Annotated in this window: 56 protein-coding genes (1 of these 56 running past the window's edge); 34 read left to right on the forward strand and 22 right to left on the reverse strand. The window is 41.7% G+C overall.

Annotated features, from left to right (window positions below; all coding sequences use genetic code 11):
• Together U5K72_18955 and U5K72_18960 are read right to left on the reverse strand one after the other, a co-directional pair.
• Nucleotides 1-97 carry the start of a type II toxin-antitoxin system VapC family toxin gene (locus U5K72_18955; protein ID MDZ7720906.1) on the reverse strand. It extends 302 nt beyond the left edge of the window, so 97 of the gene's 399 nt are visible here — the first part of the coding sequence; its start codon is at nucleotides 95-97; its stop codon lies off the left edge, out of view.
• Nucleotides 94-354, reverse strand: coding sequence for a type II toxin-antitoxin system prevent-host-death family antitoxin (locus U5K72_18960; GenBank protein ID MDZ7720907.1), 261 nt, complete (start codon nucleotides 352-354; stop codon nucleotides 94-96). Before U5K72_18960 ends, U5K72_18955 begins: the two co-directional genes overlap by 4 nt.
• Before the next feature lie 359 nt (nucleotides 355-713).
• On the opposite strand from U5K72_18960, the gene U5K72_18965 reads away from it, so the two are divergent.
• The gene (locus U5K72_18965) at nucleotides 714-1,787 is read left to right on the forward strand and encodes a M42 family metallopeptidase (GenBank protein MDZ7720908.1); all 1,074 of its coding nucleotides are present in this window, start codon (nucleotides 714-716) and stop codon (nucleotides 1,785-1,787) included.
• Between the two features lie 105 nt (nucleotides 1,788-1,892).
• Here the strand turns inward: U5K72_18965 and U5K72_18970 are convergent, their stop codons facing one another.
• Complete coding sequence (locus U5K72_18970; GenBank protein ID MDZ7720909.1) at nucleotides 1,893-2,372, reverse strand: DUF6174 domain-containing protein; 480 nt, start codon at nucleotides 2,370-2,372, stop codon at nucleotides 1,893-1,895.
• 421 nt (nucleotides 2,373-2,793) lie between these two features.
• On the opposite strand from U5K72_18970, the gene U5K72_18975 reads away from it, so the two are divergent.
• The 4 genes from U5K72_18975 (at nucleotide 2,794) to U5K72_18990 (ending at nucleotide 5,571) form a co-directional block, all read left to right on the forward strand.
• Complete coding sequence (locus U5K72_18975) at nucleotides 2,794-4,152, forward strand: IS4 family transposase (protein ID MDZ7720910.1); 1,359 nt, start codon at nucleotides 2,794-2,796, stop codon at nucleotides 4,150-4,152.
• Nucleotides 4,153-4,582: 430 nt separating this feature from the next.
• On the forward strand, nucleotides 4,583-4,861 hold the full coding sequence (locus U5K72_18980; GenBank protein MDZ7720911.1) for a hypothetical protein: 279 nt from the start codon (nucleotides 4,583-4,585) through the stop codon (nucleotides 4,859-4,861).
• A 226-nt stretch (nucleotides 4,862-5,087) separates the two neighbouring features.
• Entirely contained in the window at nucleotides 5,088-5,330 is a 243-nt protein-coding gene (locus U5K72_18985) for a hypothetical protein (protein ID MDZ7720912.1), read from the forward strand.
• A 52-nt stretch (nucleotides 5,331-5,382) separates the two neighbouring features.
• Nucleotides 5,383-5,571: a hypothetical protein gene (locus U5K72_18990; GenBank protein MDZ7720913.1), complete on the forward strand. Its 189-nt coding sequence runs from the start codon at nucleotides 5,383-5,385 to the stop codon at nucleotides 5,569-5,571.
• Nucleotides 5,572-5,894: 323 nt separating this feature from the next.
• On the opposite strand, the gene U5K72_18995 is transcribed toward U5K72_18990, so the two are convergent.
• The 4 genes from U5K72_18995 to U5K72_19010 form a co-directional block, all read right to left on the reverse strand.
• Nucleotides 5,895-6,809: a hypothetical protein gene (locus U5K72_18995; GenBank protein MDZ7720914.1), complete on the reverse strand. Its 915-nt coding sequence runs from the start codon at nucleotides 6,807-6,809 to the stop codon at nucleotides 5,895-5,897.
• Between the two features lie 168 nt (nucleotides 6,810-6,977).
• Nucleotides 6,978-7,466 carry a ThuA domain-containing protein gene (locus U5K72_19000; protein MDZ7720915.1) on the reverse strand — a complete coding sequence of 163 codons (489 nt, stop codon included), beginning with the start codon at nucleotides 7,464-7,466 and terminating at the stop codon, nucleotides 6,978-6,980.
• Between the two features lie 17 nt (nucleotides 7,467-7,483).
• Nucleotides 7,484-7,765 carry a hypothetical protein gene (locus tag U5K72_19005; GenBank protein ID MDZ7720916.1) on the reverse strand — a complete coding sequence of 94 codons (282 nt, stop codon included), beginning with the start codon at nucleotides 7,763-7,765 and terminating at the stop codon, nucleotides 7,484-7,486.
• Between the two features lie 54 nt (nucleotides 7,766-7,819).
• Entirely contained in the window at nucleotides 7,820-8,563 is a 744-nt protein-coding gene (locus tag U5K72_19010; GenBank protein ID MDZ7720917.1) for a sugar phosphate isomerase/epimerase family protein, read from the reverse strand.
• Nucleotides 8,564-9,547: 984 nt separating this feature from the next.
• Here U5K72_19010 and U5K72_19015 point away from each other — a divergent pair.
• Nucleotides 9,548-9,691 (forward strand): hypothetical protein, encoded by a 144-nt coding sequence (locus tag U5K72_19015; GenBank protein ID MDZ7720918.1) that lies wholly within the window; start codon nucleotides 9,548-9,550, stop codon nucleotides 9,689-9,691.
• Between the two features lie 30 nt (nucleotides 9,692-9,721).
• Here U5K72_19015 and U5K72_19020 read toward each other — a convergent pair whose 3' ends face one another.
• Together U5K72_19020 and U5K72_19025 are read right to left on the reverse strand one after the other, a co-directional pair.
• A complete protein-coding gene (locus U5K72_19020) occupies nucleotides 9,722-10,873 on the reverse strand; it encodes a PAS domain-containing sensor histidine kinase (protein MDZ7720919.1) in 1,152 nt (383 codons plus the stop codon).
• A 147-nt stretch (nucleotides 10,874-11,020) separates the two neighbouring features.
• Nucleotides 11,021-12,376: a DNA polymerase IV gene (locus U5K72_19025; protein MDZ7720920.1), complete on the reverse strand. Its 1,356-nt coding sequence runs from the start codon at nucleotides 12,374-12,376 to the stop codon at nucleotides 11,021-11,023.
• A 481-nt stretch (nucleotides 12,377-12,857) separates the two neighbouring features.
• Here U5K72_19025 and U5K72_19030 point away from each other — a divergent pair, with 481 nt between their 5' ends.
• The 10 genes from U5K72_19030 to rpoN all read left to right on the forward strand — a co-directional run bounded on the left by U5K72_19030 (nucleotide 12,858) and on the right by rpoN (nucleotide 23,355).
• A complete protein-coding gene (locus tag U5K72_19030) occupies nucleotides 12,858-13,118 on the forward strand; it encodes a DUF4160 domain-containing protein (protein ID MDZ7720921.1) in 261 nt (86 codons plus the stop codon).
• A gap of 21 nt (nucleotides 13,119-13,139) precedes the next feature.
• Nucleotides 13,140-13,409 carry a DUF2442 domain-containing protein gene (locus tag U5K72_19035; protein ID MDZ7720922.1) on the forward strand — a complete coding sequence of 90 codons (270 nt, stop codon included), beginning with the start codon at nucleotides 13,140-13,142 and terminating at the stop codon, nucleotides 13,407-13,409.
• A 244-nt stretch (nucleotides 13,410-13,653) separates the two neighbouring features.
• A complete protein-coding gene (locus tag U5K72_19040) occupies nucleotides 13,654-14,955 on the forward strand; it encodes a dihydroorotase (protein MDZ7720923.1) in 1,302 nt (433 codons plus the stop codon).
• Between the two features lie 21 nt (nucleotides 14,956-14,976).
• Complete coding sequence (locus U5K72_19045; protein ID MDZ7720924.1) at nucleotides 14,977-16,974, forward strand: hypothetical protein; 1,998 nt, start codon at nucleotides 14,977-14,979, stop codon at nucleotides 16,972-16,974.
• Nucleotides 16,975-16,983: 9 nt separating this feature from the next.
• Nucleotides 16,984-17,652 carry a tRNA (adenosine(37)-N6)-threonylcarbamoyltransferase complex dimerization subunit type 1 TsaB gene (gene tsaB / locus U5K72_19050; GenBank protein MDZ7720925.1) on the forward strand — a complete coding sequence of 223 codons (669 nt, stop codon included), beginning with the start codon at nucleotides 16,984-16,986 and terminating at the stop codon, nucleotides 17,650-17,652.
• A gap of 340 nt (nucleotides 17,653-17,992) precedes the next feature.
• Nucleotides 17,993-18,832: an acetyl-CoA carboxylase, carboxyltransferase subunit beta gene (accD, locus tag U5K72_19055; GenBank protein ID MDZ7720926.1), complete on the forward strand. Its 840-nt coding sequence runs from the start codon at nucleotides 17,993-17,995 to the stop codon at nucleotides 18,830-18,832.
• A 112-nt stretch (nucleotides 18,833-18,944) separates the two neighbouring features.
• Complete coding sequence (gene obgE, locus U5K72_19060) at nucleotides 18,945-19,943, forward strand: GTPase ObgE (GenBank protein MDZ7720927.1); 999 nt, start codon at nucleotides 18,945-18,947, stop codon at nucleotides 19,941-19,943.
• Nucleotides 19,921-21,045 (forward strand): DNA-processing protein DprA, encoded by a 1,125-nt coding sequence (gene dprA / locus U5K72_19065; GenBank protein ID MDZ7720928.1) that lies wholly within the window; start codon nucleotides 19,921-19,923, stop codon nucleotides 21,043-21,045. The genes obgE and dprA overlap by 23 nt, the downstream gene beginning before the upstream one ends.
• A gap of 192 nt (nucleotides 21,046-21,237) precedes the next feature.
• Nucleotides 21,238-21,819 carry a DUF3109 family protein gene (locus U5K72_19070; protein MDZ7720929.1) on the forward strand — a complete coding sequence of 194 codons (582 nt, stop codon included), beginning with the start codon at nucleotides 21,238-21,240 and terminating at the stop codon, nucleotides 21,817-21,819.
• Entirely contained in the window at nucleotides 21,820-23,355 is a 1,536-nt protein-coding gene (rpoN, locus tag U5K72_19075; GenBank protein MDZ7720930.1) for an RNA polymerase factor sigma-54, read from the forward strand.
• Here rpoN and U5K72_19080 read toward each other — a convergent pair.
• Both U5K72_19080 and U5K72_19085 read right to left on the reverse strand, forming a co-directional pair.
• Nucleotides 23,352-24,893 (reverse strand): hypothetical protein, encoded by a 1,542-nt coding sequence (locus U5K72_19080; GenBank protein MDZ7720931.1) that lies wholly within the window; start codon nucleotides 24,891-24,893, stop codon nucleotides 23,352-23,354. The genes rpoN and U5K72_19080 overlap by 4 nt on opposite strands.
• On the reverse strand, nucleotides 24,865-25,344 hold the full coding sequence (locus U5K72_19085; GenBank protein ID MDZ7720932.1) for an Lrp/AsnC family transcriptional regulator: 480 nt from the start codon (nucleotides 25,342-25,344) through the stop codon (nucleotides 24,865-24,867). The genes U5K72_19080 and U5K72_19085 overlap by 29 nt, the downstream gene beginning before the upstream one ends.
• A gap of 189 nt (nucleotides 25,345-25,533) precedes the next feature.
• Between U5K72_19085 and serS the strand changes: the two genes are divergently transcribed.
• The 3 genes from serS to U5K72_19100 all read left to right on the forward strand — a co-directional run bounded on the left by serS (nucleotide 25,534) and on the right by U5K72_19100 (nucleotide 29,660).
• The gene (gene serS, locus U5K72_19090) at nucleotides 25,534-26,793 is read left to right on the forward strand and encodes a serine--tRNA ligase (GenBank protein MDZ7720933.1); all 1,260 of its coding nucleotides are present in this window, start codon (nucleotides 25,534-25,536) and stop codon (nucleotides 26,791-26,793) included.
• Nucleotides 26,794-26,895: 102 nt separating this feature from the next.
• Nucleotides 26,896-29,268, forward strand: coding sequence for a DUF4838 domain-containing protein (locus U5K72_19095; protein MDZ7720934.1), 2,373 nt, complete (start codon nucleotides 26,896-26,898; stop codon nucleotides 29,266-29,268).
• 125 nt (nucleotides 29,269-29,393) lie between these two features.
• A complete protein-coding gene (locus tag U5K72_19100; protein MDZ7720935.1) occupies nucleotides 29,394-29,660 on the forward strand; it encodes a ribbon-helix-helix protein, CopG family in 267 nt (88 codons plus the stop codon).
• Nucleotides 29,661-30,048: 388 nt separating this feature from the next.
• On the opposite strand, the gene U5K72_19105 is transcribed toward U5K72_19100, so the two are convergent.
• The 3 genes from U5K72_19105 to dusB form a co-directional block, all read right to left on the reverse strand.
• Nucleotides 30,049-30,339, reverse strand: a complete 291-nt coding sequence (locus tag U5K72_19105) for a hypothetical protein (protein MDZ7720936.1) — start codon at nucleotides 30,337-30,339, stop codon at nucleotides 30,049-30,051.
• A complete protein-coding gene (locus tag U5K72_19110; GenBank protein MDZ7720937.1) occupies nucleotides 30,336-30,554 on the reverse strand; it encodes an addiction module protein in 219 nt (72 codons plus the stop codon). The genes U5K72_19105 and U5K72_19110 overlap by 4 nt, the downstream gene beginning before the upstream one ends.
• A gap of 70 nt (nucleotides 30,555-30,624) precedes the next feature.
• Nucleotides 30,625-31,614 carry a tRNA dihydrouridine synthase DusB gene (gene dusB / locus U5K72_19115; GenBank protein ID MDZ7720938.1) on the reverse strand — a complete coding sequence of 330 codons (990 nt, stop codon included), beginning with the start codon at nucleotides 31,612-31,614 and terminating at the stop codon, nucleotides 30,625-30,627.
• A 184-nt stretch (nucleotides 31,615-31,798) separates the two neighbouring features.
• Here dusB and U5K72_19120 point away from each other — a divergent pair, with 184 nt between their 5' ends.
• The 3 genes from U5K72_19120 to radA all read left to right on the forward strand — a co-directional run bounded on the left by U5K72_19120 (nucleotide 31,799) and on the right by radA (nucleotide 35,403).
• Nucleotides 31,799-32,875 (forward strand): class I fructose-bisphosphate aldolase, encoded by a 1,077-nt coding sequence (locus U5K72_19120; GenBank protein ID MDZ7720939.1) that lies wholly within the window; start codon nucleotides 31,799-31,801, stop codon nucleotides 32,873-32,875.
• Nucleotides 32,876-32,987: 112 nt separating this feature from the next.
• Nucleotides 32,988-34,070: a lysylphosphatidylglycerol synthase transmembrane domain-containing protein gene (locus U5K72_19125; protein ID MDZ7720940.1), complete on the forward strand. Its 1,083-nt coding sequence runs from the start codon at nucleotides 32,988-32,990 to the stop codon at nucleotides 34,068-34,070.
• Nucleotides 34,063-35,403, forward strand: a complete 1,341-nt coding sequence (gene radA, locus U5K72_19130) for a DNA repair protein RadA (GenBank protein MDZ7720941.1) — start codon at nucleotides 34,063-34,065, stop codon at nucleotides 35,401-35,403. The genes U5K72_19125 and radA overlap by 8 nt, the downstream gene beginning before the upstream one ends.
• Nucleotides 35,404-35,409: 6 nt before the next feature.
• Here radA and rpsU read toward each other — a convergent pair whose 3' ends face one another.
• The gene (gene rpsU / locus U5K72_19135) at nucleotides 35,410-35,604 is read right to left on the reverse strand and encodes a 30S ribosomal protein S21 (protein MDZ7720942.1); all 195 of its coding nucleotides are present in this window, start codon (nucleotides 35,602-35,604) and stop codon (nucleotides 35,410-35,412) included.
• 243 nt (nucleotides 35,605-35,847) lie between these two features.
• Here rpsU and U5K72_19140 point away from each other — a divergent pair, with 243 nt between their 5' ends.
• Nucleotides 35,848-36,519, forward strand: a complete 672-nt coding sequence (locus U5K72_19140) for a hypothetical protein (protein ID MDZ7720943.1) — start codon at nucleotides 35,848-35,850, stop codon at nucleotides 36,517-36,519.
• Here U5K72_19140 and U5K72_19145 read toward each other — a convergent pair.
• From U5K72_19145 to U5K72_19160, 4 genes are read right to left on the reverse strand one after another with little or no spacing between them, the layout of a single operon-like run.
• Nucleotides 36,516-37,352, reverse strand: coding sequence for a TIGR02757 family protein (locus U5K72_19145; protein MDZ7720944.1), 837 nt, complete (start codon nucleotides 37,350-37,352; stop codon nucleotides 36,516-36,518). The genes U5K72_19140 and U5K72_19145 overlap by 4 nt on opposite strands.
• A complete protein-coding gene (gene mutY / locus U5K72_19150; GenBank protein ID MDZ7720945.1) occupies nucleotides 37,352-38,446 on the reverse strand; it encodes an A/G-specific adenine glycosylase in 1,095 nt (364 codons plus the stop codon). Before mutY ends, U5K72_19145 begins: the two co-directional genes overlap by 1 nt.
• A complete protein-coding gene (locus tag U5K72_19155) occupies nucleotides 38,443-39,990 on the reverse strand; it encodes an Ig domain-containing protein (GenBank protein ID MDZ7720946.1) in 1,548 nt (515 codons plus the stop codon). The genes mutY and U5K72_19155 overlap by 4 nt, the downstream gene beginning before the upstream one ends.
• 4 nt (nucleotides 39,991-39,994) lie before the next feature.
• Complete coding sequence (locus U5K72_19160) at nucleotides 39,995-40,969, reverse strand: NAD(P)-dependent oxidoreductase (protein MDZ7720947.1); 975 nt, start codon at nucleotides 40,967-40,969, stop codon at nucleotides 39,995-39,997.
• Nucleotides 40,970-41,061: 92 nt separating this feature from the next.
• On the opposite strand from U5K72_19160, the gene U5K72_19165 reads away from it, so the two are divergent.
• The 8 genes from U5K72_19165 to U5K72_19200 all read left to right on the forward strand — a co-directional run bounded on the left by U5K72_19165 (nucleotide 41,062) and on the right by U5K72_19200 (nucleotide 52,465).
• Nucleotides 41,062-42,192: a glycosyltransferase family 1 protein gene (locus U5K72_19165; GenBank protein ID MDZ7720948.1), complete on the forward strand. Its 1,131-nt coding sequence runs from the start codon at nucleotides 41,062-41,064 to the stop codon at nucleotides 42,190-42,192.
• 69 nt (nucleotides 42,193-42,261) lie between these two features.
• Nucleotides 42,262-43,320 (forward strand): glycosyltransferase family 4 protein, encoded by a 1,059-nt coding sequence (locus tag U5K72_19170; GenBank protein MDZ7720949.1) that lies wholly within the window; start codon nucleotides 42,262-42,264, stop codon nucleotides 43,318-43,320.
• Between the two features lie 69 nt (nucleotides 43,321-43,389).
• A complete protein-coding gene (locus U5K72_19175) occupies nucleotides 43,390-44,637 on the forward strand; it encodes an aminotransferase class I/II-fold pyridoxal phosphate-dependent enzyme (GenBank protein MDZ7720950.1) in 1,248 nt (415 codons plus the stop codon).
• On the forward strand, nucleotides 44,638-45,771 hold the full coding sequence (locus U5K72_19180) for a GNAT family N-acetyltransferase (protein MDZ7720951.1): 1,134 nt from the start codon (nucleotides 44,638-44,640) through the stop codon (nucleotides 45,769-45,771). It begins immediately after the preceding gene.
• A 105-nt stretch (nucleotides 45,772-45,876) separates the two neighbouring features.
• Nucleotides 45,877-47,268, forward strand: coding sequence for a class II fumarate hydratase (locus U5K72_19185; GenBank protein ID MDZ7720952.1), 1,392 nt, complete (start codon nucleotides 45,877-45,879; stop codon nucleotides 47,266-47,268).
• 171 nt (nucleotides 47,269-47,439) lie between these two features.
• Entirely contained in the window at nucleotides 47,440-49,851 is a 2,412-nt protein-coding gene (locus tag U5K72_19190; GenBank protein ID MDZ7720953.1) for a thiamine pyrophosphate-dependent enzyme, read from the forward strand.
• Nucleotides 49,852-49,992: 141 nt separating this feature from the next.
• A complete protein-coding gene (locus tag U5K72_19195; GenBank protein ID MDZ7720954.1) occupies nucleotides 49,993-51,306 on the forward strand; it encodes a cytochrome ubiquinol oxidase subunit I in 1,314 nt (437 codons plus the stop codon).
• A gap of 157 nt (nucleotides 51,307-51,463) precedes the next feature.
• The gene (locus tag U5K72_19200; GenBank protein MDZ7720955.1) at nucleotides 51,464-52,465 is read left to right on the forward strand and encodes a cytochrome d ubiquinol oxidase subunit II; all 1,002 of its coding nucleotides are present in this window, start codon (nucleotides 51,464-51,466) and stop codon (nucleotides 52,463-52,465) included.
• A gap of 156 nt (nucleotides 52,466-52,621) precedes the next feature.
• Here the strand turns inward: U5K72_19200 and cyoE are convergent, their stop codons facing one another.
• Both cyoE and U5K72_19210 read right to left on the reverse strand, forming a co-directional pair.
• The gene (gene cyoE / locus U5K72_19205) at nucleotides 52,622-53,527 is read right to left on the reverse strand and encodes a heme o synthase (protein MDZ7720956.1); all 906 of its coding nucleotides are present in this window, start codon (nucleotides 53,525-53,527) and stop codon (nucleotides 52,622-52,624) included.
• Between the two features lie 139 nt (nucleotides 53,528-53,666).
• Nucleotides 53,667-54,035, reverse strand: a complete 369-nt coding sequence (locus tag U5K72_19210; GenBank protein ID MDZ7720957.1) for a four helix bundle protein — start codon at nucleotides 54,033-54,035, stop codon at nucleotides 53,667-53,669.
• Nucleotides 54,036-54,164: 129 nt separating this feature from the next.
• Between U5K72_19210 and U5K72_19215 the strand changes: the two genes are divergently transcribed.
• Nucleotides 54,165-55,079 (forward strand): COX15/CtaA family protein, encoded by a 915-nt coding sequence (locus U5K72_19215; protein MDZ7720958.1) that lies wholly within the window; start codon nucleotides 54,165-54,167, stop codon nucleotides 55,077-55,079.
• A gap of 148 nt (nucleotides 55,080-55,227) precedes the next feature.
• Here U5K72_19215 and U5K72_19220 read toward each other — a convergent pair whose 3' ends face one another.
• Nucleotides 55,228-55,563 carry a MerR family transcriptional regulator gene (locus U5K72_19220; protein ID MDZ7720959.1) on the reverse strand — a complete coding sequence of 112 codons (336 nt, stop codon included), beginning with the start codon at nucleotides 55,561-55,563 and terminating at the stop codon, nucleotides 55,228-55,230.
• Nucleotides 55,564-55,680: 117 nt separating this feature from the next.
• Between U5K72_19220 and U5K72_19225 the strand changes: the two genes are divergently transcribed.
• Both U5K72_19225 and U5K72_19230 read left to right on the forward strand, forming a co-directional pair.
• Nucleotides 55,681-56,607 carry a glycosyltransferase family 2 protein gene (locus U5K72_19225; GenBank protein MDZ7720960.1) on the forward strand — a complete coding sequence of 309 codons (927 nt, stop codon included), beginning with the start codon at nucleotides 55,681-55,683 and terminating at the stop codon, nucleotides 56,605-56,607.
• Nucleotides 56,604-57,428, forward strand: a complete 825-nt coding sequence (locus U5K72_19230) for a class I SAM-dependent methyltransferase (GenBank protein MDZ7720961.1) — start codon at nucleotides 56,604-56,606, stop codon at nucleotides 57,426-57,428. The genes U5K72_19225 and U5K72_19230 overlap by 4 nt, the downstream gene beginning before the upstream one ends.
• The last annotated feature ends 243 nt before the right edge of the window (nucleotides 57,429-57,671 follow it).

Raw genomic sequence — 57,671 nt, forward strand, 5'->3', positions numbered from 1 at the left:
TTTTCGGGTTTTTGAAAGCAATAATTGATTTTTTTGAAAGCCTCTCTTCATCAAAAAGTACCCAAAGCAGAGTGTGAGTATCTAAAAGATAGTTCATGAGTTTAACAGTTCTTCATCCGTTATCTTAAAATTTTTTTTGATTTTATATCCCGCCGTTTTCTTTAAAATTCCAAGTTTTCGATCTGTTTTATTTAAAGTGTTCTTATGCTCCTCCTGATACTTTTTATATGGGATGAGTACGGCAATGTTCTCCCGGGTTTCTTCGTGTTGAATGATAATCTCCTCACCAAGCTCTACTTTCTTTAATAATTCAGTGAGATGTTTTGAAAACTCGGGATATGTGAGTGCTTCCATTACTTGTGAAGTTATTTGGAAATGGCTTATTCACTTCTAGAGGGCTTTGCAAAACCGTGGTTATTGGTCAATCTGAACTCGATTCAGATTCTCCATTCGTCTTTATAGCCAGTATCTGGAGATCCTGAATCAAGTTCAGGATGACGGTCAGAGTTTTGCAAAGCCTTCTTCTACAATGAATATATCAAATTTGGGATTATGTTGACAGTTAAGAACTAAATCGTTGTGTTGTAGCATTTTTTTGACAACACAACAATTTTATCAATAAAGAAATCGGTAAGATTATTTTTTTGAACGATTTGGTACGCTCAGATGCTTATATTTCGTGAAAATAATTTTCAAATTTAAACAGATAACGAATGTTCGATAGTGAATCACGCGAGTTTCTTGAAAAGTTAATTGTTACGCCAAGTCCCACCGGTTATGAATCTGAAGGACAAAAAGTCTGGAAGGAGTTTATTTCTCAATATGCCGACAAAGTAGAGTCCGATGCCTATGGATCGGCGATGGCAAAACTCCAGATTAATGCAGATGTACCAACGATTATGCTGGAAGCCCATGCCGATGAAATTGGAATGGTGGTTCAACACATTTCGGATAATGGATTTGTAACTCTGAACAAGCTGGGGGGAAGTGATTCAACGATCGCAAGAGCAAAACGAGTTGTAATTCATTCCAAAAAAGGCCGGGTGACCGGAGTGGTCGGTAATACAGCAATTCACTTGCAAGACAAAAAAAACGGCGGCGGTAAACAACCGGCGTGGAAAGACATCTACGTAGATATCGGGGTTTCATCCAAAGAGGAAGCTCTGGAGTTGATCCAGATTGGCGATCCGGTAACATATTCTGATGAACTGGAATATTTAAATGATGATATTGTAACCGGACGGGCTTTGGATAACCGAATTGGCGGATTTGTGATTGCTCACGTTTTGAAAGAGCTCAGAAGTCGAAAGAAAAATCTCAAAGTAAATGTAATTGCCCTCAACTCCGTGCAGGAAGAAGTTGGCGGGTTTGGCGCAAGAATGATGAGTTTTCGGCATATGCCGGATGCAGCTTTGGTGACAGATGTAACACACGCCACCGATACGCCAGGTATTAATAATAAAGAACACGGAACCGTGAAGTTAGGCAAAGGGCCAACGGTTCAGCACGGTGGTGCGAATCATCGGGCGGTTGTTGAATTGATTGAGAAGACCGCCGAAAAGAAGGAGATTGATATTCAGCATGAAGCTACCAGCGTGAGAACCGGCACGGATACCGACAGCATTTTCTACCAAAAAACCGGGATTCCAAGTGCGCTCATATCCCTGCCCTTGCGATATATGCACTCGCCGGTTGAAACAATTTCACTAAGCGATGTGGAGAATCTGATTAATCTTATGGCAGAAACTATTTTGGCAATGAAAGAGGACCAGGTTTTTAAGGTATAGATTTTGGGATAATCTTTGAGTCATCGGATGAGTATAAGTGAGAGCAAACAAATAATTTGGCTTTGAACACTCATCCGATGACTGGTCAACTTGCCGAACAGATTTCTACTCTTTCGCTTCAAAATTATCGATCTTATACGTCACCTCATCATCAACCGCTTCTTTGATGTAATCGATATCAATAAGCGTGGGATAGCCTAATTGCTGGTTGTATTCTACTTTCAGTTTATCTGCTTTTTCCCGGGCATCTTTAATGATATCAAAAAGTTCACTGATGGTCCGGAATGACTCGGGATACTTAGCAAGTACCAACTCATCGGTCTGTGCATCGCGCAGAGGTTCACCGGTTTCGGGTTCAAGGATTGCATGAATCGTATCGGCCTTCACCACAATCGTAGCCGGGTTAAATAATCCGGCGCAGTAGCAAAGTTTGGTGTACTCAAACCTATAGCTATCTATTTTCTGTTCTTGCCAAAGGTTTCGATTTTCTCCGTATTGATCTCCTTTTCTTCCATCAAGAATCGAATCGCAAGATGAAATTATGAGCGCAGATAATAGGACGATAAGATATCTGTATCTAAACAAGGAACTCCAATATTTAGATTTATTAGTCCAACCAAAGGTATTATTAATACACTTTGATGAAATCTTATAACTATTAACTATTGCTTCATTAAAAATATTATGATAAATGAAAGAAAACGGTAAAGCTTATGAAATCAATGCTTGCGATTCACCCGATCATCTGACTGCAGTAAATTCCCACAAAATCATTGCATACAAAGGTTTGCTTATTTCCAATTTTATTCCTAAAAAAGACTATTAATTAACCCGTTTACCGGTTGAATTCACAAAGTTATAGTCGTTTATATTGAATGAAGCATGTTTTTTCGATTGATCATCCCCCTTACTCCCCCTTCCGAACTTATCATTACCCAAATTTTTTAGGCACTATAAATGTGGATAACTTCCTGTACATTTACAATAAAATTCTATGAAATCTTGGATGCAAACTGAAGTTGAGTTCCTTTCTTTGGGTGATAAACGTCGTAATGATCGCTTTCGTAAGATTGTGGAGGCGGCGGCTGACCATCCCACGGCCAGTGTTCCTCAGGCCCAAAGCCAGTGGTATGGTACGAAGGCGACCTATCAGTTTTGGAGTTCACCAAAGGTGGATTCGGTTCAGTTGGTGCAGGCCATTGGCCAAGCGACAGCTCAACGTGCGATGGACCATTCGACGGTGTTAATCTTGCATGATACGACCAATATTGGGTTTTCGAGCAGTTCTGCCGACCAGTTGGGCTATTTGGATCACGGCCGTGGTAAAGGCGTCTTGACTCATAATACGTTCGTAGTCAGCCCCCAGGGAGTTCCCTTGGGGCTTGCAGGCCAGCATGTGTGGGTTCGTCCGTTCGAGCAGATGGGAATCAAAGCCAGCCGGGCGAGTCGCCCAATTGAAGACAAAGAGAGTTATCGCTGGCTGGAGGGGATACAACGCAGTGAGGAGTTGATGGATGGAGTTGACCATCGGGTACATATTGCCGATCGGGAGGCCGATATTTATGAGTTATTTGCTGTAGAGCGCCAGCCGGGCACCGACCTGCTGATTCGTGCCACCCATAATCGGAGTCTGATCGATGGAGGGCGGTTGTGGGACGAGTTGGCCGCCCGCCAGCTGGGTGGAACGTTCAGCGTAGAACTTCAAAAAGCCAACGACCGGCCGGCCCGCCAAGCGGAGGTCCAGGTGCGCTGGCAGCCGGTACGATTAAATCCTCCTGCGGGAAAAGAACACCTGGGGCCTGTGGAACTGTATGCCATTTTAGTTAGTGAACCCTGTCCGCCGCCCGGGGTGGCGCGGCTGTGCTGGAAGTTGTTGACCAGCCTGCCGGTGGCCAGCTTCCAGCAGGCCCTGCAGTGCGTGCAGTGGTATACCCATCGCTGGTTGATTGAACGGTTCCATTTTGTCTTAAAAAGTGGCTGTGGGGTGGAAGCCTTGCAGCTGCGAAGCCTGGCGGGACTGCAAAACGCACTGGCCTGCTATAGTTTAGTAGCCTATCGATTGATGTGGTTGGTCTATGAGTCCCGGGCAAACCCTGAGGGCAGCTGCGAGCAGATCATGCATGAGCAGGAGTGGCGGGCCTTGTATAGTTATCACCATAAAAGCTTTGCTGAATCCGATTATGTTCCCAGTCTGGATCAAGTCATTCGATGGATTGCCATGCTTGGCGGGTTTCTGAACCGTAAAGGCGATGGAAATCCAGGAATTAAGACCCTGTGGCGTGGGATGAGGCGCTTGCAAGACCTAACCGATATGTGGATCGCCTTCGAACGAGGAACTTATCAACATTCAGACAGTTTTGGGTAATGATAAGCTTCCGAAGGGGAAAATAAGGCTGTCCAAAAAGGTGATTTTCATTTATGGGAGCCTTAATAATTAAAGTTTACTTCGTGAAACTTTGAGTCTTTGTGTCCTCGTGGCAATAAACTGCCGATCTTTGCCACGAAGACGCGAGGTCACGAAGCAACACGAAGTAGCCTTACTACAACTTTTTATGACTAAACTAAATAATTTAGGTTGAATTACGGGTAACCATACTTTTTGGACAGCCTCATAGGGGGATGACAAAAGCTAAAAAAGTTCACTTAAGCCAAGTATAGTGTTTTATGATTTACAATTTTAACCGGTAAACGCGTTATTAATTAAACCTTAGCCATAACATCATAAATATAATATGGGAAATAATAGCAGACGGTCTTTTCTGAAAAATTCAGTATTAGCCTTAGCGGGAACAGGATTGGCTTCAACCCTTCCGATTGGTGGTTACAGTTCCAATTCTCCAAGTGATCGATTGAATATCGGTGTGATTGGATTAGGTTTCGGAATGTCGAATATGCGGCATATGCTGGATGGGGATACAAATATACACTGCGTTGCTCTTTGCGACGTGGATCGCCAAAAACTGGATACACAGGCTGGTTCGCTTCAAAAAAGATTACCTGGATCAAACACAAAATCTCACTCTGTATTCCGATTTCAGGAAACTGTTGGAAAATCAGGAAATCGACGGCAGTGATCATTGTGTACTCTCAGACCATTGGCATACCTATATTTTTGCTGAAGCGTGTAAAGCGGGGAAAGCAATTTATGTTGAAAAACCAACTGGAAAACCGTTGCTGACTGTGAACTGATGGTAGGACTCCAACAAAAACATCAGAATGTGGTAACCACGGGTTTGTGGCAAATCAGTGTAGACTATTTTCGGGATGCATTCGACATTTTAAAATCTGGAGTTTTGGGAGATGCGTGATAAAGCTCATGTATGGATTACACCCAATACAGAACCTGTTATCTACGATAATTCAACACAACCCATTCCGAAAGGACTGGATTATGACATGTGGATTGGCCCTGCCCCATGCGCCCTTATAATTACTAAACATGTGGACAACTGGCGCCATTTCTGGGATTTCGGTGGCGGTCGTCAAACCGACTGGGTACATTACATTGATTCTGCATTTGACGGAATGAGCTTTAGGCCATGAGAGAGTATATCCAAAATCTGTTTATTCTGTAGGATACAAGCATCCTAAGACGATGTATGATGTTCCATCAACACAATCGTCAGTTTTCGAATTCGATGATTATCACGTGATATGGGAGCAACAGGCCGGGAATTTGTATAACCGGGGAGACGGTGTTGCATGGATCGGAAGCAATGGTACACTTGTTTGCAACAGGACCGGTTATGAGGTTTTTCCGCAGACTGAAGACGAACGCCTGTAATTGCTGAACCGAAAATTGCAGGGGCCCTATGCAAACCAGTATAATCATATGGTAAACTGGGCAGAACGCATTCGAACGAATAACACAGAAACCAACAGTTCGATTTCAAAAGGATCCTATGCAAGTTTGATCGCGAATCTTGCAAATGTCTCATACCGAACAGGAAGTCAGTAGACTGGAATACTTACCTGATCAGCAGAAATTCCGAGATAATCCTGAAGCCGACAAACTTATTCATCCCGAATATCATCATGGTTGGGAATATCCGGAAGTGTAAATTCTCTATCTCAGTTTAGAGATTAAATAATGTGCGAATTCAAAGGTCAGTTTGTTTTTCTAACATTTATTGAAAATGCTTTTTTCGGATTTTGAATAAAGATTTGATTGATCTCTTGTTCATTAAAGCCATGTTCTTGCATTGCCGGGATGAGGTTTTTCATAATTGCTTCAAAGGGCCTTATTTCACCACCTCCGGGAAAACCATTACCATCATGCGATAGCAGCACCTTATGGAGCAAGTTCTCTGATTTAAATGTTTGTAATATATCAATGAATTCCAGAATGTTGGATGATTTTGACGTCATCGTAGTGAAATCCACGCGCCTTTCCCTGGCCGCTTCAATCATCGTTTCAATATCGGTTCCCCAGCTTGCATGGGTCCAGATCCAGGCTTCAGGACTTACATCATATTGCTCTAATAGGTTTAATTGAGTCTTAAAAGCCTCAAGATTATCACCGGTATGAACAGCCATAGTGAGACCCGTTTGAAGATGAGCTAAAATCCCCGCTTGGAAAAGTTTTATATCAATTTCAGAAGACGCCCCTCCATCAAAGGCAAGTTTTATAAAACCGGGTTTGATATTGGTCCCGTCAATTCCATTTTCAAATTCATTAACCCATATTTTTGAAATCTCTTCAGCCGAAGATTCATAAGCAATTTCCGGGATATACCGGTCACCCGCTGCGCCGTAAAAACCGGTGTTTGTGACAATTTTAAGACCGGTTGAATCAGCTATCGATTGCAGAAGATCAACCCGCCGACCAAAATAGGCTGTGGTACAATCAAAAATTGTATCCACTCCCAATGTTTTTATTTTTTTCAGATAAGGGGCCACCTGGTTCAAAAGAGCGGCTTCATCATACTCAGATGCCTCACTTATATCCTTGCCAAAATTTGACATGATATGTTCATGAGTCAAGGTGAAACCTAATTCATCTTCTGCAATTGTACCATCCACAGTGTTGATAACATTTTTTTCATATGATGAATTGAAGGCTTGAAAAACTATTAGCAAAAAAACTAAGAGCAGGAACTTTTGAATCTTAAGTAAATCAGAATTCATTGTGTTAGTTATGATTAAACAATAAAAATATGAGTTGTGGATTATTCAAAGACTAAAAGTGTATCATTCATATAGACCTAAACCTGTTGCTGCCCAATAAATTCCCCCATAAAGGTGATCCAGGAAGTTCCGATCTCTGTAGGATTCGGGAATGTGTCCGAGTGTGGTGTAAAATGATCTGCCCCCATCAAATTCCTGGTACCATGCGATGGGATGATAATCCCCCATAGCTGTGAATCTTGTATCATCTCCCCAGGTTCTGTCCGGATCATATGTAGATTCATCAACGGTAAGTAAATCATTCAGGTTCTCTGTCAGAGGTTCACCATAGGAATACCATTCGTCCGTCCAAATCCATCGGTCAGAAAGATGCATGGTGGAGGGATGATTTTTATTTAAGACATTCATGACTGCGGTTTGCTCTTCGGGATGATCGGTAAAAACACGACCAACCAATTTCTGAAACCATTCTTCCTGGTCATCGATTGATGACACTGCATGAATACCCACAAATCCGCCACCATTCCGAATAAAACTTTTGAAGTTATCCATCTGTTCATCGGATAAAATTATATCCCCTGGCGTGAAGAAAAACGATTGACATCAATTCCCCGGAGAAAATCTTCCGAAAAAGGATCCGTCAATGATCCGCTTCCATCTCTTTGTGCCCATGTAAAACCGGAATCATGTTTTTTTGCCATCTCTCGAAATTCATCGATTGCGGTTGGAATGGTAGGATCGTGCCAGCGGTCGGGAGTGGTATATACCATCACTTCAAACTGTTGAGCATACATAGTTTCGATGCTGGTTGACAATAGGATAAAGATGAAAATAGGTATGAATTTTCTCATAGAATCGATGATTAAGGATTTCAAAAATCAGAGGCATCATATTAATGGGGCTCTTCAATCAAGCGCTGTACGAAACTTATTCAATAGATTTGGAACTTCAGAATATGCATTATATTCTTCTTCATTTTCCAGAGCAGGTAGTGTTTCTATGGGAACATATCCCCGGTATCCTCCATTACGGATTATACCGACCAATTTATTCATATCGATTTCGTCTCCCCGGCGGCCTTTAAGTAATTTTTTGACTTGCCAGTTCACCGCATAGGGAACAACTTTTTCGATATCATCATACGGATTCGGCGAATAGAAATGCCCCGTATCAACAATGGTCCCTAACCAGTCGGAATCTACCATATCGAGGATTCTCAAAACTTCATCCCCTGTTCTGAGCATTCCTCCGTGATTCTGTACTCCTACAATTACCCCATACTCTTTTCCATGTTCAGCACATTCTGCCAATGCTTCAGAAAGCCAGGCGGAGGTTTCGTCCCAATTGCGGCCTTCGGGTTTTTCCCCCGCAAATACACGAATAACAGGCGCCCCCATTTCTGCAGCCGTTTCAATCCATCGTTTGGTTAAATCAATATCTTCGCGGCGTTGAGCCTCATCTGCTGTCGCAAAATCGTTACGGATCCCTGTCCCGCTCATGTCCAGCCCGAGTTCGAAAGCCCGGCGTTTAAATTCATTTATAAATGATCTTTCCGGAACATCGGGATAACCCGGAAAGAAATAACCGGTTGGGTCAACAGCATCAAAATCCAATCGAGCACATTCTTCCAGCATATCAAACAGGCTCATTCCACCTTCTTCACCGTCCAGATGTTTGTAAAGTTCCTGGTAATAAGACCATGCATTTAAGCTGGTTTTAATTTTTGAATCCAGCCCATTTTGAATGGTATGATTTTTAGAGAGGATTATATTATTTGGCAGAAATCCATCTCATTGTCATACCAACGGGAAAAAGAGAAAGTTTTTTTAAAAATTGTCGACGTGATTTTTTTGAACTCACAGTTTAAGGCTTTGATTTTCAGAGTTAAGGGCTGTTAGTTTTTATGATACAAAAAATCATTAAAAGACAATCCCAATAAGTATATCCGGCAGTTCTTCAGTAAGAATTAAAGGGAGATTTCAATGCTGATGATTCACCCGATGTTGCCGAAGCAGGTCTTCACCAAAATCATTTCCTTTTTCTCGCCAGATGGTATGGATGTGATTTCCGTTATCTGAGGAATTATCGTACTCAATAAGGACATCCGATCCGGAATTTCACCGCGTTCATATGCTGTCTCGTACACAACGTTCAGAATATCATCCAGCTGCAAAATACTTGTTGTTTTCAGATATCCTTACGAGCTAAAAAGTGTGGTTAACAGGTGATGGAATTGAACTCTGCTCTCGTCAGAGAGCTCGCCATATCTTAACCCCGGCCGTGCGGCAATCCAACCGGAAGATTTGTCCACTTTGTACGGGATGTATCATCGAAGGTATGGTTAATGGTTGCCAAATGATTGTCTGTCAAAGTAGTTAGAAAATTATTGGTTGCTGTTCTGATCTGTTATTGGCCTGACAAACTGGATGAGATCAGAAACAGGAGGAAAATGAGGGTAGAGAGTTTTTTCATAGATTAAATTTTGTGATGGGTAAGTCTCTGATTTGTTTAAATGTGCAGAAATCGATTTCTATTTCAAAATTATTGCTTCACTGGTTTACAGTTTTCTTTTTTTGTTAATTGTTGAAAGACCACACCAAATTGTTTATTCCCATGCAAATTCTACTGTCAAAGTGCTTTACGACCTTGAAAATCCATATGACGCAGTTATTGACCAGGGAGTCTGGAATTGGCTTTGGCCGGTACTCATTTCATTCCTTGCATTGGCGTTTTTCGGGTCGGGGTACTCGAATGGTTCGCCGGTGGATGAAAATTAAACGGTTTCAGAAGAAGTTGAAGACAGTTAACTAATTTTCAGGTTTTTGGGGAATTCTGAATATGAACTTACTCCCTTTGTTGATCTCACTTTCAGCCCAGATTTCACCTCCATGTACTTCTACAGAATCTTTGCAAAGCAGTAATCCCAAACCCGTTCCTGTTTCGTTGTAGGTGCCTTTTGATGAATGCTTCTTATCGATCTTGAATAAGTCGTCAATATTTTCCTTTGAAATCCCCACACCATTATCCGTAACTGATATTGTAATCTCATCTGCGTTTCTTTCGGATTCAATATCAATCTTTCCGCCGGGTTGGGTGAATTTAATTCCGTTTGATACCAAATTTCGTAATACAAGCGTAATCATTGATTTGTCTGCATACACTGATGTGCTTGGTGGTATTTTATTTGTCAGAGATATCGATTTTTGGTGAGAAGAATCTCTTAGTAAGTCAATTACTTCATTCGTGATTTCATCTACATCAAAATACTCAGGATTATATTTGGTTCTGCCCGATTGTGATTGAGCCCATGCCAGTAGATTGTTTAGCAGATCCATCACTCGCTTTGAGGAGTGTTGAATCATTTGAGCAAACTCTAAAGCGTCGTCATATTCCTTCTTTTGCAATTGATCAATCAAGAGTTCGCTGAATCCAAGGATACCGGAAAATGGATTTTTGAGATCATGCCCGATAATGGATAAAAACCGGTCTTTTGTGGCAATCAGTTCACTTAGCCGTGCTTCACTTTCTTTTAGTGCCTTTTCTGCTCTCTTTCGTTCGGTGATATCACGGACATTAAGAACCACAGACTGGATAGCCGGGTTGTGAAGTTGATTGTTTCCAAATGCTTCCAAATATACCCATTCGCCATTTTTGTGCCGGTGCCTATATTGTGTACCCCCATGTTTTGAGTGGTGTACGATATCTACAAATCCCTTTTTGGTTTTTGCCTGATCGTCCGGATGAATCATACTGTCTATGACTGAAATATCTGTTAGCTCTTCGGGTTTATATCCCAGGATTTTTTCACACGATTCACTGACGTACCGCTGAATACCATCTGCATCTAACAGCACAAGCATATCAAATGAATTTTTAATGAGTTGCCTAAAGGTCTCGTCTGATTTTAAAAATTCATCAGCTGTGAATTTTTCTTTTGGATAGATTGATCCATTATTCATACAGCCTCTTTTTTTAAGATTACGGATGGCTTGGGAATTCTCTCATATAGAGCTCTCTATTTCTTGCAAATTACGAAAAAGATGTTAGAAAGATTTAATAATGTTAATTCTGCTGGTTCTCTGAAAATAGTATATAGCAGGAATTGATTATCGGTTCGATATCAACGACTCATTCGGACTCCGGTTCACAAAGTGTGTATTTCCGGGTACGCTCTCTTGAATAGCGGCTGGGGTCACCACATCTGTTTTGTAAAAATTATTGAGACAATCTACTGCGTTGTAGAGTTGACGAACCTGGTCTTTTTCATCAAAAAACAGTTCAAGCTGCTCGGTAAACTGCATTTCTATTGTATGAAATCCAACTCCCCGAATTTTAATTTTTTTTCGCAGAGCATTTTTAACCCTCCGCATCGCCTCCGGCAGAAAGGCCTTGAGTACATATTCATCCAGGTTTGTAAAACCGGGAGTGTTAAATGCAAAACTGTCTCCGTCCCACTTGTTGTCCTGGTAGCGGATGTAGCAACCCCATCGCCGTGCTTTGCGCTTGTAGCCTCGCATTCTGTAGCAAACTTTCCGAACGGCTTTCACAATTTCTCCTTTCACCAAAATGGGGTCGTCTGTCCAGTCGGAAAACGTATGCATGTAACTCACTTCATCCGGCACGTGATCGTCATTATCCAATACTTTGGCGTTGTCTCGCCCGGTCACCGTCTCCCAGAAAAGCTGACCCTGCATCTCCCCGAATATTTTTTTGAAGGGAGCGGGGCCTGACTTATGAGCATCGGCGATGGTGTGTAATCCATATTTTTTGAGATGTTCGTACCGCCGCCGGCCGATTCCCCACACCTCATCCATGGGCAGGGGATAGATATATTGAGCGGCATCATCGTGGGTGAGGATCAGCGTCAGCCCGTTGGGTTTTCGTAGATCGGAGGCCAGCTTAGAATACGTTTTACTGTGGGCCATTCCAACGGAGCAAACCAGCCCGAGCTTGTTGTGAATTTCCTGCTGTAGTTTCTTTCCAAACGCTTCGAGGTGTTCTCGCGGTTTACCCAGCAAAAAAGTGAGATCCATGAAATATTCATCCATTGAATATTTTTCTACTTCAGGAGAAAAGTTGTCGAGGATCTCTCGCAATTGCCGGCCTATTTCAGTGTATTTAGAATAATCGATCTGCTTAAACACCAGGTAGGGACAAATTTGCGATGCCTCAAAAGCGCTCATCGCTGTTTTAATGCCCAGCGCCCGAGCTTCGTAGCTGGCCGTTGCCACAATTCCGCGAGCCGTTCCGTCCGGCTTTCGCCAGCCGCCCATCGCCACAGGAAGTCCATATAAATTATAAGACTGCTGCTCCACCTGTGCGTAATAACAGCTCATATCCAGGTGCAGGTACAGCCGCTTTTTTCGGGATGTATGCTGATGATCCTTCGCCACAGAACTGTACAGCGTGATGCGATGCACATCCTGGTCAAGATCGTAATCGGTATGTTGGTTCGGATCCATTACATGTATTATAATAAATTACACATATATTATACATATTTTTTGTGGATTGTGGATTGTGGATTGTGGATTGTGGATTGTGGATTGTGGATTATGGATTATGGATGATTTGTCATCGCGAGGGGCGGGGTGTTTTCCGTACCGTGGCGATCTCCCGGCACAAAAACGTGCGTCAGTTCAAGCGCACTCTGAGCGTAATGAAGTGAAGACGAAGAGGAAGTCAAGACCTTTTGTTTTGTTGAGAAGTGATCTCGATTTTACCCAATTTCATTTCATTATTCTCAATGCGATGAGAGGACTGTAAAGATATTGTTGGCAGGGTTTAAGCTGTGAAAAATGAAGAAAAGCCACTCCGGGAGAGTGACATGGTTATCCTGATTAGTAAGTTGATTCCGGATTTGTTTTGGGCTTGCTTTGATAATTAATTGTGTTTTGCCATTTTAGTTTGAATTATGGCTAAATAGAATAATGAATTTAAAAGATGCCGGAAATAAGTAGATTTTATGGAATTATTATTCGCATGTTCTATAACGATCATAATCCACCTCATTTCCACGCTATTTACCAAGAAGATGAAGCTTTGATTGAAATTAAAACGTTAGAAATACTAGGAGGTCATTTGCCAAAAAGAGCGATGTCGTTAGCTGTTGAATGGGCGATTGAGCACAGAGAGGAACTACTAAGAAATTGGAATAAAGCCAGAAATAATGAGACTTTAGACAGAATTGAACCGTTAGATTAAAAAGTTCAAAAATTGAATAAAATGATACGCATAACAGAACTTACCATATTAGACGATCAAAAAATTTATTTAAGTTTTAGTGACGACACGGAGAAAACCGTTGATCTATCGCCATTTATTAAAGAAGACAAGTTAAGTAAACCACTGTCTGATCCTGACTATTTTAGACAAGTTAAACTATATGAAAATGGGAGAGGAATTTATTGGCCGAACGGTTATGATTTTTGTCCTGACTTTCTTCGAAATCATACATCGGAGGGAGAAAAAGAACTGGTTGAAGAAAAAAAATAGGATTTTAAACTGTTATTATTGATCTATTAAATTTATTCTGATAGCCTCAGTAAATTTCCAAATCGACTGTTTCCCATCAAATCAGCCTATATTTCTTCAAATATATTAGTGACCTGCCGAAGTGCGTAAGCTCCTGGCAGAGTCGCTGATCGTTGAATATGTTTCGAACTCTGTCAGGAGCTCACTCCGTTCGCGCTCTGGCAGGTTCTCTTAGATCACAAAAAGCATAAAAATTCATTTGTTGATGGAAACCACTCCAAACCTTCTCATTCAAAATGCAAAACCTATTGGCTCTAATCATGACGGCAGCGAGGCTGTCGATATTCGCATCAAAGATGGGGTGATTGCCGAAATCTCCTCGGGCCTTGAAATCAAAGATGGAGAAGAGGCTTTTGATGCCAATGGCGCATACATCAGCGGCGGCTGGATGGATATGCACGTTCATTTTCGTGAACCTGGATATGAGCATAAAGAGACGCTGGAAACCGGTTGTCGCTCAGCTATGTTCGGCGGTTTTACTGAAGTGGCCTGTATGCCAAATACTAAACCGGCCATCCATACGCGGGATGTTGTTGAATTCATTCGAAATAAATCGGATCAACAATTGGTGGACGTTCACCCGATTGGCTGTGTAACGAAGGAGCGAAAAGGCGAGTCGATCGCGGAGATGAGCGACATGAAAGAGGGCGGAGCCGTGGCATTCAGTGATGACGGCGATCCCGTTTACAATTCTCAGGTAATGCGGGTAGCCCTGGAATATTCATCAATGCTGGGCATGCCGATCATCAATCATGAAGAAGATTTGGCTCTTTCACGGCCCGGCCATATGAATGAAGGCGAGGTTTCAGCCCGGCTGGGACTGGACGGAACACCCGGAATTGCCGAGGAAGCGATGATCGCCCGCGATATTTTACTGGCCGGTTTTACAGGCGGTCATATTCACGTGGCGCACATCAGCACGCGAAAAGCGGTAGACCTGGTTCGAAGAGCGAAAGAGGAGGGGGTCAACATAACAACGGAAGTGTGTGCACACCATTTTGACCTCACTGATAAAGAGATTGAAACCCGGCATTTTGATACGAACGTAAAAATGCATCCGCCGCTGCGAACCCAAGATGATGTGGATGCGATGATTGAAGGACTCGCTGACGGTACCATTGATGTAATCTGTACCGATCACGCACCGCATGCCATCGAAGAGAAAGAGGTGGAATTTATCTATGCTCCGAACGGAATCATCGGGTTGGATACAGCCTGGAGCATTAGCGTGCAGCGGTTATTAAATACCGGGAAACTCTCCTTACAACAGTTAATGAAGAAGTTCGTTATTAATCCCCGACAAATTTTAAATCTTGATATACCTGAAATTAAAGAGGGGCAGATTGCAAACCTGACCATTTTTAATACCGATGAGGAGTGGACATACAGGTTGAATGAAGTTCGGTCAAAATCAAAAAATTCCCCGTATCTCGGGAAAACATTGACCGGGCGTGCACTGGCTGTTTATAATAAAAACCGGTTTGCAATCAACACCCTCAAGAATTGACCTATTGAATTACCAGCCAGAATGCAACCTTTTGTACGGCTTTTCTTACCATTATTAATTGCTTTGACCGTTTGGGGAACGGCTTATCCCCAAGTCGAAGATCCTATTCTCAGCGAGATCCACATTTTCGAAAAATTCGGATCTATTCCCAATAATCAATTCGCAGACTCTTCAGATCACAGCTATCCGTTTGAATATCTGCTGAAAGAATCATCTATCCGAACCCTGGAGAGGCCAACCGGTATTGTGGCAATTATTGATAACCTGGTGAGAATTCGGGTATTAAGTGACGATCAACTTGAACAAGCCGAAGCGGGCCTGATTGGGATTCCATTTTATTTTAAGGATGGTATTGAGACGATTATAAACCTGGAAGCCATTACGCATCAACCCGATGGAAATCAGGTTCGGTTTAATGTGGAGAACACGCGCACTGTAGATCTGAATTCGCGGTATAAAATTATTGAGTTTGAAATGCCGGAGGTTCAGGAAGGTTCAATCCTGGAATATAAATACACACTGGAGAGGCGCTATATCGAAGAATTACCGAATTTTTATCTGGCACATCGTGTCCCGACTCAGGAAGCAAATCTGTATCTCAAAAATTCTGAATTTATCCGCTACGATGCAGTTCCGCTGCATGTGGAAGACTTTGAACTTCAGTATGAAGAACATCGGGTGGATACCAGTAATGTTCCACTTCTTTTTACTCTTCCGCGGCCCAATCCTCTGTACATACAAGAGTGGAGTGCGGAGGATATTCCTTCGGTAGATGTATCCAGCTACATCTCATCGATTGATGATATTCGGGCGCAGATTAAATTCCAGATCAGTGAATTTGGCATTCCGCGGCAGCCACTGGAAAACAGTTGGGAGTTTGTGGCGGCTCAATTTCTCAGGAATAGAAATCCGTACGAAAAAATTGAACCATATGATGAATTTAAGCGGATGGGTGAGGAGATTGCATCATCTCTAAACTCAATTGTTGAAGTTCAGGATTCGGTCTATCAGTTTGTAAACTCCACAGTTCAATTTAATGGTGTGAATTCAGTATATGCTGAAGGGGATCTATACCATGTTTTAGAAGAAGAATTGGCGAACCAGGCTGAAATAAATCTGGTACTTCTTTCAATGCTTCGCGGAGCCGGAATTGATGCAAAACCGATGTTTCTATCTGGCCGTGAATTTGGGCGGATTGATAAATCATTTCCATCTGTATTTCAGTTCAACAGGCTTCTGATATTTAGTGAAATTGATGGCGAACAATACTTTATGGATGCCTCATACCCGGTTAGTTTGCCCAATTTGATTCCGATTGAGTCGTACAATTCGCAGGGAATGGTATTAACCAATGATAGTTATAGATGGGTTGACATCAGCCCGGAACAGAGTGTTTTTGATTTGGATATCGATATCCGGGCATCGCTTTCTATGGATGGCACGTTGAACGGCAGACTTACGGCTCAAACGAGAGGATATCCCTCACAGAATATCCGGGAGGAATTGCAATCGGGATCTTTGCCGGCAGAGATCATCAAACAGATATTTTTTGAAGTGTACTCTGAAGCAGAAATGAGCAACAGCAATCTTAAAATCAACGAGCAAAACAGAAACATGGTTGATGTGATGACCGATTTTGAGATACCGGAGTATGCTGCAAGTTTTCGGGAAGGGATTGAATTCCGGCCGATGGTGGTTGGGTATCTATTTAGAAATCCGTTTGAATCCACAGAACGAAGAGTTCCGATTACACTTGATGCCCCTGAGAAACTGTCCATTCATTATACTGTAGATCTGCCTGATGGATTTGAGGTTGATGCGATGGGTGAAACGCGCGCCACGAGCTTACAAGGTGCGGCACTGCGTGAGGAGTACATCTCGGAAGGAAACAGAGTAGAATACTCATTTGATATCGACATCAGCCGGAAAGAGTTCCCTGCAGATGTTTATAGCCAGCTTCGGAGAATTTATGAGCGATGGGTATTTTTAAGTAACGAAACATGGTTCATTGAACAATAGAATTTTAATATGATTTTAGCCATTGAAACATCCACACCGGTTTGCTCGGTTGCTTTGGGAAAGGGCAGGCGAAGTGTAATAGAAAAGAGAATGGAGGGGAGATCGGTACATTCGGAACGGACGTTTGAGTTCATGAAGGAACTTTTGGATCGGCATTCGTTAAAGGTATCAGACTTAGATGCTGTTCTTTTTAGTAACGGTCCGGGTTCTTACACGGGACTGAGAATTGGTGCCTCGGCGATTAAAGGATTGCTTTTTCAGCAGGAGGTTCCGCTTTACACCCTTCCAACACTTCTCAGTTTTGCCATTCCGTTTTTAACCGAAAATCCACCCGCTATCCATGCTGTGATTGATGCGCGAAGGAAGCATTTGTACCATCAAAAAATTAAAACTGGTTTAGACGGAGGAGTTGAAGTTTCCGGGGCGGATATAGTTGAGATCGAAAAATTACAGGATCAAATCGGGAAGGGAGATGTGGTGATAGGAACCGGCTGGGAGCGTTTGGAAATCGAAAACAGGGGAGAGATCTCCTGGTATGGAACCGAAGCAATTTCGGCAAAGAATCTTGTACTTGGATGGAATCATCCGGAGCTGAAAAAACATTTCAAAAAAACAGATGTAGAATCGTTTGAGCCGGAGTATTTAACGTTGTCTCAGGTGAATGACACGGATGTGTAAGAGCGACCTGCCAGAGTGCGAACGGAGTGAGTTCCTGGCAGAGTCGCGACAGGACGATTCGTTGTAGGAAGGCTTTGCAAAACCGTAGGTATGCGTCAATCTGAACTCGATTCAGATTCTCCATTCGTCTTTATAGCCAGTATCAGGAGATCCTGAATCAAGTTCAGGATGACGGTTATAGTTTTGCAAAGCCTTCTGTAGGTGTCAGACTATCCCTCAAAAATAGACCTCCAAGGATTTGAAGTCCTTAGGTCTTGACTCGACTTTCCCCAAATAAAAAGATTTTTGCTTCGGGCGATATTCGTTATTTTTGAGACAGTCTAAAATCTAATCAGTTCTTATGGCGTGGTTTAAAAGAAAAGACACCAATATTCAAACCGAGAAGAAAAAGGATATGCCCGAGGGCATATGGGTGAAAGTTCCCGAAACGGGTGAAACCATTCACCGGCGCGAGCTTGAAGAGAATAGCTGGGTAGATCCGCTGAGTGGGTATCATTTCAGAATCGGCAGCAAGGAATACTTCTCCATCTTGTTTGATGATGAAAAATTTGAAGAGATTGGAGGTGAAATCATGCCCACAGATCCTCTCGATTTTGAAGATCGCAAGAAATACAAAGATCGGATCAAACAAACCCAGAAAAAAACGGGCCTTTCGGATGCCTGCCGTGTTGGAGTTGGAAAGCTTGATAAGCACAATGTTGTAATTGCATGTATGGATTTTTCGTTTATCGGCGGAAGTATGGGGTCTGTAGTGGGAGAGCGTTTGTGCAGGGCAATTGACTACGCCAGGGAAAATAAAACTCCACTGATAATCATATCGCAATCAGGAGGAGCGCGAATGATGGAAAGTGTGTATAGCCTGATGCAGTTACCTAAAACTTCCGGAAAACTGGCTCTTTTGGAAAGGGAAAAAGTACCATACATATCTGTGATGACCAATCCAACGACGGGTGGAGTGACAGCCAGTTATGCAATGCTGGGTGATTTTAACATTGCCGAACCCGGAGCACTGATTGGATTTGCAGGTCCGCGGGTAATTCGTCAAACCATCGGAAGAGATCTGCCGGAGGGCTTTCAAACATCGGAGTATCTGCTGGAGCATGGATTTCTTGATTTTATTGTAGCCCGGCCCAAGATGAAGAAAAAATTATCGAAACTGCTTCGGATATTGGAGAATTAAATTGTATTAAATCCGCGAAGTTTTCCGTTTTTATATTTGTCGATGTAAATCAATTGACAATCCTTGTAGAAAGAAACTTCGCGGATTTTTCTTTTAAAGAATAAAGAGATTTATGAGATTTGCCGATTACGCCAAAATTTATGTAACAGGGGGGCATGGTGGAAGCGGCATGTCTCACTTCAGGCGGGAAAAATATGAGCCTAAAGGAGGGCCAGACGGTGGCGACGGCGGCAAAGGCGGAGATGTAATTCTCAGAGGGAATGAACAGCTAAACACCCTTCTCGACCTTAGATACAGAAAATATGTAAAGGCCGAGCATGGTCAGAATGGGCATACCTCGCGAAAACAGGGGAAAGCCGGAGAAAACGAAATTCTTGAAGTACCGATGGGAACGGTTGCGTATGATGCAGAATCCAAAGAACGAATAGGTGAGATTACAGAAGATGGAGAGGAAATAGTCATTGCCAAAGGCGGAAAGGGCGGACTTGGTAACTGGCATTTTCGAAGTGCAACCAATCAAACACCTCAACACGCACAGGAAGGCGAGGAAGGTGAAGAGCGAACCGTTGAACTGGAATTGAAGCTTATTGCAGATGTTGGCCTTGTTGGTTTCCCAAACGCTGGAAAGAGCACGCTTCTATCAGCTATTTCTGCGGCAAAACCTAAAATTGCGGACTATCCTTTTACTACGCTGGAGCCAAATTTGGGGGTTGTAACTACCACCGATTACAGAAGTTTTGTGATGGCTGATATCCCCGGGATTATCGAAGATGCCCACGAAGGAAAGGGTTTGGGAATCCAGTTTTTAAGGCATATTGAGCGGAATAATTTACTGCTGTTTGTGATTGCTGTTGATGCTGATATCAAACAAGAATACAATGCTCTACTGAATGAGCTGAAAGCCTATCGGTCTGACCTGCTGGATAAACCCCGTTTGCTTGCTATCAGTAAAATGGACTTGAAAGAGAACTACGAGTTGGATGAAGAACCAGAATTAGACGATGATATTGATACAATTCTGATATCTTCTGCAACCGGGCACAATATGGAAGAGCTGAAAGAATTAATTTGGGAGAAACTACAAAACATTGAAAACAACGAGTCATCATAGAGCACTGCTTGCCCTTCTGCAAATTCCTGATTTTGGAGTGCGAAGGATAAAAATGTTACTGGATCGCACCGGTGTTGAAGATGCTTCTGAACTCTTCAACATGAAAATACCAGATCTGCTCCGGTTTGATGGATTTGGTAAGCATATAGCTAAAAACTTCGTTGAATTCGACGAATGGAAGAAGGTCGATTCAATTCTGGAACAGACCCAAAAAACGGGTGCAGACCTTATTTCGATTGATGATGAGTACTATCCGCCATATCTCAGGCATATTTTTGATCCTCCACTTCTGCTCTGGGTGAAAGGAGATAAGAATGTATTGGTATCAGATGGAGTAGCTGTTGTTGGAACCCGGCGAGCTTCGAAGTATGGATTAAAGCAAGCAAAAGAGTGGTCTGAGAAATTAACCGCCGCCGGACTTTGTGTAAATAGTGGTCTGGCTTACGGAGTGGATGCTGCTTCGCATCGTGCAGCTGTGGAAGCAGGTGGAAAAACGATCGCCGTATTGGGATCAGGAATCGATGTGATCTATCCTGCAAAAAACAGTGGGCTGGCGGCAGATATAATCAAAAAAGGTGGAGCAATTATTACAGAACTCGCGCCGGGATCTGCACCGGATGCTGTTAATTTTCCGGAACGAAACCGTATTGTAAGCGGAATGAGCCACGGCACGTTAGTTGTGGAAAGTGGTGTAAAGGGTGGGAGTATGATTACCGCCCGGAGTTCATTAGATCAAAACCGCGAAGTATTTGTAATACCGCACCCGCTGGATTCTTTAGGCGGGCAGGGATGTAATTATCTTATCCGAACCGGGCAGGGAAAGCTGGTTCAGTCTATTGATGATATTTTGGTTGAGATCTCTGTGCATACAGATTCAGATGCTCAAAAGGCAGAAGAAGATCCCGTGATGAAATGGGAAAAACTGGATCTTGATGATTCATCAAAAGAAATTTGTGAGTTATTGACCGAGGATGAACTTCACATCGATCAGATCAGCGAAAAGATTGAAAAGCCTACCCATACACTTTTACCAACATTGCTGGATTTGGAGATGAAGGGAGCTATCAAACAGAAGGCCGGAAAATATTTTGAGCTTTGCTGATCCAATAGATGCATCATTTTCTATTCTTAGACAGGATAAATTCTAATCCGTTCGTTTGTGTTCATTATATTGTATTTAATGGGGTCAGTCATTGAACGGGTGTGAATGCCTGAAAAATAAATTCAAGCCTCTCCTCTCATTCCGTGACTCCGATAGGGATAGATTATTTGAGAAAATTTTAAGTATTGAAACATGATAAAAGTTCAGAATGTGATACTTTCTGAAGATATTGCAACAGCCAAATTTGCCTGTAATATCAGTCGTTGTAAAGGGGCTTGTTGCGTTGTTGGTGATGCCGGTGCACCCGTCAGCAGACAGGAAATTCCGGTACTTCGAAAGGCATTCAGAAAACTTCAAAATCAATTGGATCCTGAATCGGTGGACGTTGTGAACGAAACGGGAGTTGTGCAAGGTGACAACCAAAGCGGTTATGAAATTTCCTGCATAGAATCGGGGGAATGTGTTTTTGTACAGAAGGATAAAGATGGAGCAGCAACTTGCGCTATTCAAAATGCCTACTATTCCGGCGATTTTGGTTGGGAAAAACCAGTAAGTTGTCACCTTTATCCGATCCGTTTAAAACAAATTGGAGCATTTGAATATGCAAATTTTGAATATATCCCGGAGTTATGTTCTGCTGGCTGCCAAAGAGGAGAAGATGAGGGAATTTACCTGGCTGACTTTTTAAAAGATTCACTCATAAGACGTTATGGAAAAGAGTGGTACTCGGAATTTCTTGAAGTTTGTAACGAAGAAAGGATGCAATCTGTATAGATGATAAAAACAGGTCAAAACATATCGCAAAAACAATCGCTGCAGCAAAAGCTCTCTCCACAGCAGATTCAGTTTGTGAAATTACTGCAGCTTCCTACCATGGGCCTTGAGCAAAGAGTAAAGCAGGAGATTGAGATGAACCCGGTTTTGGAGGAAGCAGATCCGCTGGCACCGGAAGAGACACTCCGTGAGAATGAAGAGGTTGAATGGGAGGAGAGCGAAGAAAAAGAGGAGGACAGTGATCCCGATCCGGTAGATCAGAATGAAGAGATTGACTGGGATTCGTTTCTTCACAATACTGAGTATGATGGAATGAATTACTCAGGCGGAGGTAGCCAGTCATCCGGGGATGACGACTGGAAAGATCTGCCAAATCCCTATCATGAATCTCTTCTCGAGGAGCTCGAACAGCAGGTTGCACTTTTAGACCTGGATGAAGATGAGAAGTTGATTGCCGATCAGATTTTAGGTTCACTGGATGAGGACGGTTATTTCCGCAGAGAGATTGATGCTGTGGTTGATAACATCGCATTTAATCACGGTACGCTGGTGAAGGCCAGTCAGGTTGAGAAGGTTCGGAAGCAGATTCAGAAACTTGAACCGGTGGGTATAGCCTCCAGGGATTTGAGAGATTGTCTGTTGTGCCAGGTGCGCCATCTGGATGCAGATCCGGAACTTAAAAATCTGGCTGAGAAGCTTCTTGAGAATGAATGGGAAGCATTTGAGAAGAAACATTTTGAAAAGCTGAAGTCGCGCCTCAATGTGGATAATGAAGAGCTAAAAGAGGTATTCAATCTGATAAAAGGTTTGAATCCACGCCCGGGAGGTGTTACAAATCCCGATACTGACAATCAGCAATATATTGAACCAGATTTCGAAGTCTATTACGAACCTTCAGCAGAGGAAGATGATGAGGATCAGGGAGAGTTTATTATTCGGTTAAGCCAAAGAAATACTCCCCCTTTGCGCATTTCGCCTGATTATAAAATGATGTGGGAGAACCTGAAAAAGAAAAAGGGAAAACAGAAAGAGAGTGGTGATTCTGAAGCCCGAAAATTTATCAAGGATAAAGTAGAATCTGCTCAGTGGTTTATCGATTCCATCAAACAGAGACACAATACGTTGATGAAAACGATGCGAACCATTGTATCGCTCCAGGAAGATTTTTTTAAACATGGGGAGGGGCTAAAACCGATGATTTTGAAAGATGTAGCCGAACGAATTAAGATGGATATCTCAACCGTTTCAAGAGTAGTAAATGGTAAGTACGTTCAAACCAATTTTGGTGTATTTGAATTGAAATACTTTTTTAGTGAAGGCCTTGAAACAGAAAGCGGTGAGGATGTATCAAGCCGGGAAGTGAAAAATGTGCTTCAAAATGTGATTCAAAACGAGAATAAAAAGAAACCATACAGCGACCAGGCACTTACAGAAATTTTGAAAGAGAAAGGATATAAAGTAGCACGGCGAACAGTCAGCAAATACCGGGAAAATTTGCAGATACCGGTAGCCCGTCTCAGAAAGCAGATTGTTTAGGGTAACATAAACGCCATCTCAATGGGCTGATAGATCATCGGCAGCCAAAGAGCAAGCACAATAATGGCTGTGATCAAAAGAAAATATAGCCCCACCGTAAGGAATAGATTTAACACCCGATACTTTTGCAGGAATCGGGCACTGTCGGCAGCAGCGAAAATAAAACCGGCAAACCAAAAGAAAAAATAGAGTATGGCAGTGGCAATAGTCCAGCTCTGTGCGGCCTCAATCTGTATAAAATAAACCGCAAAGGTTACTACAATCAGATTGATGTGGAATGGCCAACTGTACAGGTTTATAACCTGGTTAAGCTGTTCAAGTTTTTTGTTTGGCAGATAAAGCCAGGCAACGGATAAGATATGTGAGATGAAGGCAATGAGAAGACCGATCACAAATATGGAAACTTTTTCAAAACCGGAATAAAAAAGTGCAGGATAATGATAAGAAAGAGACTCCAATCCCATATTGCTGATAAAACTATCACTCAGTAAATAGAAGAAGAAACCGGTGATGAGAGTATGTTGAAGTAATACAATTACGCCCGGAGTGGTATTGCGAATCCGGTGTTGTTGCACATCGTGAATAAAAAAGGAGTGATAGAAAAAATACCGCGGCAACGTAGCTTTGTACATCGGCTGATATTTGTAGTGCAGAAGATAGCTGGCCCAGATGAGTAACAAAAGAATAATCGGCCAGTTGGGGGCAGGAGAATCGGGCGAGGGTTCCGGCATCGGGAAATGGACGGATTCTCCATCCAGGTACGATGAAATAATGGTGGAAAAAGATGCTTGTGATTCAACCCGGGAGAGAAACCAATCAGCGGGAATGATGACCAAACTTTCAGGCTGTGTGGCTGTTTGTTTAAAAATTGTTTCAAGTGTTTGGAGAGATGCAACAGGATCGTTTTCGGGCTCAAATAAAATGACTGTTGATGAAGCTGTAATCAAACTATCGGGTTGAACCCTGACACGGCTTGCAAAGAAATCGACCTGCTGTACCGGGAATTCCGGTTCAGAAAAAGCAGACTGGTAATAAAATGGTTTCTCAATTGAGGTAAAGAGATCGGTGAGAAGACTGTCGGAGGAAGCAGGGAATGCCGATCTGTAATCAGCTGGATAATTAAACACCTTTATTGCAGCTATATTGTCTCGTAACTGGTTCGGTACGAGACTGTACATGGTCTGTATTGAGTTAACAAGTAATTCCCGGTTGTTTTTTGCCTCATATTCTGTGACAAAATGTTGGTTTGAATCCAGTAATAGATAAAACTGTTCCAAATCGGACCTTCTGATGCTTGCTGGAAAAGAGATCTCCAGCATATCGATTCCAATCTCGCGGATTTGGTTGAACTGTTCAGTTGTTAATGAAGTGTTATCAGACCTATCAATTGATAGTGCAATTCTGTTTGCTGGCTCATTTTGAGGAGATCCGGCCGTAGAATTTGCAGACAGAGAAAATATCAGCCCTAAAAAAAAAAGTGTTAGAATGAGAGTTCGTAAAATGGCCGTATTATTTTTTAATGTCCTCAGCGTTTTCAATGGGTAGTTTTCGGGTCTCTTTAAACGTAGAGAGTACAATGTTAGAGCGTGTTCTGGTGACACCTTCCCACGTTTGGATCAATGAGAGAAACTTTTCGAGCGACTCTGTATTTTTGGTTCGTACTTTGAGAATATGAGATCCATCGCCCGTTATGGAATGACACTCCATTACTTCCGGGTGATTGCTCACATGGTCCACGAAATCGGTATATCGTTCGGAACCGTCCACTTCTACAAAAATAAATGCGGTGATGTCGAAATGAAATTTCTTAGCATCCAGAATGGCATTGTAATCTACAATAAGTCCTTTCTCTTCCAGTTTTCTCATCCTTTCTGAAACCGAAGGAACTGATAGATGAACAATATCGGCGATTGTATTTCGCTGTGCCCTTCCGTTCTCTTGAAGATGATTTAGTATTTTAATGTCAGTTTCGTCTAAAAGATGTGTCATATCGACTTGCCTAATATTTCTAATTTAATTTAAATTTAGCCTTAATTTGTTAGGAATACAATCCTCATCCACTCTTTTTACATGAATGCTACAGAAATTTAGGATGCTCTCTTAAAAAATTTCAAACAAGATTTTACTCATTGTATCTTTGTATCAAAATACGAATCAAAAAATTGAAAACGAACAGATATGCTGGATGTAACATTTATCCGTGAACACGTTGATCTTGTGAAGGAAGGGATGAAAAACAAGGGGGAGCCGGACAGCTCAATTGTGGATCGAGTTCTTGAAAAAGATGAAGAATGGCGAAGTGTTGTTACCGAACTTGATAATTTGAGAGCGGAGAGTAACAGGAAAGCCAAAAAAATTGGCCAGTTGATGGGACAGGGAAAAAAGGAGGAAGCCCAAAAGCTGATTCAAGAAACTGGCGATAATAAAGAAGAGATTAAAGAACTTGAAGATAAGCTGACTGTACTTGATAAGGAGCGTGATAAACTTCTCTATCAAATTCCCAATGTGCCTGATGAATCTGTTCCGGTGGGCCACTCTGAAGAGGATAACGAAGTATTTTTGACATGGGGAGAACCAGCCGATGAGGATTGGCGGCTTCCGCACTGGGAAGTTGCCGAAGAGAAAGGCTGGATCGATTTTGAACGGGGAGCTAAAGTAACGGGTGCAGGTTTTCCGTTTTATGTAGGACCGATGGCCCGGCTTCAGCGTGCACTGATCAATTACTTTTTGAATGAGGCATCCGAGCAGGGATATACCGAAATGCAAGCTCCTTATTTTGTGAATGAAGATTCTGCTCGCGGAACCGGCCAGATCCCTGATAAGGAAGATATGATGTACACCATTCCGAGAGACGGTTTTTTTGCGATTCCAACCGCTGAAGTTCCGGTAACCAATTTTCACCGGGATGAAATCTTCTCGCCGGATGATCTGCCGGTTTACTATTCCGCTTACACTCCATGCTGGAGACGAGAAGCCGGGAGCTATGGGAAAGATGTTCGGGGTTTGAACCGCCTGCATCAATTTGATAAAGTAGAATTGGTTAAAATTGTCCATCCCGATTCTTCTGATGATGAGTTGGAATCTCTGCGAGAGTACGCTGAATCCCTTCTTAAAAAACTGGAATTACCCTACCGAACCCTTTTGATGTGCACCGGCGATATGGGCTTTACCCAAACCAAAAAATACGATCTTGAAGTGTGGAGTCCGGGACAACAACGATGGTTGGAAGTTAGCTCTTGCTCCAATTTTGGATCTTTCCAGGCGAGGCGCATGCAGCTTCGGTTTAAAAATGAAAAAGGGAAAACGGAGATACTTACATACCTTAAATGGATCTGGGTTGGCACTGCCGCGAATTGTGGCATCTATTTTGGAAACATATCAAACCGAAGATGGGGATGTTATTGTGCCGGATGTATTAAAACCATTTATGAATTCTGAAAAAATGTAAGATTTGAGCATGTAGTGTAACGACTATTTTTTCTATGAAATAGGATGCTTTATTAAAATATCAGAAATAGAAACTTTTAGGTAGCCATTGTTATGGATGAGGATTTTAAAGAGAGATTGGTTTCAAGAAAAGATTTTTTAAAAGCATCGACTTTGATAACCAGCGGGTTGACGTTGTTACCATCTGCACTGAGGGCTGCGTTATTATCTGATGAAAATTCAGGCAGATCACAAGCGCAAGAATATCAGATTGTATTCAGGCAGAGCAACAAAAATCCGATAGAAGAGAAAGCTGCTCAACAGCTTAAGAAATATCTTGAGAAAGCTGAGATCAGTTTTCCGGTTATTGATGAAGAATCGTACCGGGGGGATCAGGCGATCTATATTGGTCGCACCCGATATGCCGAGCAGATAGATATCAATTACAAAGAACTCGCTAAGGATGGATATGCATTCAAAACCCTGGGGAAGAATCTGGTAATTGCAGGCGGTACAGAGAAGGGAGTGCTTTATGGAGTTTATGGCTTTCTGGAAGCACTGGGTTTTCGTAAGTATGATCCGGTGAGTACGTATGTGCCAAAAATTGAGTCTGTTCAGATTCCTGCGGACGAGTCGACTGAAGTTCCCGGAATGAATTATCGCCAGACCTCTTACTACGATAAGGATGATGGAGATATTTTTGACTGGCACCGACTTGACAGCAGAAGTGAATCGTGGGGTATGTTTGTGCATACTTTTTTTGAGCTGGTACCGCCGGAAGAGTATGCCGAGTCCCATCCTGAATATTACTCATGGCGAGATGGCAAGCGTAATCCAAGTACCCAATTGTGCCTGTCGAATGAGGAGGTCCTGGAGGTCGTAGTTCAAAACCTGAGGAAGAAAATAGCTGAAAATCCAGAACCACTATATTGGTCTGTTAGCCCGGAAGATAACGATCAGTATTGCACATGCGGCCCTTGTACAGAACTAAATAAAAAGTACGGCGGCACACGATCTGATCTGAAATATGGGGTGCCAAGCGGTTCACTTATCTATTTTGTAAATAAAGTGGCCAAAGAGTTTCCGGATAAAATTATATCCACATTGGCATATTGGTATACTCGTGAAGCACCGGAAAATATCAAACCGGTATCGAATGTCAATATTATGCTCTGCCCGATAGGGCCTGCTCGTCACAGGCCAATATTTGAAACAGCTCCCTCTTTCACGAATGATTTACAAGATTGGGGAAAAATCAGTGACAGAATTTTAATTTGGGACTATAACATTCAGTTTGCCAATCCGGTGAGTCCCTTTCCGAATCTTCATACGCTAAAACCGAATATTAAATTCTACAAAGAGAACAATGTAGATTCGCTGTTTATGCAGGCGACGTCTCAAGCCGGAAGTGAAATGGCGAGTTTAAGATCGTACCTGATCAACAAACTGATGTGGGATCCAGATGCCAATGAGGATCTGATCATGAATGATTTTCTTGAAGGTTATTATGGAGATGCCGGTATTTACATCCGACAGTATATCGATACAATGAAAGAAGCTTTATTGGCCAGTAACCACGAATTGAAGATTTTTGATTCTCCAATTGACGCAAAAGATACATACTTATCAGCCGATTTGATGAAGCAGTATGAGGAGATGTTTGATAACGCTGAACAGGTAGTGGAAGGAGATTCAGAACGATTGCGAAGAGTGAGAATCGCCAGACTTCCATTGATGTTCGCTCAGATACAAATTGGCCGCACGGAAGTGGATACACCCCGAAGTATGTTCGCTCATAATGAAGAGGGAAGGATTATCGTTAAGCCTGAAATGAAAGAGCTGGTGCATCAGTTTGTGAATCGTTGTAAGGAATATGGGGTGAATCGTATCCGTGAGAGAACCACAACAGCAGATGAATACCTGCGGGCATATCAGCGAATATTTGATAAGATGGACGAAGTGGAAAATGCGATATCTCTCCATAAAAAGATTACTCCTATAACAACTTCAAGCGAGCATACGAAAGGAGCAGAGGCATTAACTGATGGTGTTTTTGGGTCCGATGAATCATGGAGATTCCCGGATAAAATTGGTGTGAATTGGGTTGGATATGAGGGAGAACATATGGAGTTTATTCTTGATTTAGGGGAGGTTCAACCTATTCAAACCATTAATATGGATTTTCTGAATGCACAGGCACAACCCAAATGGCACCAAACAATCCTGCCGATATTTGTGGAGTACCAGTTATCGGTTGATGGCGAGAACTATAAGGAACCGGTACGAATTGAAAATCCACATGATCCAAATCCCGATAACAATCCCGGAATTACAGATATTCGTGTGCACTCTTTTCGGACAGAGTTGAATTCAAAACGTGCCCGGTTTATTAAAGTGCATGCCGAGAGCCCCATTGAGATGCCTTCCTGGCACATCAGAGCTGGGCGTCCCGCCAAGATCTACACGGATGAGATTGTGGTTACCTGATTGAAGCTGATTTAAGCCCATTTTGAGGATTAACAAAAATTGAATTGAACGCTTTGAAGTGGTATCGTTGATTGCTTTGGTAATATGATGTATAGTGCATACATCATTTCATTCGTTAACTATATATGATACGAACTCAGATCTATATCACCGAAGAAGAAAAAGAAGCCTTAGAAAAGCTTTCTGCGGAGAGAAATACGACTAAAAGCAATATTATCAGGGAGGCAATTGACCAGTATGTGGCAGATATGACACTGGAAGAAAAGAGAAAGAAATTGAATGCGGCTGCCGGTATATGGAAAGACCGAGATGAAGATGATATCCCTGATGTACGGGATCTGCGCGAAGGGTGGGGGAGAAGGTTGAAAAGGCTTGGGTTAGATGATCGTTGATACAAGTATAATTATTGATCTGTTAAAGGGGGCGAAAAAAGCACATCAACAAAAAGCACTTTTCTGTATTAGATAAAATCTGGTTGTGCATTATTGAACATTCTTATCCAATGCCGAACCCTTGTTTATTCTTGGGATTAATTACATCTATTCAGGAATAAGGTTTCTTTTTGAAGGCTGACTTCATCAGTTTGAATAAAAAGTAAACTCCAAAAGTGGCAAGTATTAGAACAAACAGAGATCCCCAAAGGAGATATATGGCGTATGGGATCAATAGTACAAGCAAAGCCCCAACAGATATCGGAAAGGATTGGAGTAGAAGAGATAGGCATTACCACCTGTTTTGAGAAGACGAGTAATTCAGTACCACATAATAAGTCCTAACTTATTAACGTAAGGCATCCTGGATTGATTCGGAATCACGGCGCAAATCCAGAACTCTCCATACAACAATCGTTGAGTTTTTAATTTTATAATAGATGGCATATGGAAATTTTTGAGACAATTTTCGATAAAAACCAAAGACTTTGATGTGTACCCCGGCAAAAAGTTTTAAAGAGTCAATATCAGAAAACAGTGAGTTAAAGAAATATTCTCCCAATCCACCATCTTGTTCTTCATAGAAAAGCCTGCTTTTATGCAAATCCTCTAAAGCCGAATTAAGAATTTTAATTTTCATTCAAAGCGTTTTCTGAGCTCCTCTTTTGCTTTAGACCAGCTTATCGTATGTTCTTTTCCCTCGCGTACACGTTCTTCTGTTTCACGTAACACCTCCTCATGCCACTTCGGGGATTGGACCTGTTTCTCATCTTTTACCAGGTCTTCCCAAATTACATGCATAAGCTGTAATTTTTCTTCTCTGGATAGTTTATCTATGTTAATGGGAGTTTGCATAATAGATTATTTTAGAAAGAATAAGCATTCTGTTTTATATACTAAATAACTATTTGGAGCCCAAAAAAATTTAAGCCACCGCGTATAATTCTTCTTCCTTGAAATTAAGCAGCAGTTCCAGAATAGGGTCCATCTCTTTCTCCTGCATAATCTCTCCGCGCAGTTTGCGGCTGTTTCGAATTCCCTTCAGGTATTGTCCGTAGTGTTTTTTCATGATGATCACGCCATACTGTTCTCCATGATGAGTAACAGAAAAACGTAAGTGCTCGGCACACAGCGCTAATCGTTGATCGACAGTTGGATCAGGAAGAAGTTCACCGGTTTCCAGGTAATGCCGTGTTTGTTCAAAAATCCAGGGATTGCCGATGGCACCCCGGCCAATCATCACACCATCAACACCTGTTTCATCAAACATTTTTTTTGCAAGTTGCGGTGAGGTTATATCACCATTGCCAATGATGGGAATTTCAAGTCCCGGTGTGTTTTTGAGCTCTTTAAGGTATTCCCAGCGGGCATCGCCCTTATATTTTTGGCATCGTGTCCTGGCATGAACGGTTAACGCTTTCACACCAACATTTTGAAGCATCAAGCCGACTTCGCTAATTTGGATGGTTCGGTCGTCCCAGCCAAGTCGTGTTTTAGCTGTGACGGGAAAATCACCGGCGGCATCAACCACAGTTCCGGCCATGCGCTCCATCATTCCAAGATCTTTCAGGCAGCCTGCACCGGCACCTTTTTTTACGATCTTGTAAACCGGACACCCAAAATTGATATCCACAAGATCCGGATTATTTGCAACAGCTACTTTTGTAGCGCCCTCCATGGCTTCTTCGCGACCCCCAAAAATCTGTACCCCAAAAGGACGTTCAGATTCTTCAAAGTGCATCTTGTGCATGGCGATATCGGAAGCCCGGATAATGGCTTCGGAACTGATAAATTCTGTGTACACAACCGAAGCCCCTTTCTGTTTACAGATCTGCCGAAACGGAGAATCTGTTACATCTTCCATAGGGGCTAACAGCAAAGGTTGCTTTCCTAAATTGATTTGATCTATATACATACTGTAATTTTGTTAAGACTACAAAAGTAAGGGTTTTTTAAATGTACTGCTAAATCTGTTGGATTTTCGTAAATCAAAGCGCTTCCAATAGTGTATATAGCTCTCAATAAATAGCCAATTGTCGAATTAACATGTATATTAATGGTGTCAAACGAAATTTTAACCAATACAGGAGCAAAATATAATGACACTTGAAAAATCAAGTATAGAAGAACTATTGGGGGAAGATGCCGACTCCTTACTCACTCATGTTTGTAAAACCATTCCAAAAGAAAAACTACATGTACCATCACCAACTTATGTTGATGATGTTTGGTACCATTCCGACAGGGGGAATCGTGTTCTCCAAAATCTGCAACGAATTTTAAATCATGGTAGACTTGGCGGAACCGGCTATGTATCTATTTTACCGGTAGACCAGGGCATTGAGCATAGTGCTGGTGCTTCTTTTGCCAAGAACCCTGCTTACTTTGATCCCGAAAATATTGTTGAATTAGCTATTGAAGGAGGATGTAATGCAGTTGCTTCTACTTTTGGGGTATTAGGATCAGTCTCAAGAAAATATGCTCATAAGATTCCATTTCTTGTGAAGATTAATCACAATGAGCTGTTAACCTATCCAAACAAGTATGACCAAATTATGTTTGGATCAATCGATAAGGCTTATGATATGGGTGCTGCTGCTGTTGGAGCAACAATCTATTTCGGTTCCGAGGAATCATCCCGACAGATTGTAGAAGTTGCCCAGGCGTTTGAATATGCGCATGAGCTTGGAATGGCAACCGTACTCTGGTGCTACACACGAAACTCTGCATTTAAAGTAGATGGTACCGACTACCACGCATCTGCCGATCTTACCGGACAAGCAAATCACCTTGGTGTGACAATTCAAGCCGATATTGTGAAGCAGAAGCTTCCAACGAACAATGGTGGATATCTTGCTCTGAACTCTGGTGATTCTTCGTATGGTAAACTCGATCAAAGAATTTATGATGAGTTGACAACGGATCATCCTATTGATCTGACTCGTTACCAGGTAGCCAACGGTTACATGGGGCGTGCAGGATTAATTAATTCAGGTGGCGCATCCGGCGAAGACGACTTTTCACAGGCAGTAACAACAGCTGTTGTGAATAAACGAGCTGGTGGAATGGGACTCATTAGTGGCCGGAAAGCTTTCCAGCGCCCAATGGAAGAAGGTATTAAGCTGCTAAATTACATTCAGGATGTGTATCTCAATGATGAGATAACCATCGCCTGATAATTTCATTATTATCTCTATTCAATGCCGGGCTTAGAAAGTCCGGCATTTTTTTTATTCTCTACCCCGCCTTTCAGTATATTTCAGAGTTTTGAACGCATAATTCAGCCGATTGTCGAAACCAATTCAACATAGCCAACAAAGCGGTCCTCTGATTTCAATCAAGTACCTGGCGATCTCCATCGCTCTGAGTGTCATCAGTATGGGAATTGTTATTTACTTGACCTATACTCCCGGTGTTCTTGAGCATCTGAAGCCAAAAAGACTGCCGGGTTTGGGAATAGCAATTGCTGTAACACTACTGAGAGTTTATTTCAGTGCTGCAAAAATCAGGTATCTCGCTGATAAGGTGATAGGCAAGATGGCAGCCGTTCGAATAGCTCTCACCTGGGATTTTGCCTCCGCCGTAACTCCTTCCACAATTGGAGGAGCACCTGTAGCAACCTTTGCTATGACTCGCGAGGGAATTAAGTTAGGGCAGTCATCTGCAATTATGCTTTACAGTGTGTTGTTAGACCAATTATGGTATGCACTGGCTGTTCCAATTTTACTAATTTCGGGAGTTTATTTCGAAGTTCTGCCGGAAGAGATTGGCTTGGTTGGAAATATTTCCATGGTTTTGATCTACACGGGATTATTACTGTATGGAGCATTACTCGCATATGGGTTGTTGATCAATCCTTCTGCTATTAAAAAAGTGATTAGTGTAGTTTTTAAACTTCCTTTTTTGAGAAAATATTCCGACAAAGTACATGAGGAGACAGAAAACCTGGAGAGTTATTCAAAGTTATTGAAAAAAAAGCCATATACTTTTGTACTTAAGGCCTTCTATCTTTCTACAATGACCTGGTTGTGCAAAATTGCCCTGCCCGTTATTGTGGTTCTTAGCCTTCTTCCTGCGAATGAGATTCTATTGATTTTGCGAAGTTTGGCTATGAATCTGGCTTTTCTTGTGATTCCTACACCGGGTGGATCAGGCGGTGTTGAAGGATTGTTTGCAATATTTTTAGGTCCGTTAATTGATCGTAAAGCATTTATTGGGTTAGCTGTGTTTACATGGAGAATTATTACCTACTATTCCAGTATTGGGCTGGGCATATTTGCAATGATCTGGTATGTAAACGATTCAGTAGATCAAAGACTATCTGAAACGGACGAACAAATTCCAGTTGATGAATTAGAAAGTGATGGCTAAAGAGAAGATTCAGTTTGAGTGCGGAAATTGTGGTCATCTGTCCCCAAAATGGTTGGGAGTATGCCCAAAGTGTGGAGAATGGAATGCATTTTCAGAAAAACGTGAGAAAAAGAAGAGTTCAAAAAAGCATAAAGTTGAGATATCTGATTCTGATAATACTGAAGCTGTTCGATTATCGGATGTAGGAACCGAACACCAGGAAAGAGTTTCAAGTAATCTCGATGAGTTTGATCGCGTGCTTGGCGGTGGTTTTGTAGATGGTTCGTTTACGTTACTGGGCGGTGACCCCGGAATCGGTAAAAGCACGCTAATGCTTCAAGCCGCAAAAAATAGCCCGAACTTAACCATTCTTTACATCGCGGGAGAGGAATCCGAATCGCAAATCAAGCGAAGAGCTAACCGAATTGGACTCACAGGCGAAAACCTTTATATCAGCTCAAATACAGATGTCCAGTCGGTCATCCATTCAGCCAGAAAATTAAAACCAGATCTGTTGGTTATTGATTCTGTTCAAACTCTTTTCAGTGATGAACTGACAAGTCTTCCGGGGAGCATACGCCAGATTCGTGAGTGCTCGGCACTGCTGCAACAGATTGCCAAAAAAGAGAATATTACCACTCTCATGATTGGCCATGTTACCAAAGAAGGTGATATTGCCGGACCCAGAATTTTGGAACATATGGTAGATACAGTTCTGCATTTTGAGGGAGATAAGAATCACTTCTATCGCTTATTACGTTGTATAAAAAACCGATTTGGCCCGGCTCAGGAGGTTGGTGTTTTTGAGATGATGGAAGGTGGACTCCAGGAAGTTACAAATCCCTCTGAGCTGTTTTTATCAGATTCAGATCTGCAGGTAAGCGGGAACGCCGTTGCTTGTGTAATGGAAGGCACACGCCCCATACTTGTAGAAGTACAGGCATTGGTTTCATCGAGCAGCTATGGAACACCTCAGCGAACAGCCAGCGGGTTCGATCAAAGGCGGTTGTCTCTTTTGATTGCCGTTCTCGAGAAGAGAGCCGGTCTCCATTTTGGCGACCAGGATGTATATCTGAATGTAGCAGGCGGGTTAAAGATCACCGATCCGGCAGCCGATCTCGCCGTAATTTCTGCACTTTCATCCAGCCTGAAAGACCAGATTATAGATAAAAATACCGTATATATCGGTGAGGTTGGTTTAGGAGGCGAAGTCAGAAACGTTGCAAATGTAGAACAACGTATACGGGAGGCGGGGAAGATGGGAATTCAAAGAGCTTTACTATCGAAGAGTGGAACCGCGGTTGAAAGTAATATTAAAATTGATACCGCGGCTACTATCTCGGAATTTCTTTAAACTCTTTTAGTAGTTTTCTCTTTGACGTCTTCGTTCTTCGCGAATACTTTTTTTCAGAGCTTCTCTTCGCTCTTTAGAAGGCTTTGTATACTGCTGCCGTTCTTTGTATTCGTTAAGTATTCGAGAACGCGTAACCATTTTTTTGAAACGGTTGATCGCGCGATCTATACTTTCATTGTCTTTTACGTTAACTCCGATCATATCTAATGTTTATTTTTTATAAATTTTCACAGACACCTAATATAAAAATAGTTTTCAGAAAAAAATAGTTTCATCAGTAAAAAAGATAGCATTTATTCATCTTGATTTGCCTTGTTAAATTGACACACAGTTCTTTACATCTTTAATTTTTTTGGGATATTATTCTTTTATTCAAAAAAAGATCTATTCACCAAAATATTAAGGATAAAATTTTTAAAGATATTTGAAGGATTTATTAATTAAATGGAGTATGTAAAAACATTTAGAGAGATGCTTATCAACCCGGAAAATGTGGTGGATAGTTTTGTTCTTGAAGAGAAAACCAATTATATGCACCCGTTTTCTTATGGATTGGTTGGAGTGATAATTATAATGATTCTTTATTCACTTTTATTAGGCTACAGGACACCTATACTTGCCGATTTTGTTAGCAGGGAAATTGACCAATACCAGCAACTTACATATTGGATTCAATATGCAGATCTGAAATTATCCACCTTTTTGTTACCTCTTTTGATGTTTCTGCTTTTAATACCTTCCCTGGCGATAACGGGACTATTTTTCTTTCGTGATAACATAAGTGGTTTTTATTATAACCTGATACTGAGTTCTTATGCCGTGGGAACTTCGGTTATTGCTTTAGTAGTGTTAGTACCAATCTGGTTTATAGCACCATCAACTCTGTTCGATTCCGCTGTTACTACATATTTGCCGCTTATTTTGGTGGGAATTGTAATACTCAGAATTTATGAAAGATATTTTTTGATAGAAGATGTGAGAAGCTGGATTCAAATACTTTCATCGTATACACTTGGGTGTATTTTTTTTCTGGTTTTGGAGAGTTTTTCTATATCTGTTGTTGGATATTTTATTTTTGCCGTTAACCGGTTTTTAGATATTTGGATGACCATCTAAACACGGTTTAGAATAAATCTATTAGGGAGTGAATGGTTAAGAGCACCGATACCAAATAGTGCATAATCATAGCGTGCAGGATCTTCGGGATTTAGAATCTTTAGCGTTTCTGTAAGTTGATTGACCGTTTTCCAGTCATTGCTTTTCCGGGATACGAGACCATACTTTTTAGCCTGCCGGGATACATGAACATCATACGGAATCAACAGTTCAGACGGCTCCATAAAATTCCAAATTCCGGCATCAACGGGGCTATTTTTTCGAATCATCCATCGTAAAAACATATACAAACGCTTGCAAGTACTCCCTTTCTCAGGATTGGAAATATGTTTCCGTGTGCGGCTGGCAAGATCATCACACCCATCAAAAAAATTATGGTGGAAAAGAGCCATTAATGGCCGGTTTTCAGCTATTGACTGATGATAGCACTTGTTCCAAAATGATTCGAAATCATCAAAATGGGTATAGATATTTTTCAAGCCAAGAAATATTCCGTGCATATCAATTGGCTTGAAGGTGCGGTGCTTAAAGGTTTGAAGTCGTCCAAATTCAGCTTGAGAGTAGTTCATCACAAATCGAAACGGATCATGCTGCATCCGTTTTAAGAGATCTTCAACTTTTGAAATCACTATATCCCGGCGTCCCCAGGCCATTGTAGCTGCAAGAAACCCGGCGATCTCCTGGTCTTTTTTTTGATTAAAAGCGTGAATAAATTGAACCGGATCATCGGTAATATAATCAGCTGTTTCTACTCTGTCGTTAATCTCGTCGAGATACGGTTTAATATCCCGTAGACCTTGTAGAGATCGCTGTCGTAACGGTTTAGAGTACATCAGTTATTTAAATAGTGAGAGAGGTCGTCATTGTCCAGTTTCTTCAAACCTTCAATGAGGGTTTTATTAGCTTTTGGAAAAGGGAACTGATCAATATCATCCAAAGAAACCCATCTTATTTTTTGACTCGATTTAGGTTTTGGATCACCACTTTTAATCTGGCACCAAAAAGCATGCATCGTAATTTTAAAATGTGAATAGGCATGTTTCAGATCCTGGAATTTTGAGAAGACTTCAACCTCAATGCCCAATTCCTCTTTTAACTCGCGGGCTGTAGTTTCTTGCAGAGTTTCATCTTTTTCCTGTTTTCCACCCGGAAATTCCCACAATCCGCCAAGCATACTTTCATTGGGCCGAAGAGCGATGAGTAGTTCATTATTTTGATTGAGAATGAGTCCAACAGCTATTTGGTGATGGGGCACTTTCTTAGCAGGAGATTTATAGGGAATTACATTGGTTTGGGCACTTTTAGCAGCTATACAATCAACAGAAAGAGGACAGGCACTGCAACTCGGTTTCTGTGGTGTACATACGGTGGCTCCCAATTCCATCACAGCTTGATTGAAGTCGCCCGGATTTTCCTTTGGGATTAGCTCATCTGCCAGTTCCTGAATCCTGTTTTTTGTAGTAGTTTTTCTGATATCATCCTGGATGCCGTAAAAACGGGAGAGGACCCGGATTACATTCCCATCAACCACAGCATATTGTTTTTGGAAAGCGATGCTGAGCAATGCCGAAGCTGTGTAAGGACCAATTCCTTTTAGAGATGTTATTTCATCCCACGTAGAGGGAAGTTCACCGCCGAATTTATCTACAACTTCTTTTGAAGCGTGATGCAGATTCCTTCCGCGGCTGTAGTAGCCAAGGCCTTCCCAGCATTTTAAAACATCCTGTTGATCGGCACCGGCCAGGTCATAAACTGTGGGAAATTGCTTTAGAAAACGTTTGTAATATGGAATAACCGTATCAACCCGGGTTTGCTGGAGCATAATTTCCGAGATCCATATTTTATAGGGATCGTCGGTTTTTCGCCAGGGCAGCTCCCTTTTATTTTTTTGATACCAACCTACAATCTTGTCCGAAAAACTGCTCACTGTTCAAAAAGGTCTTCTTCATCTCCGGTTTGTGCTGACAGTTCAACCACCTTGATGGAATAATCCTGGGAAGAAGCTGCTCCATATTGATCTGTGGCTATTACCCGAAAGCTGTGTTCGCCAACTTGTCTGATATCAGGATTCCATGTGAATCGGCCGGTTTTTTCGTTGATCTGTGCACCATTTGGCATATCCACTCCGAGATAGCGAATTAATGATTGGTTCATGCCATCCGGATCAACTGCCGAGATTCCCAATTCAAACTCTTCGCCAACGGGTATGGAGATGGGGCGGGAGGGAGTAAATCGTGGTGGTGAATTAAACGGCCTGAGATTGATAACAAACTGGGTACTGTCTGTTTGTCCATCAGCCAAAGAAGCAGTAATAGTAACGGAGTGTCGGCCGGTTTGAGTGGCTGATGGCTGCCAGTAAAACGTATTTCCTCGAATCTGCGCATTGTTAAACGATGCATTATAACTCAGAGAAACGTTTTCACTTCTAATATCTCCCTCATATTCAATCGGTAATAGCAGCGGCCGTGGATATGGAAGTACTACATCTTCAATTTCACTCAGTGCAAAAGAGTTTGGGGAAATAGAATTATTAGCCATCTCTTGTTGATCGGCTTGCTCTATAATCGGGAAAATTTTATTGTACTCAGAGATCCAGAATGTACCTTCGGTCACTGCGAAATAATTTCCTGCCCGGTCTCCCGACTTCCAGAGATTGAAATTTCCGGCGGCATCCCCAATCCAAATATCCCCGGTAACGGTTCTTACAATTGTTCGATCCTGCCATGTTGAAATTTTATCAACAGCATTTTCTACATTTGCAACCGGGTCGGTTTGGCCATTCGAGCTGATCATGAAAATATTGCCATTATTGTCAGATCCCATCAGTTCACCTTTCACTAAAAAAAGTTTGTCTAAATTTTTTCCAATCTGTAACTCTTCGCTCAGAGAAACTTCTCCTTCCCGAACGGTGTAGACACCGATTATACCTTCTTGCTGGAGTACGAAAACAGTTTGTCCGCCGTCAGATACTAAATCAAGAGATGTTGTTTTATGGATTATCTCTACTTCGGAATCAACACTTTCCGGTGTTTCGAGGTTAATTCGGCCAAAACCGGAATTGCCCAGGGCTATGTACAGTTCGTTGCCGATGCGTATTGCCGAACGAGGTACATCGGGCAGAACAGTTGAAGAGTAGACGCCCAGTACAGATGTTGGTTCAATAACAGTTAACCTGCGGGAGTCGCCATAGAGGTATGCAAAACGGATGTCGCTTTCCAGGATGTGCCCCCGTTGCTGCATTCCGGTAGAGGAGTAGAGCCATTGCAGCGAATCACTGTAAGCACGAAAAACTACTAATCCATCACTTTCAGACAGTGCGTAAAGATGAGTTTCTGAACTTTGAAGGTTTACAATATTCGGGATTTCCATTTGCCTGCTAAGATCTTTAACGAGTTGTGCTTGAATCAAACCGCCAACAGGAAGACAGAAAAGAATAAATAGAGTGAGAATTCTTTTTAATTTTTTGTTCATAATATCACAGCCAATTATGTTTTTTGTACCAACGTAACGTCCTGGAAATACCCTCTTCCAGCGAATATTGAGGTTGATAGTTGAGCTCTTTTTTTGCTTTTGAGTGGTCGCAGGTCCATTCCAATATCATTTCTTTTGCTTTTTCCCTGTTAACAACGGGATATGTACCAAAAAATGTTGCTGTTGTTTCTACAAATCCGGCAATTTTTTTTACCCACTCAGGTTTGATATGAATCGGGATATTTTTTTTGCCGAGAACTGTTTGCACAATGTTATTAATGCGATTCCAACTGGTTATCTCATCACCCGATACAAAATAAGTATGTATTCCTTCGTCATTCTGTTCGATGGATTTTTGAATCGCCTGAATCAAATCGTGAATATAAATAATAGATAGCTTCGGTTGATCTCCATCGCCAACCATTGGTGCAACGCCCTTACTCATCATATTAAACAGGGTATAAATTTGATCTTCACGAGGCCCATATACCGCGGGAGGACGCAAAATGGTTACCGAAAGATCGGGACTGGCAATATCATGAATCATCTCCTCCATTTTTTTCTTTGAACGGCCATACATACTTACAGGCTTCAAAGGAGATTTTTCCGTCAGTGGTTTGCCATTACTTGGGCCGGCTGCGGCAAGAGAAGAGAGAATTACCATTTTCTTTACATCTGACCGGTTGGCTAAGCGAATAAGGTGTTCCGTGGCTTCCACATTCGCAAAATCGAACTCTTTTTGAGATGGAGCTTTTACAACCCCCGCAAGGTGAATAATTGTATCTACATTATTCAGGGCTTTCTCAATCGTTCGAATTGAATGAAGATCTCCATCTATTTTTTGATAGGATTTTCCATGGAGCCATTTTTCCTTATTGCGAACAAGACATTTTATCTCATCAGCCTGATTATTATCAATCAAATAATCAACGACGTGACTTCCTATAAAACCGGTTCCCCCGGTAACAAATACATTCATTTAATTCGTATATTCACATGCTTTCAATTGATAATAAATTGCCATCGGCCTAAGATACAAATATGGCTATTGCATTTGAAACGATATGACGCATGAGAGTAGCAATTTTTACAGGTAACTATAACCATATTCGTGACGGTGTTTCACTTACACTGAATCGGTTGGTTGATTTTTTACAGAAGAAAGGGGTAGAGGTACTTGTTTTTGGGCCTACTATTCCGGAACCAGAGATTAATCATGTTGGAACACTTGTCCCCGTTCCATCCATAAAAATGCCAGGACGGCCAGAATACAGAATTACATCAGGATTCCCCAAAGATGCCAGGGAGCGTCTTGAAGCATTTAAGCCGGATCTTATTCATCTTGCCACACCAGATATTTTGGGAATTAAAGCATTGAGATGGGCAGAAAAAAATAATGTACCAATTGTGTCATCCTATCACACGCATTTTTCAAGTTATTTGAAATACTATAAGCTCTCTGTTTTTGTGCCTTTATTGTGGAAGTTTCTTTCCTGGTTTTATGGAAAATGCAGGCAGGTTTATGTTCCATCTGAATCGATGGCGGAAATATTGGTCGAGAAAAATATCAAGGCGAACTTGAAAATCTGGGAACGTGGGATTAACAGCGAACTTTTTAATCCTGAAAAAAGAAGCATGGCATGGCGGCGAAAACAGGGAATACAAGATGATGAAATTGTAGTGACGTTTGTATCACGGTTGGTTTGGGAAAAGAATTTGAGAATTTTTGCAGATATTTTGAACAGTCTCAAGGATAAATATTCAAAAGTAAAAGCCATGGTAGTGGGTGATGGACCTGCCAAAGAAGAGTTGATGGATCTGCTTCCGGGCGCTATTTTTACCGGATTTTTAAAAGGAGATGAATTAGCAACGGCCTATGCATCGAGTGATATATTCTTTTTTCCCTCCGATACTGAAACGTTTGGTAATGTAACTCTTGAAGCGATGGCAAGTGGTTTGCCGTCAGTTGTGGCAAATGCTACGGGAAGTAAATCGCTTGTGGATCATGGCGAAAACGGGTTTCGCGCACCGGTTGATAAATCTGATAAATTCTTTACTTTGATCGAGAAGCTAATTGTTGATGCGAATTTACGCGAAGAAATGTCAAAGGCTTCTCTTGAAAAGTCAAAAAAATACAGCTGGGATTTGATAAACGGAAAGCTCTTGGGTTACTATAAAGAGGTTTTGGAGGCTGAAAGCTAAAAAGTGCGAATACTATATATTTCACATTTACATCCTCCTAAAAACAAGCCACTGAAAAGCATCGGGGGCATGCAAAATGTGAGTATGCAATTGGTGGATTCTTTGCAGCAGCGGGATGATACAGAGGTGGATACAATTATTATGCGGACCTCGTGGAAATTTATCCGGTTAAAAAGCTTTTTCTTTTTGTTTAGCCTGGTGTGGAGAATTCCGGCCAAAGTAAAAAAGACAAAACCGGATATAGTGCTATTTTCATCGATGGTAACTGCCAGTATTTTACCCTTGCTGATAAGAAAACCAAAGGTACCCTATGTAACTATAAATCACGGCCAGGATGTAACGTTTCCCTCTGCCTGGTATCAGTGGTACATCACGTATGTATTTAAGCAACTTGTCGGAGTCATTTCAGTGTCATCAGCAACCAGGAACGCATGCATTGAACGGGGAATGGAACCCGAAAAAGGTGTAACACTCCCCAATGGTTTTGATATGAAAGTAATGGATAATCTACCGGAAAAGGGAGAAGCCAGGAAATTAATTGAGAATCAATTTAATCTGAACCTTTCAGAAAAAAAGTTACTTCTGTCGGTAGGCAGGCAGGTAAAAAGAAAGGGCTACCGATGGTTTGTAGATGAAGTTTTTGATGAAATAAAATCCGATGCAGTATATCTGGTTGTTGGAGATGGTCCTGAACGGGAAAATATTCAGGAGGCTAAGAAGCAGTCTGATAAAAAAGAAAAAATCGTTATTCTTGGCAAACAACCTAACAAGATATTAAACGCCTGCTATGCGGCAGCTGATCTTTTTATTATGCCAAATATTCCGGTTGAAGGAGATATGGAGGGATTTGGAATTGTGTTATTGGAAGCAAACAGAGCCGGAGTGCCAGCCATAGCATCAGACCTGGAAGGAATTAAAGATGTAATAGAAGAAGGTGTAAATGGTTATAAAATCCCACATGGAAAGCCATATCTTTTTGCCCAAAAAATTGATTATGTTTTACAGAACGAGCTTGTTGAATTATCAAAGAAGTCGAAAGATTATGTTCAAAAACATTTTAGCTGGGATACAGTTGTCGATCAGTACATCTCATTTCTAAAACAAGCAGCGAACAGAGTATCCAGTTAAATCTTGAAATTTGATTGAAGCGTAATACTCGGTATATTTACCTGTTTAATAAAATGCAATGAATTTATAATGGGCGATATCAAAGCCGGAACCTCCTATAAAAGTGTTTTTAAGAAGGCCTATGATTTTACAATGGCTGAGGAGATTAAAGAAAGTGGTCTGTACCCATACTTTAAGCCGTTACAAGCTACAGATGGTACAACAGTTAATATCGAAGGTAGAGATGTTATCATGGCCGGATCAAATAATTATCTCGGCCTGACTAACGACCCCCGAACCATTAAAGCTGCACAGGATGTTATTGAAGTTTATGGAACAGGCTGTACAGGATCCCGCTACCTGAACGGTACGTTAGATTTGCATCTTGAGCTTGAAGAAAAGCTCGCCAAGTTTATGCGTAAAGATTCCTGCGTTCTTTTTAGTACCGGGTATCAAACAAATGAAGGCTCCATTCAAACCATTGCCGATCGAAATGATGTTATCTTCTCCGACAAAGATAATCACGCATGTATTGTAGTGGGTACCCAGGTTTCCAACGCTAAAACTGTTCGATATCGCCATAATGATATGGATCATCTCCGAACCCTTATGGAGAGAGAAAATGACGCTGCCGGAAAAATAATTGTAACGGATGGCGTATTCTCCATGTCAGGTACGCTTGCCAAAATTCCTGAATTGGTTGAACTTGCAGACGAATTTGATGCCGGTCTGTATATAGATGATGCACATGCTATTGGTGTTGTAGGTGAAGGCGGCCGGGGATCAGCATCTGTTTTTGATTTGATGGATAAAGTGGAACTAATCAGTGGTACATTTTCAAAATCATTTGCATCTCTTGGCGGTTTTTTAGTTGGGGACAGGGAAGTGATTGAATATATTCGTCACAAATCACCTGCACATATTTTCAGTGCAAGTATGCCGCCGGCAAACGTAGCTACCGTTTTAAAATCACTCGAAATACTCCAGGAAGAACATTGGAGACTTGAGAGGCTGGAAGAGATATCCAACTACATGAGAAAGGAGCTTAAAGCGCTCGGGTTTAACGTTTGGACCAGCCAAACTCCAATCATACCGGTTGTTATTGGTGATATGATTAGTTGTTTTGAATTTTGGAAAGATCTTTTCGAAGCTGGTGTTTATGTAAATGCTGTAGTTCCCCCCGCGGTACCCCGTGGCCAGGCTCTCGTCCGCACAAGTTATATGGCAACACATACGGACGAACACCTTGACAGAATTCTTGAAGCATTTAGAAAAGTGGGTCTTAAGCATGGAATTATAGACGAAAACGGGCAATCACTGATTGATATCAATTCTTAAGTGAAAGAGAATCCTAATACTCACGAAATTTCCTACATAACCTCCGAAAAGGAGCGTAAAGAGTTCATCAAGTTTCCTTACCAACACTATTCTCACAATAAATATTGGGTTGCTCCACTTTTAATGGAGCAGAAAAAACTCATCGACGAAAAGAAAAACCCATTTTATAATAATGCAGAGATTGCGCTTTTCCTGGCAAAATTGAACGGAACTATTTCGGGCCGAATAGCTGCAATTATCGATCACCGTTACAATAAATTTCATCAGGTGAAAACCGGGTTTTTTGGTTTTTTTGAATCGATTGACAATCAAAATACGACAAATCTTCTTTTTAAAGTTGCAGAAGACTGGCTAAGAGACAAGGGCATGAAAGATGTTTTAGGCCCTTCAAATCCCGGTATGATGGACGAGATCGGGATTTTAGTAGATGGATTTGAGAAATACCCCTCTATTCTGATGCCTTATCACAAGCCATATTACGACAAGCTGGTCAAAACTGCCGGGTATGAAAAAGAGATGGATCTGCTTACTTACCACGTTACACAAGATAATGTTGATCGGGACAGGGCTGAACGCGCAGTACAGATTGTAAAAAAACGGATTCCGGATCTTGAGATTCGAAAGATAAACATGCGAAATATCAAGGAAGAGATAAAAATTATCCGTGAAATATTTAACGAGACCTGGAAAAATAATTGGGGTTTTATACCACTCTCGCAGGAGGAATTTGATTCACTGGCCTCGGATCTCAAAACAATTGTGGATGATGATTTTGCTCATATTGCAGAGATAGGTGGAAAACCGATTGGCTTCTCAATTGCTTTACCGGATTACAATCAGATTTTTCGAAATATGAACGGGCGACTTTTCCCCTTTGGTATTTTTAAAATTCTTTGGAATAGGCGAAAGATTGATAAAGTCCGAACTGCATTGATGGGGGTACTTCCTGAATATCAGGGTAAAGGAATTGATGTATTGATGCACCGGGAAGCCATACAAAACGGCCTGAAAAAAGGTGTTGATTCGTCTGAAGTTGGCTGGATTCTGGAAAATAATATCCAGATGATACGAGTTGCCGAACGTCTTGGTGGCAAGCTGGACAAACGTTACCGTATGTACGGTAAGAAGCTATAGTCAAAGGTGGCAACTCCAGCCAAAATTACTCTCCTTTTCTTCAATTTCTGGTTTAAAAAACCTACATTAAAAGAAGAGAATGAATGAATTTAATCCAATTTTATTATGGCTGACTATCGTATTGAAAAAGACTCAATGGGCGAAGTAAAAGTACCAAAAGATGCATACTACGGCGCCCAAACGCAGAGAGCATTTGAAAACTTTCCAATTAGCAATATCCGTTTTAGCAGTGATTTTATTTCTGCATTGGGAAGAGTGAAAAAAGCAGCTGCTCTTGTTAATTCAGATCTTGAATTGCTCGATGAAAATATATCTGAAGCTATACAAAAAGCAGCTCAGGAAGTAGTTGATAATAAGTTCGATTCCGATTTCGTCGTTGAGATATTTCAAACCGGATCCGGAACGTCTACGAACATGAATGCAAATGAAATTATTGCCAAAAGGGCGAATGAACTGAAGTCGGGTACCGATGTAACAATACATCCGAATGATCATGTGAATTTTGGTCAAAGTTCGAATGATGTTATTCCTACCACTATCCGGGTTTCAGCAACTTTTTCTATCAGGCGGAACTTAATTCCTGCACTTGAGAATTTACATAAATCTCTTCTTGAGAAGGGAGAGGAGTTAAAAGATGTTGTAAAAACAGGACGTACTCACCTAATGGATGCTATGCCCGTTACCATTCAGCAGGAGTTTGGCGGATATGCACGCCAGGTTGAACTGGGAATAGAGCGCCTGGAATCGACCCTGGAAAGAGTACAGGAACTACCGCAGGGAGGTACAGCTGTAGGGACTGGAATAAATACAGATCCTGAGTTTGGAAAACGATTTGCCGCCGCGATGTCTGAAGATACCGGCCTGGACTTTGTTGAAGCTAAAAATCACTTCGAAGCACAAGCAACGGTGGATGCCCCCGTGGAACTCTCCGGGCAGTTGAAAACAATTGCTGTGGGACTGATGAAAATCGGGAATGATTTTCGCTGGATGAACTCCGGCCCGAATAGTGGAATTGGCGAACTGCAACTGAAGGCATTGCAGCCTGGCTCCTCTATTATGCCGGGCAAAGTAAATCCTGTGATTGAAGAATCACTGACTATGGTCTGTGCACAGGTTATTGGAAATGACGCTGCAATTACAGTAGGCGGACAGGCAGGAAATTTTGAGCTGAATGTGATGTTGCCAGTGGTAGCTCACAATTTGCTTCAATCGATTGAAATACTCTCAAATGCCGCGAATAATTTTGCCGAACGTTCTGTTCAAGGCCTCAAAGCTAATCGTGAAAAAATAGAGCAGATGGTCGGAAAAAATCCTGTACTTGTAACTGCTCTAAACCCGTTGATAGGGTACGATAAAGCTGCTAAAATTGCTAAAACGGCGTTTGCAGAAGAACGGGCCGTCTTGGATGTTGCCCGAGAAATGACAGATCTCTCTGAAGAAGAACTTAAAAAAGCTCTCGATCCAATAAATATGACAAAAGGCGGGTTTAGTGAATAATTTATAAGCAAATAAGTTAAATATTATTAAATATTTAATATGGTTTAAGAGGTAAAAATGACATAAAATTTACGGGGTGAAAATTTTGGTTTTACGCCCCAAGCTCTTATTATACTTTAGCTTATCGAAAACCAGTACAGGACTTCATTTACTGCTTTAAAAAACTCAAGCATGGCGAATAAGGAAGCGACTGAAATAAAATATTCTGCTCAGCAGGTTCAGGAAATACTTAAAGACTATAAGTTAGTCCGAACCAGTCGTGAGATGTCGTTATTGGGCCGTAAAGAGGTACTTACGGGTAAAGCTAAATTTGGTATTTTTGGGGACGGAAAAGAACTTCCGCAAATTGTAATGGCAAAGTTTTTCAAGAACGGAGATTTTCGTTCTGGCTATTACCGCGATCAAACGTTTATGATGGCTATTGGCCAGCTAACCATACGCGAATTTTTTTCTCAACTCTATGCACATCCCGATCCTGAAGCTGATCCGAATTCGGCCGGCCGGCAGATGAATTCTCATTTTGCAACACGACTTATCAATGAGGATGGAACCTGGAGATCTCAGACTGATATGAAAAACTCATCAGCTGATCTGTCTCCCACAGCTGCTCAAATGGCACGAACATTAGGGCTGGCCCAGGCCTCTAAAGTGTATCGGCATAGTGAGGAACTACTCGATTGGAACCAATTTTCAGTAAACGGAAATGAGATAGCATGGGGCACAATTGGAGACGCGAGCACCTCCGAAGGACTTTTTTGGGAAACCATGAATGCCGCCGGTGTTTTGCAAGTGCCCATGGTTATGTCCGTTTGGGATGATGGTTATGGTATCTCGGTTTCCAAGAAATATCAAACCATAAAAGAAAGTATTTCAAAAGCGTTGCGCGGGTTCAAACGAACTCAAAAAGAGCCGGGTATTGAAATTTTTACCGTTAATGCGTGGGACTATGAAGAGTTACTTACGGTCTATAATGAGGCGGCGGAAGTAGCCAGAGAAGAACACGTGCCTGTGTTGATTCATGTTGAAGAGGTTACCCAGCCCCAGGGTCATTCCACATCAGGTTCGCATGAGCGATATAAAAGCAGTGAACGTCTTGAGTGGGAAGAGGAATACTGCTGCATTAACAAGTTTAAAGAGTGGATTATAAAAGAAGATATTGCCACCGAGGAGGAACTTGAAGAGCTGGATAAAGAGGCCAGGGATGAAGTTCAAAGAGAGCATAAGAAGGCTTGGAATGCTTTCCAGGATCCCATTCTTGAGGAAAAAAATGAAGCTTTAAAACTACTCGACCAGGCAATTCAAGAGTATCCCGATCGGAATAAATTAAAATCATATCGATCACTTCTGAACCGCAAAAAGAAACCTTACCGGCGGGATGTACTGTCTGTGGTCCGTCGAATTTTACTCGAACTGAGAGAAGAAGATTCTGAGATAAAAAACAAGTTAGCAAACTGGCTTGACGAGCAGCAGCAACTCAACGCCGATCGTTATCACTCCCACCTTTATAGTGAAACAAAATACTCTCCGCTGCATGTTGAAGAAGTTAAACCGATATACAGTTCCAACTCAAGGAAAGTAGATGGACGAATTGTGCTTCGGGATAATTTTGATAAGATCTTTGAGAAGTACCCGAATTCGATGATTTTTGGCGAAGATGTGGGAAAACTCGGAGATGTTAATCTCGGCCTTGAAGGGATGCAGGAGAAATATGGTAAAATTAGAGTGAGCGATACCGGAATTCGTGAAGCTACAATTTTAGGACAAGGAATCGGGTTGTCGCTAAGGGGGTTACGCCCCATTGCTGAAATTCAATATCTGGATTATATATTGTACTGCTTACAAGGATTGGTAGATGATGTTTCATCCCTTCGATACCGCACAAAAGGAGGTCAGGCGTATCCGCTGATTGTGAGAACTCGGGGCCATCGCCTCGAAGGGATTTGGCATTCAGGTTCTCCTATGGGAATGATTATTAATGCCATTCGGGGTATGCATGTTTGTGTACCGAGAAATCTGACCGATGCAGCGGGTTTTTATAATACGCTTATGCAGGGAGACGATCCGGCGCTTGTCATTGAACCATTGAATGGATACAGGCTGAAAGAGAAAATTCCATCAAACCTCGGAGAGTTTACAGTGCCACTTGGCATTCCTGAAATGATTCAGGAGGGGACAGATATCACACTCGTTTCCTATGGATCTACTTGCAACATTGTTGAGAGCATATTACCGAATCTGCAAGAGCTGAATATTTCTGCTGAGTTGATTGATGCCCGAACACTATTACCATTTGACCGAAATCAAATCATCCTTGATTCCCTCAAAAAAACAAATCGGATACTGTTTATTGATGAGGATGTACCCGGCGGTGCTACAGCATTTATGATGCAAAAAGTAATTGAAGAACACGGGGGTTACTATTATCTGGATAGTCCTGCAAAATGTCTCACTGCAACATCGCACAGAGCGGCTTTTGCATCCGATGGAGATTATTTTTCCAAACCCAATGAAGAGGATATTATTGAGAAAATATACGGGATGATGCATGAAGCTAACCCAACAAAATATCCGGCGATTCTATAACGATTTTTGAGAAAATTTTTGAAGGATTTTTAGGTACTGCGTGTAATTTTTTAGTACCCAACTCAAGAGGAAATATTTTCACACCACGTTCATTTTCAATTTTTAACTATTGGTGAACATTCTATGAAACTCTCCTGATTTATGGAAGATCTGCTTGCAGCCCGATTACAGATGGCTTTATCGCTTGGCTTCCACATAATTTTTGCCTGCATTGGGATGGCAATGCCGTTTTTAATGGCTATAGCAGAATACAAGTGGATTAAAACTGGAGAACAGGTGTACCTGGACCTGGCAAAAGCATGGTCGAAAGGAGTTGCTATATTCTTTGCTACCGGAGCTGTATCAGGTACGGCTCTTTCGTTTGAATTGGGACTTCTCTGGCCAACTTTTATGGAACACGCAGGCCCGATTTTTGGAATGCCATTCTCTTGGGAGGGAACTGCCTTTTTTGTTGAAGCTATTGCCCTGGGATTGTTTCTTTACGGATGGGATAAACTGAAGCCGTGGACACATTGGACAACAGGAATCATTGTGGGCATCTCTGGAGTGGCTTCAGGCATTTTTGTAGTGGCTGCCAATGCATGGATGAATAGTCCCGCCGGATTTGACTGGGTGAACGGACAGGCGATTAATATTGATCCCGTTGCCGCCATGTTTAACGATGCCTGGCTCTCGCAGGCTCTCCATATGACTATAGCTGCTTTTGTAGCCACTGGTTTTGCCGTTGCGGGTTTGCATGCACTTCTTCTGTTGAAAGACGGAAAAAATAAATTTCATCAAAAAGCACTTAAAATTGCTCTTGCAATCGGTGCCGTAGCGGCCATACTTCAGCCAATTAGTGGTGATTTTTCTGCCAAGGATGTAGCTGATCGTCAACCGGCAAAACTTGCTGCTATGGAGGGGCAGTTTGAAACAATGAAACCGGCTCCTCTCAGTATTGGTGGAATACCGAATGAAAAAACGCGGGAGATGGAGTATGCTATTGAAATCCCGGGATTACTCAGTTTTCTGGCTCACGGAGATTTTAATGCAGAAGTGATTGGCCTCGATCAATTTCCTGAGAATGAGTGGCCTCCGGTTTTGATTACACATATTGCATTTCAGGTCATGGTGGCATCTGGTATTGTAATGATGTTCGTAGGGCTGATCTACTTGTACATTTACTGGCGGAGAAAAGATTTATTGCGTTCCAGGTGGTTCTTATGGTTGGTTGGAATCTGTACTCCGCTCGGATTTATAGCGGTTGAAGCCGGATGGACTGTAACGGAAGTGGGCCGTCAGCCCTGGATTATTTACGGAATTATGAAAACAGAGGAGGCTGTCTCGTCAATGCCGGGGCTCCAGTATCCGTTCTTTATATTTACGGGAGTTTATCTGTTGCTTACGTTTATTGTAACTTGGCTGATGTACAGGCAAATCATAACCCTGGCCGATCGCTATGAAACTGCAAAATGAGTACGCCGGGCAGCTTGTCCGGCCAGGGTCGTTAAAGAAGCGAAGAATGATATGGTGGCAAGCAGGCCATCAGAAAGAAACCTCGATTAAAAAATAAAGTTCAAAAACGTTTAGAAGTAACGGGCAAGCTGCCCGTTGTACTATTACAATTATGTTAATGGAAGTCATCATATTTTTCCTTGGGTTGTCGATGGTGTTCTATGTTCTGTTTGGCGGGGCAGACTTTGGTGCCGGTGTGCTTGAATTGATCTCCGGAAATATGAATCGAAAGTCAATAGCACACGCTATCGGTCCGGTTTGGGAGGCAAACCACGTATGGCTTATACTTGTGGTGGTAATTTTGTTTATGGGATTTCCAAGAATCTATTCAACACTGACATTGTACTTGCACATACCACTACTCATTATGCTGATCGGGATTATATTCAGGGGTACTGCATTTGCATATATGCACTATGATGCTATTCAGGGGCGAAGTAACGAAGTCTATAATTGGGCGTTCAAAATTTCCAGCATTGTTACACCACTTTTTTTAGGGATTGTAGTTGGAGCTGCCATACTTGGACAGATGAATCCGGATGCTCCAACTTTTTATGAGGGATTTATCGCTCCGTGGTTGAACCTGTTTTCGTTTTCAGTCGGTATTTTTACAGTAATCCTTTTTACATTTTTGGCTGATATATATATGATAGGGGAGACGAATGATGATTCTGAATTCAGGGCTTTTACCTCTTCAGCCAGGAATTTGAATGTAATATCAGTTGCTTCAGGAATTTTTGTTTTTACCTCTGCAGAGTTTAACGGCCTGCCGCTCTTTTCTATGTATTTAAATTCCTGGTTTGCTCTTTCAATGGTAATGTTTGCCACGCTCTTGATTCCAATTTTATGGTGGAGCCTGCAAAAAGAGAAAGTTCTAATATCAAGGACATTGGCGGCGGGACAAGTAATTGCTGTAATGTTAGCCTGGTTCTGGGTACAGATGCCTGTTGTAATTCGGCAATCAGGAGCTGAAGATCTCACCTTTTATAACTCCGTAGCCCCCGATGCTACATTATGGCAACTATTTTGGGCATTGGCAGTAGGTTCATGCATTATTCTGCCTTTTCTTTATTATTTGATGAAGGTGTTCAAAGGGAGCCAGTTTACCAAAGAGAATTAAAACAGATCTCTCATTATTGCTTATAGAAGGCTTTGCAAAACCGTGGTTATCGGTCAATCTGAACTCGATTCAGATTCTCCGTTCGTCTTTATAGCCAGTATCTGGAGATCCTGAATCAAGTTCAGGATGACGGTCAAAGTTTTGCAAAGCCTTCTTCTAAAGAATCATCCAGTCAGCAAAAATAAATATCCAGATGAGTGGCAGATAAACAAACGAAGCAAACATCAGCGCTTTTGCGGTGTCTTTATCACGTGAGATTGTAAAGCGTATACCATACCAAAGATAGCCGAGTGTAGTGAGGAGCGAACCGCCGAGGTATAACCAGTTCACCAAATCCATCACATAGAGCTTATACACAGTTGGTATAAGTATAAGAAGAGGTATGATAATCCAAAGAGACGCTTTCCATCCGTATGGATCGTTCTTGGGAAGCATCTTAAACCCGGCGTGTTCGTAATCCTCTTTGCAAACCCAGGCTATAGCCATGACATGCGGAATTTGCCAGCAGTAGATTACACCGAAGAGAATCCACATTCCGTGCTCAAAAACGGTTCCTGTGGCAGCGGCCCAGCCGCCAACTACCGGTAATGCACCGGGAATGGCACCCACAAATACATTCAAAGCAGATATTCGTTTCAAAGGAGTGTAAGCGTACAGGTAGATGATAGTAGTAGCAAGGGAGACCAGTCCGGCAACGATATTGACCATCAGGAGCAAATAAGCCAGTCCACCGATAATAAGACTCATCGAAAAGATTAAGCTCTGTTTAGGCGAAATACGATAAGCGGGGAGAGGACGCTGACTGGTTCGGCGCATAATACTATCCAGATCGCGTTCCATAAACATGTTGTGTGCGGCGGTACCGGCAGCAATTAAATAGGTGCCAAAGATGGCGTGAATCATTGTAACAAAATTCACGGCTCCGGCTGATCCCATCAAAAACCCAATCAACATGCTCGAAACAACTGTGAAAGTTATACCGGGCTTTGTGAGTTCATAATAATCACTCACTGTTCCCAGGAACTCTTTGAGGGTAATATTTTTAGTTAAACTATTATTCATCAAATGGTGTTTAAATCGGCTCTGAAAATAACCATTTTGGAATTGAGATGTTAGATCAAGTTTCAGGATACAGGAAACAGGCTGCAAGTACAGTTGTTTTATGTAATTTGAATCGATGTATTAAAAAGGATAGATATTATTATTCGATATGTTGATTTTCAACACCTTGAATGAATCTATACATTATTTTTCCAATAATATTTAATTTTTCTGAGAGGCTCTTAAAAAGTTTCTGATTCTGGAGTGAACCTGTTTCATAAAGTGTTTCCAAATGGTCTCTTGTTTCATCAACTGAAGAATGAGCATAAATCAAAAAACGCAAATAATCGTTTTTAAATCTTCTTCTACCATATCCTTCAACAATATTTGATCGAATTGATTTTGAAGATCTGCGAATTTGACTCCCTGTTTCATAAAGTTCGTATCGTGGTAATTCCATCGACATTCGATGGATCTCGATTGAAATTTCACGTGCTAATTGCCAAATTTTAAGTTTTTTGTAACTCATAAAATGATGTTTTTATATGTATGAACTCGAAAATCCAAAAGCCTTACAAAACATTTTTTATTACTTTCCTCTGTATTAGTTTTCAAAATCTTCATCCTGTAACTTGCATCCTGAGACCTGTACCCTGAAATGAACTTGTATCAAAAGACAGCTATTACAACGGTGATCGCCACCATTTTATTGATTCTCGTTGGTGGATTGGTCCGTGCTGCCGGCGCTGGTTTAGGATGCCCGGATTGGCCGCAGTGTTTTGGAATGTGGATTCCGCCGACCTCCGCAGCAGAACTCCCGGCCGGATATGATGCTTCGCTCTTTAATCCGTTTCATACATGGCTGGAATATGTAAACCGGTTGATTGGAGTTCTGATTGGTTTGTTGATTACAGCCACGTTCATCATCTCGTTCAAATACAGAAAAAAAGACCCGGTAATAACAGTAGCTTCAGGTATCGCATTTGTTTTGGTTCTGTTCCAGGGATGGTTGGGCGGTCAGGTGGTGCGATCAGGACTGCATGCTGGAATGATTACGATCCACATGGTGGTTGCCATGCTCATTTTGTCAACACTTTTGTACGCTTCTTTTCGTGCGATGAATGAGCGTTTGCAAATTGAAATCCCAAAAAACGTAAAGAAGAATTTGCTTTGGCTGGGCGGCGGTATATTCCTGCTCACAATGGTTCAGATGGTTCTCGGTACACAAGTTCGCGAATCCGTCGATTTTGCCAAGAATGTACTGGAGTTACCGCGCGAATCCTGGATTGATTCCTCCGGATTGATTTATGCTGTACACAGAAGTTTTTCATGGTTGGTCGTGATCCTTGCAATAGGACTTCTATACTACAATCGAAAAAAAGAGGTACCGAACCGATTACAAACAACGGGCTGGATCATTGCCGCTTTAATTCTCTTTCAGATATTGTTGGGAGTGGGAATGGAACGGCTGGGAATGCCGGGGGTTTTTCAGGTTTTGCATTTGGTAAGCGTTTCAATTCTTATTTGTGCAGAGCTTCTCTTTATGCTGATGACGAGGTTTGCGAAAGGTTGATTCATCTTTTTAGAGGAAAGTGGGTAAATTCATTTCGGCTGTCGAGTTCACCTCGGCGAATTTGCGGACTGATCTGATTATATTCGGAAGGTGAAAAAACAATCACCAGCCGAAAGAAACAATTAGCAGGTGAGCATTGGAGGTGGCTCTATAGCTTCTCCTTCAACTTCTCCAGAAAAACTCTCACTTCATTCAGGTCTTTCTTAGCTTCGGCAGGGAGTTCAGTGCTTTTTTTAGGAGTAGTTCCGTCTGAGTTTTCCTCTTCAAGCTTTTTTTGAGCCCCGGCGGTACTGTATTTTTTATTTTGGATGAGATCTTTGAGTTTTAAAATCAGCGTAATATCCTGCTCGCGGTAGGTTCGGTTGCCGGCTTTATTCTTTCGTGGAGACAGATCTTTGAAGATGGTTTCCCAGTATCTCAGAACATGAGGTTCCACCGATGTAATTTCACTCACCTCTCCAATTGAATAATACAGTTTCTTCATGGCATCGAAATCTATTATTTTCAGGTTTAGAATTTAACCTTCAGTCATTTAGGATTTTAACAATCAGCTTTTATTGGTATTTAATGTATGAATAAAAACACGAAAAATTCTAATTCAGTGGATATCAGTGTCGTGATTCCTCTTTACAATGAAGAGCAGTCACTGGCTGAACTGACAGATAAAATAACTGAAGCAATAGAAAACTATTCGTTTGAAATTATTTTTGTGGATGATGGCTCCACAGATACTTCGTGGAAGGTGATTTCTGAGCTAAATCAAAAATCTTCTTGTGTAAAAGGAGTCCGGTTTCGCCGAAATTACGGAAAGAGCGATGCGCTCCAGGCCGGATTTGCCGAAGCCAACGGGAGATATATTGTAACAATGGACGCCGATCTTCAGGATGATCCTAATGAAATCCCCGCTCTTATTGAGATGTTGAAAGATGAATACGATTTAGTGAGCGGTTGGAAGAAAAACCGTCACGACCCGATCACCAAAACCATACCCTCTCGATTTTTTAATGCTGTAACACGATTTACAACTGGTATTCGACTCCATGATTTTAATTGTGGTTTAAAAGCGTATCGCAAAGAGGTTACAGACAGTATTTATCTTTATGGAGAGATGCATCGCTATGTACCGCTGTTGGCCAAATGGAAGGGATTTAATCGTATTGGTGAGAAAGTGGTAAAGCATCATCCAAGAAAATACGGCAGAACTAAATTTGGGATTTCGCGTTTTTTGAACGGCTTTTTGGATCTTCTGACTCTTCTCTTTGTGAACCGGTACATGCGGCAGCCGATGCACTTTTTCGGTTCCATGGGAGTGTTATTTTTAATTATTGGAGTGGGAATCAGCGGCTGGCTGGCTTACCTGAAACTATTTTTTGGAGAACCGCTGAGTAATCGTCCGCTGCTGTTTCTTGGGATTCTGTTAATTCTGTTGGGTGTGCAATTTTTCTCAATCGGGTTCCTGGGTGAAATCTACAACCAAGGCCAGATAAAGTATGAAAAACCGGGCATTGCCGAGAAAAAAGGACTATGAGCAAAATAGCCTACGACCCGGTAAAAGATCGCTTTGCCGGGATTATTCAAAATTCGAGATGGCTCAGAAGAATCTTTTACTTTTTACTTGATCTGTTTTTTCTGAGAAGTTGGCATATCCGGCGCATGTTAAGAAAGAAAGGAAAAGAGTTAGATCAAAAAGGAGAATGGACATTGCTGGATGCCGGCTGTGGTTTTGGTCAATATGACCGGTTCATCCTCTCGCAATTTAAAAATGTGAAGGTCCATTCTGTTGATGTAAAAGAGGACTATTTAGAGGATAACAGACACTATTTTCAGGAAGATATCAAGAGAGAAAAAATTCAATTTTATAAAGCCGATCTTCTTGAATTTTCATCTGAAACAGAATTCGATTTCATTATCTGTATCGATGTGTTAGAGCATATCGAGGATGATGTTAAAGTGATGAGAAATCTCCAAAAAAGCCTGAAGAACGGCGGATTTTTTTTGATGCATTCGCCATCGCATTATTCCGAAGAGGATGCTGATGAAGACGATTCGTTTGTAGGCGAACATGCTCGTGCGGGGTATTCCAAAGAAGAAATTACTTCAAAACTAAATCTGGCCGGGTTTGATTCCGTGAAGCCGCACTATACATATGGATTCTGGGGGCACAAAGCCTGGGTTCTCTCTGTGAAATGGCCGATGATCTGGTTCAATAAAATAAAACTGTTTGCCGTCATACCCTTGTTGATTTATTACCCAATTGTAATGCCGTTTTGCTTGCTGATGAACTTCGCCGATCTCTTCACTAAAAATGAGAAAGGGAATGGAATTTTTGCTTTGGCAAGGAAGGTTTAGCTGTGTACATTTCTATTAAACACGGCGGCGTTCGGCGTGGAGGAAAGGAAGCGGAGCTTCGGTCTGGGTGTTCCGAAGGAAGACCTTCGGAACAAGTAAAGAAATCTCCCCTTGAGGGGAGTCCCGACTTCAGTCGCGGAGGGGTGTTCTCAAAGCGAACTTATCCGATTCCAATTCCTGATACTTTTAAGAAATCTTTGTAAAGTTATTTTTAATTAAATAACGTGCTTTGAAGAAGTTGAT

It is taken from the genome of Balneolaceae bacterium (genome assembly GCA_034521495.1).
GTDB lineage: Bacteria > Bacteroidota > Rhodothermia > Balneolales > Balneolaceae > Rhodohalobacter.

Bases quoted from the DNA above. Each gene is read 5' to 3' on its own strand.
- U5K72_19195 (MDZ7720954.1), top strand. From the start codon at position 49,993: ATGGAAGATCTGCTTGCAGCCCGATTACAGATGGCTTTATCGCTTGGC.
- U5K72_19185 (MDZ7720952.1), top strand. From the start codon at position 45,877: ATGGCTGACTATCGTATTGAAAAAGACTCAATGGGCGAAGTAAAAGTA.
- U5K72_19215 (MDZ7720958.1), top strand. From the start codon at position 54,165: ATGAACTTGTATCAAAAGACAGCTATTACAACGGTGATCGCCACCATT.
- U5K72_19040 (MDZ7720923.1), top strand. From the start codon at position 13,654: ATGGAAACCACTCCAAACCTTCTCATTCAAAATGCAAAACCTATTGGC.
- U5K72_19105 (MDZ7720936.1), bottom strand. From the start codon at position 30,339: ATGAAAATTAAAATTCTTAATTCGGCTTTAGAGGATTTGCATAAAAGC.
- U5K72_19030 (MDZ7720921.1), top strand. From the start codon at position 12,858: ATGCCGGAAATAAGTAGATTTTATGGAATTATTATTCGCATGTTCTAT.
- obgE (MDZ7720927.1), top strand. From the start codon at position 18,945: ATGAGATTTGCCGATTACGCCAAAATTTATGTAACAGGGGGGCATGGT.
- U5K72_18985 (MDZ7720912.1), top strand. From the start codon at position 5,088: ATGCGTGATAAAGCTCATGTATGGATTACACCCAATACAGAACCTGTT.
- U5K72_18975 (MDZ7720910.1), top strand. From the start codon at position 2,794: ATGCAAACTGAAGTTGAGTTCCTTTCTTTGGGTGATAAACGTCGTAAT.
- accD (MDZ7720926.1), top strand. From the start codon at position 17,993: ATGGCGTGGTTTAAAAGAAAAGACACCAATATTCAAACCGAGAAGAAA.
- U5K72_19020 (MDZ7720919.1), bottom strand. From the start codon at position 10,873: ATGAATAATGGATCAATCTATCCAAAAGAAAAATTCACAGCTGATGAA.
- radA (MDZ7720941.1), top strand. From the start codon at position 34,063: ATGGCTAAAGAGAAGATTCAGTTTGAGTGCGGAAATTGTGGTCATCTG.
- U5K72_19095 (MDZ7720934.1), top strand. From the start codon at position 26,896: ATGGATGAGGATTTTAAAGAGAGATTGGTTTCAAGAAAAGATTTTTTA.
- U5K72_19175 (MDZ7720950.1), top strand. From the start codon at position 43,390: ATGGGCGATATCAAAGCCGGAACCTCCTATAAAAGTGTTTTTAAGAAG.
- serS (MDZ7720933.1), top strand. From the start codon at position 25,534: ATGCTGGATGTAACATTTATCCGTGAACACGTTGATCTTGTGAAGGAA.
- tsaB (MDZ7720925.1), top strand. From the start codon at position 16,984: ATGATTTTAGCCATTGAAACATCCACACCGGTTTGCTCGGTTGCTTTG.
- U5K72_19155 (MDZ7720946.1), bottom strand. From the start codon at position 39,990: ATGAACAAAAAATTAAAAAGAATTCTCACTCTATTTATTCTTTTCTGT.
- U5K72_19070 (MDZ7720929.1), top strand. From the start codon at position 21,238: ATGATAAAAGTTCAGAATGTGATACTTTCTGAAGATATTGCAACAGCC.
- U5K72_19035 (MDZ7720922.1), top strand. From the start codon at position 13,140: ATGATACGCATAACAGAACTTACCATATTAGACGATCAAAAAATTTAT.
- U5K72_19010 (MDZ7720917.1), bottom strand. From the start codon at position 8,563: ATGAGCCTGTTTGATATGCTGGAAGAATGTGCTCGATTGGATTTTGAT.
- U5K72_19190 (MDZ7720953.1), top strand. From the start codon at position 47,440: ATGGCGAATAAGGAAGCGACTGAAATAAAATATTCTGCTCAGCAGGTT.
- U5K72_19110 (MDZ7720937.1), bottom strand. From the start codon at position 30,554: ATGCAAACTCCCATTAACATAGATAAACTATCCAGAGAAGAAAAATTA.
- U5K72_19165 (MDZ7720948.1), top strand. From the start codon at position 41,062: ATGAGAGTAGCAATTTTTACAGGTAACTATAACCATATTCGTGACGGT.
- U5K72_19220 (MDZ7720959.1), bottom strand. From the start codon at position 55,563: ATGAAGAAACTGTATTATTCAATTGGAGAGGTGAGTGAAATTACATCG.
- U5K72_19005 (MDZ7720916.1), bottom strand. From the start codon at position 7,765: ATGAGAAAATTCATACCTATTTTCATCTTTATCCTATTGTCAACCAGC.
- dusB (MDZ7720938.1), bottom strand. From the start codon at position 31,614: ATGTATATAGATCAAATCAATTTAGGAAAGCAACCTTTGCTGTTAGCC.
- U5K72_19045 (MDZ7720924.1), top strand. From the start codon at position 14,977: ATGCAACCTTTTGTACGGCTTTTCTTACCATTATTAATTGCTTTGACC.
- U5K72_18990 (MDZ7720913.1), top strand. From the start codon at position 5,383: ATGTATGATGTTCCATCAACACAATCGTCAGTTTTCGAATTCGATGAT.
- U5K72_19120 (MDZ7720939.1), top strand. From the start codon at position 31,799: ATGACACTTGAAAAATCAAGTATAGAAGAACTATTGGGGGAAGATGCC.
- U5K72_19100 (MDZ7720935.1), top strand. From the start codon at position 29,394: ATGATACGAACTCAGATCTATATCACCGAAGAAGAAAAAGAAGCCTTA.
- U5K72_19000 (MDZ7720915.1), bottom strand. From the start codon at position 7,466: ATGGATAACTTCAAAAGTTTTATTCGGAATGGTGGCGGATTTGTGGGT.
- rpsU (MDZ7720942.1), bottom strand. From the start codon at position 35,604: ATGATCGGAGTTAACGTAAAAGACAATGAAAGTATAGATCGCGCGATC.
- U5K72_19210 (MDZ7720957.1), bottom strand. From the start codon at position 54,035: ATGAGTTACAAAAAACTTAAAATTTGGCAATTAGCACGTGAAATTTCA.
- U5K72_19230 (MDZ7720961.1), top strand. From the start codon at position 56,604: ATGAGCAAAATAGCCTACGACCCGGTAAAAGATCGCTTTGCCGGGATT.
- U5K72_19085 (MDZ7720932.1), bottom strand. From the start codon at position 25,344: ATGACACATCTTTTAGACGAAACTGACATTAAAATACTAAATCATCTT.
- U5K72_19200 (MDZ7720955.1), top strand. From the start codon at position 51,464: ATGGAAGTCATCATATTTTTCCTTGGGTTGTCGATGGTGTTCTATGTT.
- U5K72_19160 (MDZ7720947.1), bottom strand. From the start codon at position 40,969: ATGAATGTATTTGTTACCGGGGGAACCGGTTTTATAGGAAGTCACGTC.
- cyoE (MDZ7720956.1), bottom strand. From the start codon at position 53,527: ATGAATAATAGTTTAACTAAAAATATTACCCTCAAAGAGTTCCTGGGA.
- U5K72_19145 (MDZ7720944.1), bottom strand. From the start codon at position 37,352: ATGTACTCTAAACCGTTACGACAGCGATCTCTACAAGGTCTACGGGAT.
- U5K72_19170 (MDZ7720949.1), top strand. From the start codon at position 42,262: ATGCAAAATGTGAGTATGCAATTGGTGGATTCTTTGCAGCAGCGGGAT.
- U5K72_18965 (MDZ7720908.1), top strand. From the start codon at position 714: ATGTTCGATAGTGAATCACGCGAGTTTCTTGAAAAGTTAATTGTTACG.
- U5K72_19140 (MDZ7720943.1), top strand. From the start codon at position 35,848: ATGGAGTATGTAAAAACATTTAGAGAGATGCTTATCAACCCGGAAAAT.
- U5K72_18960 (MDZ7720907.1), bottom strand. From the start codon at position 354: ATGGAAGCACTCACATATCCCGAGTTTTCAAAACATCTCACTGAATTA.
- U5K72_19025 (MDZ7720920.1), bottom strand. From the start codon at position 12,376: ATGGATCCGAACCAACATACCGATTACGATCTTGACCAGGATGTGCAT.
- rpoN (MDZ7720930.1), top strand. From the start codon at position 21,820: ATGATAAAAACAGGTCAAAACATATCGCAAAAACAATCGCTGCAGCAA.